At 69.3% G+C, this 57,671-nt stretch carries 49 protein-coding genes (1 of these 49 running past the window's edge); 31 read left to right on the forward strand and 18 right to left on the reverse strand.

Annotated elements, in window-relative coordinates:
- Positions 1-185: 185 nt before the first annotated feature.
- Entirely contained in the window at positions 186-2,903 is a 2,718-nt protein-coding gene (locus tag HG543_RS09310; RefSeq protein ID WP_169344348.1) for a CHAT domain-containing protein, read from the forward strand.
- Between the two features lie 58 nt (positions 2,904-2,961).
- Entirely contained in the window at positions 2,962-4,215 is a 1,254-nt protein-coding gene (locus tag HG543_RS09315) for a hypothetical protein (protein WP_169344349.1), read from the forward strand.
- A 71-nt stretch (positions 4,216-4,286) separates the two neighbouring features.
- Here the strand turns inward: HG543_RS09315 and HG543_RS09320 are convergent, their stop codons facing one another.
- Both HG543_RS09320 and HG543_RS09325 read right to left on the reverse strand, forming a co-directional pair.
- The gene (locus tag HG543_RS09320; RefSeq protein ID WP_169344350.1) at positions 4,287-5,144 is read right to left on the reverse strand and encodes a JmjC domain-containing protein; all 858 of its coding nucleotides are present in this window, start codon (positions 5,142-5,144) and stop codon (positions 4,287-4,289) included.
- A complete protein-coding gene (locus HG543_RS09325) occupies positions 5,141-6,124 on the reverse strand; it encodes a cupin-like domain-containing protein (protein ID WP_343073309.1) in 984 nt (327 codons plus the stop codon). Before HG543_RS09325 ends, HG543_RS09320 begins: the two co-directional genes overlap by 4 nt.
- A gap of 123 nt (positions 6,125-6,247) precedes the next feature.
- Here HG543_RS09325 and HG543_RS09330 point away from each other — a divergent pair, with 123 nt between their 5' ends.
- Entirely contained in the window at positions 6,248-6,418 is a 171-nt protein-coding gene (locus HG543_RS09330; protein WP_169344352.1) for a hypothetical protein, read from the forward strand.
- An 18-nt stretch (positions 6,419-6,436) separates the two neighbouring features.
- On the opposite strand, the gene HG543_RS09335 is transcribed toward HG543_RS09330, so the two are convergent.
- On the reverse strand, positions 6,437-7,444 hold the full coding sequence (locus tag HG543_RS09335; RefSeq protein ID WP_169344353.1) for a cupin-like domain-containing protein: 1,008 nt from the start codon (positions 7,442-7,444) through the stop codon (positions 6,437-6,439).
- Positions 7,445-7,588: 144 nt separating this feature from the next.
- On the opposite strand from HG543_RS09335, the gene HG543_RS09340 reads away from it, so the two are divergent.
- The 3 genes from HG543_RS09340 to HG543_RS09350 all read left to right on the forward strand — a co-directional run bounded on the left by HG543_RS09340 (position 7,589) and on the right by HG543_RS09350 (position 11,378).
- On the forward strand, positions 7,589-8,011 hold the full coding sequence (locus tag HG543_RS09340) for a hypothetical protein (RefSeq protein ID WP_169344354.1): 423 nt from the start codon (positions 7,589-7,591) through the stop codon (positions 8,009-8,011).
- Between the two features lie 56 nt (positions 8,012-8,067).
- The gene (locus tag HG543_RS09345; RefSeq protein WP_169344355.1) at positions 8,068-8,913 is read left to right on the forward strand and encodes a hypothetical protein; all 846 of its coding nucleotides are present in this window, start codon (positions 8,068-8,070) and stop codon (positions 8,911-8,913) included.
- A 188-nt stretch (positions 8,914-9,101) separates the two neighbouring features.
- Entirely contained in the window at positions 9,102-11,378 is a 2,277-nt protein-coding gene (locus tag HG543_RS09350) for a zinc-dependent metalloprotease (protein ID WP_169344356.1), read from the forward strand.
- 42 nt (positions 11,379-11,420) lie between these two features.
- Here the strand turns inward: HG543_RS09350 and HG543_RS09355 are convergent, their stop codons facing one another.
- A complete protein-coding gene (locus tag HG543_RS09355) occupies positions 11,421-13,640 on the reverse strand; it encodes a hybrid sensor histidine kinase/response regulator (RefSeq protein ID WP_169344357.1) in 2,220 nt (739 codons plus the stop codon).
- A gap of 202 nt (positions 13,641-13,842) precedes the next feature.
- Between HG543_RS09355 and HG543_RS09360 the strand changes: the two genes are divergently transcribed.
- From HG543_RS09360 to HG543_RS09375, 4 genes are all read left to right on the forward strand, one after another.
- A complete protein-coding gene (locus HG543_RS09360; RefSeq protein ID WP_169344358.1) occupies positions 13,843-14,565 on the forward strand; it encodes a hypothetical protein in 723 nt (240 codons plus the stop codon).
- Positions 14,566-14,638: 73 nt separating this feature from the next.
- Entirely contained in the window at positions 14,639-15,070 is a 432-nt protein-coding gene (locus HG543_RS09365) for a GAF domain-containing protein (RefSeq protein ID WP_169344359.1), read from the forward strand.
- A complete protein-coding gene (locus tag HG543_RS09370; protein WP_169344360.1) occupies positions 15,063-15,752 on the forward strand; it encodes a VTT domain-containing protein in 690 nt (229 codons plus the stop codon). The genes HG543_RS09365 and HG543_RS09370 overlap by 8 nt, the downstream gene beginning before the upstream one ends.
- Before the next feature lie 101 nt (positions 15,753-15,853).
- Entirely contained in the window at positions 15,854-17,578 is a 1,725-nt protein-coding gene (locus HG543_RS09375) for a PA14 domain-containing protein (protein ID WP_169344361.1), read from the forward strand.
- Between the two features lie 55 nt (positions 17,579-17,633).
- Here HG543_RS09375 and HG543_RS09380 read toward each other — a convergent pair whose 3' ends face one another.
- Positions 17,634-18,323, reverse strand: coding sequence for a hypothetical protein (locus HG543_RS09380; RefSeq protein ID WP_169344362.1), 690 nt, complete (start codon positions 18,321-18,323; stop codon positions 17,634-17,636).
- Positions 18,310-18,960, reverse strand: a complete 651-nt coding sequence (gene rdgC / locus HG543_RS09385) for a recombination-associated protein RdgC (protein ID WP_169344363.1) — start codon at positions 18,958-18,960, stop codon at positions 18,310-18,312. The genes HG543_RS09380 and rdgC overlap by 14 nt, the downstream gene beginning before the upstream one ends.
- Positions 18,961-19,062: 102 nt before the next feature.
- On the opposite strand from rdgC, the gene HG543_RS09390 reads away from it, so the two are divergent.
- A complete protein-coding gene (locus HG543_RS09390) occupies positions 19,063-19,758 on the forward strand; it encodes an acid shock protein (RefSeq protein ID WP_169344364.1) in 696 nt (231 codons plus the stop codon).
- A 503-nt stretch (positions 19,759-20,261) separates the two neighbouring features.
- Here the strand turns inward: HG543_RS09390 and HG543_RS09395 are convergent.
- From HG543_RS09395 to HG543_RS09405, 3 genes are read right to left on the reverse strand one after another with little or no spacing between them, the layout of a single operon-like run.
- Entirely contained in the window at positions 20,262-20,840 is a 579-nt protein-coding gene (locus HG543_RS09395; RefSeq protein ID WP_371876496.1) for an imm11 family protein, read from the reverse strand.
- Positions 20,841-20,858: 18 nt separating this feature from the next.
- A complete protein-coding gene (locus tag HG543_RS09400; RefSeq protein WP_169344366.1) occupies positions 20,859-21,779 on the reverse strand; it encodes an AHH domain-containing protein in 921 nt (306 codons plus the stop codon).
- Entirely contained in the window at positions 21,776-22,768 is a 993-nt protein-coding gene (locus HG543_RS09405) for a beta-ketoacyl synthase N-terminal-like domain-containing protein (RefSeq protein WP_169344367.1), read from the reverse strand. The genes HG543_RS09400 and HG543_RS09405 overlap by 4 nt, the downstream gene beginning before the upstream one ends.
- Positions 22,769-23,458: 690 nt before the next feature.
- On the opposite strand from HG543_RS09405, the gene HG543_RS09410 reads away from it, so the two are divergent.
- The 4 genes from HG543_RS09410 (at position 23,459) to HG543_RS09425 (ending at position 30,882) form a co-directional block, all read left to right on the forward strand.
- Positions 23,459-25,126 (forward strand): sensor histidine kinase, encoded by a 1,668-nt coding sequence (locus HG543_RS09410; RefSeq protein ID WP_169344368.1) that lies wholly within the window; start codon positions 23,459-23,461, stop codon positions 25,124-25,126.
- Between the two features lie 359 nt (positions 25,127-25,485).
- Entirely contained in the window at positions 25,486-27,621 is a 2,136-nt protein-coding gene (locus HG543_RS09415; protein ID WP_500690500.1) for an Ig-like domain-containing protein, read from the forward strand.
- Between the two features lie 219 nt (positions 27,622-27,840).
- Positions 27,841-29,862: a hypothetical protein gene (locus HG543_RS09420; protein WP_169344370.1), complete on the forward strand. Its 2,022-nt coding sequence runs from the start codon at positions 27,841-27,843 to the stop codon at positions 29,860-29,862.
- Positions 29,863-30,114: 252 nt separating this feature from the next.
- A complete protein-coding gene (locus tag HG543_RS09425; RefSeq protein WP_169344371.1) occupies positions 30,115-30,882 on the forward strand; it encodes a zinc-dependent metalloprotease in 768 nt (255 codons plus the stop codon).
- Positions 30,883-31,092: 210 nt separating this feature from the next.
- Here HG543_RS09425 and HG543_RS09430 read toward each other — a convergent pair whose 3' ends face one another.
- From HG543_RS09430 to HG543_RS09440, 3 genes are all read right to left on the reverse strand, one after another.
- On the reverse strand, positions 31,093-31,548 hold the full coding sequence (locus HG543_RS09430; RefSeq protein WP_169344372.1) for a Tsi3 family protein: 456 nt from the start codon (positions 31,546-31,548) through the stop codon (positions 31,093-31,095).
- The gene (locus HG543_RS09435; RefSeq protein ID WP_169344373.1) at positions 31,545-33,023 is read right to left on the reverse strand and encodes a hypothetical protein; all 1,479 of its coding nucleotides are present in this window, start codon (positions 33,021-33,023) and stop codon (positions 31,545-31,547) included. Before HG543_RS09435 ends, HG543_RS09430 begins: the two co-directional genes overlap by 4 nt.
- A 105-nt stretch (positions 33,024-33,128) precedes the next feature.
- Positions 33,129-33,458, reverse strand: coding sequence for a hypothetical protein (locus HG543_RS09440; protein WP_169344374.1), 330 nt, complete (start codon positions 33,456-33,458; stop codon positions 33,129-33,131).
- A gap of 754 nt (positions 33,459-34,212) precedes the next feature.
- On the opposite strand from HG543_RS09440, the gene HG543_RS54425 reads away from it, so the two are divergent.
- The 8 genes from HG543_RS54425 to HG543_RS09480 all read left to right on the forward strand — a co-directional run bounded on the left by HG543_RS54425 (position 34,213) and on the right by HG543_RS09480 (position 43,327).
- The gene (locus HG543_RS54425; RefSeq protein WP_253910439.1) at positions 34,213-34,359 is read left to right on the forward strand and encodes a phosphatase PAP2 family protein; all 147 of its coding nucleotides are present in this window, start codon (positions 34,213-34,215) and stop codon (positions 34,357-34,359) included.
- Positions 34,360-34,619: 260 nt separating this feature from the next.
- A complete protein-coding gene (locus tag HG543_RS55130) occupies positions 34,620-36,989 on the forward strand; it encodes an RCC1 domain-containing protein (protein WP_246356871.1) in 2,370 nt (789 codons plus the stop codon).
- Positions 36,990-37,459: 470 nt separating this feature from the next.
- The gene (locus tag HG543_RS09455; RefSeq protein ID WP_169344375.1) at positions 37,460-38,014 is read left to right on the forward strand and encodes a hypothetical protein; all 555 of its coding nucleotides are present in this window, start codon (positions 37,460-37,462) and stop codon (positions 38,012-38,014) included.
- 976 nt (positions 38,015-38,990) lie between these two features.
- Positions 38,991-39,215 carry a BON domain-containing protein gene (locus HG543_RS09460; protein ID WP_169344376.1) on the forward strand — a complete coding sequence of 75 codons (225 nt, stop codon included), beginning with the start codon at positions 38,991-38,993 and terminating at the stop codon, positions 39,213-39,215.
- The gene (locus HG543_RS09465; protein WP_169344377.1) at positions 39,212-39,949 is read left to right on the forward strand and encodes a metallophosphoesterase family protein; all 738 of its coding nucleotides are present in this window, start codon (positions 39,212-39,214) and stop codon (positions 39,947-39,949) included. The genes HG543_RS09460 and HG543_RS09465 overlap by 4 nt, the downstream gene beginning before the upstream one ends.
- 115 nt (positions 39,950-40,064) lie before the next feature.
- Positions 40,065-40,817: an LOG family protein gene (locus HG543_RS09470; protein WP_169344378.1), complete on the forward strand. Its 753-nt coding sequence runs from the start codon at positions 40,065-40,067 to the stop codon at positions 40,815-40,817.
- An 811-nt stretch (positions 40,818-41,628) separates the two neighbouring features.
- Complete coding sequence (locus HG543_RS09475) at positions 41,629-42,957, forward strand: M12 family metallopeptidase (protein WP_343073311.1); 1,329 nt, start codon at positions 41,629-41,631, stop codon at positions 42,955-42,957.
- Between the two features lie 55 nt (positions 42,958-43,012).
- Complete coding sequence (locus HG543_RS09480; RefSeq protein WP_169344379.1) at positions 43,013-43,327, forward strand: hypothetical protein; 315 nt, start codon at positions 43,013-43,015, stop codon at positions 43,325-43,327.
- A 143-nt stretch (positions 43,328-43,470) separates the two neighbouring features.
- Here the strand turns inward: HG543_RS09480 and HG543_RS09485 are convergent, their stop codons facing one another.
- On the reverse strand, positions 43,471-44,358 hold the full coding sequence (locus HG543_RS09485) for a hypothetical protein (protein ID WP_169344380.1): 888 nt from the start codon (positions 44,356-44,358) through the stop codon (positions 43,471-43,473).
- 312 nt (positions 44,359-44,670) lie between these two features.
- On the opposite strand from HG543_RS09485, the gene HG543_RS09490 reads away from it, so the two are divergent.
- Positions 44,671-45,213, forward strand: coding sequence for a TetR family transcriptional regulator (locus HG543_RS09490; RefSeq protein ID WP_169344381.1), 543 nt, complete (start codon positions 44,671-44,673; stop codon positions 45,211-45,213).
- 12 nt (positions 45,214-45,225) lie between these two features.
- Positions 45,226-46,464, forward strand: coding sequence for an MFS transporter (locus tag HG543_RS09495; protein WP_169344382.1), 1,239 nt, complete (start codon positions 45,226-45,228; stop codon positions 46,462-46,464).
- A gap of 59 nt (positions 46,465-46,523) precedes the next feature.
- On the opposite strand, the gene HG543_RS09500 is transcribed toward HG543_RS09495, so the two are convergent.
- The gene (locus HG543_RS09500) at positions 46,524-47,702 is read right to left on the reverse strand and encodes an L-dopachrome tautomerase-related protein (protein WP_169344383.1); all 1,179 of its coding nucleotides are present in this window, start codon (positions 47,700-47,702) and stop codon (positions 46,524-46,526) included.
- A gap of 190 nt (positions 47,703-47,892) precedes the next feature.
- On the opposite strand from HG543_RS09500, the gene HG543_RS09505 reads away from it, so the two are divergent.
- Positions 47,893-48,618: a hypothetical protein gene (locus HG543_RS09505; RefSeq protein ID WP_169344384.1), complete on the forward strand. Its 726-nt coding sequence runs from the start codon at positions 47,893-47,895 to the stop codon at positions 48,616-48,618.
- A 13-nt stretch (positions 48,619-48,631) separates the two neighbouring features.
- Here the strand turns inward: HG543_RS09505 and HG543_RS09510 are convergent, their stop codons facing one another.
- Positions 48,632-49,069, reverse strand: coding sequence for a GFA family protein (locus tag HG543_RS09510; RefSeq protein WP_169344385.1), 438 nt, complete (start codon positions 49,067-49,069; stop codon positions 48,632-48,634).
- Between the two features lie 245 nt (positions 49,070-49,314).
- On the opposite strand from HG543_RS09510, the gene HG543_RS09515 reads away from it, so the two are divergent.
- The 3 genes from HG543_RS09515 (at position 49,315) to HG543_RS09525 (ending at position 53,096) form a co-directional block, all read left to right on the forward strand.
- Positions 49,315-51,519: a M4 family metallopeptidase gene (locus HG543_RS09515; RefSeq protein ID WP_169344386.1), complete on the forward strand. Its 2,205-nt coding sequence runs from the start codon at positions 49,315-49,317 to the stop codon at positions 51,517-51,519.
- Positions 51,520-51,681: 162 nt separating this feature from the next.
- The gene (locus HG543_RS09520) at positions 51,682-52,086 is read left to right on the forward strand and encodes a PH domain-containing protein (RefSeq protein WP_169344387.1); all 405 of its coding nucleotides are present in this window, start codon (positions 51,682-51,684) and stop codon (positions 52,084-52,086) included.
- Positions 52,087-52,298: 212 nt separating this feature from the next.
- Complete coding sequence (locus tag HG543_RS09525) at positions 52,299-53,096, forward strand: phytanoyl-CoA dioxygenase family protein (RefSeq protein WP_169344388.1); 798 nt, start codon at positions 52,299-52,301, stop codon at positions 53,094-53,096.
- A 60-nt stretch (positions 53,097-53,156) separates the two neighbouring features.
- Here the strand turns inward: HG543_RS09525 and HG543_RS09530 are convergent, their stop codons facing one another.
- The 3 genes from HG543_RS09530 to HG543_RS09540 all read right to left on the reverse strand — a co-directional run bounded on the left by HG543_RS09530 (position 53,157) and on the right by HG543_RS09540 (position 56,046).
- Complete coding sequence (locus HG543_RS09530; RefSeq protein WP_169344389.1) at positions 53,157-53,621, reverse strand: DoxX family membrane protein; 465 nt, start codon at positions 53,619-53,621, stop codon at positions 53,157-53,159.
- A gap of 196 nt (positions 53,622-53,817) precedes the next feature.
- The gene (locus HG543_RS09535) at positions 53,818-55,380 is read right to left on the reverse strand and encodes a fibronectin type III domain-containing protein (RefSeq protein ID WP_169344390.1); all 1,563 of its coding nucleotides are present in this window, start codon (positions 55,378-55,380) and stop codon (positions 53,818-53,820) included.
- Between the two features lie 225 nt (positions 55,381-55,605).
- Entirely contained in the window at positions 55,606-56,046 is a 441-nt protein-coding gene (locus HG543_RS09540) for a YciI family protein (RefSeq protein WP_169344391.1), read from the reverse strand.
- Between the two features lie 352 nt (positions 56,047-56,398).
- Here HG543_RS09540 and HG543_RS55135 point away from each other — a divergent pair, with 352 nt between their 5' ends.
- The gene (locus HG543_RS55135) at positions 56,399-56,794 is read left to right on the forward strand and encodes a hypothetical protein (RefSeq protein ID WP_246356872.1); all 396 of its coding nucleotides are present in this window, start codon (positions 56,399-56,401) and stop codon (positions 56,792-56,794) included.
- 176 nt (positions 56,795-56,970) lie between these two features.
- Positions 56,971-57,671, forward strand: partial view of a carbohydrate-binding protein gene (locus HG543_RS09550; protein WP_169344392.1) — the 5' portion only. The gene runs 70 nt beyond the window's last position; only the first 701 of its 771 coding nucleotides appear in the window; the start codon lies at positions 56,971-56,973; its stop codon lies off the right edge, out of view.

Genomic DNA, 57,671 nt, shown 5'->3' on the forward strand with positions numbered 1-57,671 from the left:
CTCCCGCCCCACCCCTTCGAGGGGCCCGACGACACTGTTCCGGGGGGCCGGTTTGTTCCGGAAGCTCGGATTGGCTCAAGATAAGGGCGGAAAACCCTCGACGGCGGGACTCCAGAGAGGTCCAGCGAATGGCCGGGGAGCTGGAAGCACCACACCGAGGGGGGCGGACACCGCGGCGAGGCCCGTTGCGCCTTCGTGCGTGGTACCTCCTGCCGCTGCTCGCCCTGGGGGGCTTCCTCCTTCCCGGGTCCAGCCCGCCAGCGGAGGACCGTGGCACGTCGCGCATCTGGCTCACCACGACGCACATGCGGCCCATCGAGCCACGCCTCAGCGTGGCGCCCGCGGACGTGCACCGCCCCTACGTCCCCATGCGCGGGGTGGAGCAGGCCACGCCCGTTCCCCTGCGGGAGCTGGCCCGCCTGGAGGCGCTCGGGGACCGCGCCGGTGTCGCGGCCTCGTACCTCGTCCATGGCGACCCGCAGCAGGCGCTGGCCCACCTGAGCCTGGCGCCCGCGTCGCCCCACCGCGAGAGCGACCGCGCCGCCGCGGCCTTCCTCCTGGGCCGCCACGACGAGGCGCTGACGCTGCTCGATGGCGCGCTGGACGTCTCGCCTCGCCATCCACAGGCGCTGTGGAACCGGGCGCTCGTGCTGCGCGAGCTGGGGTTGAACCTGCTCGCGGCCTCCGCCTTCGAGGATGTGGCAGAGCTGGGCGAGCCCGGCTGGAGCACCGAGGCCCAGGAGCATGCACGCACCCTGCGCGCCTCCGAGCGCCAGCGCGCCGACGCGTGGATGAAGACGCGCGACGCCGTGCTCGCGCTCGTGGGAGACCCGGCCGCGCCCATTCCGCTGGACGAGGCAAGGCGCCTGCCCGGCACCGCCCGCGCGCACTTCTACGACGCGGTCCGCACCGCGCCCACGGCCGCGCGCGTCCGCGCCCTCCTCCCCCTGGCGGAGCTGCTGGACCGGGCCTTCGGGGGCGTCCCGGTGCTGGTGAACCTCACCCGGCGCGCGGCCGCGCGGGACTTCTCCCGCCGCGGGCCCCTGGCCCTCGAGTACACGAAGCTCGTCCGGCGCGCCCACCCGACTCCGGCCGCCTTCGTCCAGAAGCTGCGTGGCTCGGGCGAGACGGACCTGCTCCTGGGCGCGCTGCTGCTGCGCACGGACGTGCCCCGCGAGCCGGCGGAGGTGGAGGCGCTCGCCCGCGCCACCGAGGACCCGTGGCTGGCCGTGCTGGCGCAGGAGGAGGTGGCGCGCATGGAGGACGTCGCCGGCAAATCCTGGCAGTCCACCCAGCGCCTGCGGGACGCGCTGCGCTTCTGCCGTGAGCAGGAGCTGGGGCTGCGGTGTCTGGATTTGCAGCGGCGGATGAGCCAGTACGCCACCTCCGCCAACCGGCTGGCGGAGGCGGAGGAGCTGGCCCGCGCGAGCTGGCGCGAGGCGAGGCGCCTGGGCGAGTGGGGACAGGAGGGGTTCTCCATCCGCGCGCTCGGCCAGGCCGCGCGCTACCAGTACCGCGTGGCGCCCGCGAAGGCCTACCTGGACGAGTTCCTGGAGCGCAGCCCCGGCGACTGCGACGCGCGCAACTACGTCCACCGCAACCTCGCCTCGCTGGCGATGATGCGGCTGCGGCCCGCGGAGGCGCGGCTGGCGCTCGACAGGGCCCAGGAGTGCACGCCCTCCGTGGCGCTGATTGGCGCGTGGACCCTGGCGGACCTGTGGCGGGTGGACCCGAGGCCCTCCGACGAGGAGGTGCTGCGCCGGGAGCTGGCGCTGGTCCACCCGGACCGGGACCCTCCGGGTCGCCGCGTACTGGCCACCCTCATCGCCGGCCGCTTCACCTCGGTGAGGGACCGCGAGAAGGGCAAGGTCCTGCTGCGCCAGGCCATCGCCGAGGCCGAGCCGCTCCTGCGCACCCACGCGGACGCGCGCGACGCCCGCGCCGTGGCGTACCAGACGCTGGCGGTGAGCGCCGGGAGCGCGGGCGCCTTCGAGGAGGTGCCCCAGGTGGTGGCCGAGCAGCTCGGCGTCACCGCGCCCGAGCGGTGTGTCCTGGCCGCCGCCCTGGACCAGGAGCGCACGGTGGTGGTGGCGCGCGGACCGAACGGCGAGGTGCGCGGCCACCATGACGCCTCCCGCCGGGAGCCGCTGGGGGAGGACCTGTCCAGCCTCGTGCCTCGCGAGCTGGTGGCGCTGCTGCGGAGCTGCGAGCAGGTGGACGTGCTCGCAGCGCCCCCGCTGGACAGCCGCTCCGGCCTGCTGCCGCCAGAGATGGCGTGGCGCTACCGGGTGGGGACAGCGTCCTCGCGGGCGCCCTCCCCCACCCGTGACCCGCTGCACGTGGTGGTGGCGAACGTGGAGACTCCGGGCACGCTGCGGCTGGCGCGCCTGTCGTCGTGGGAGTCCGCCCCCGCGCCGGCCGGGCACGCGTTGGAGCTGACGGGCATGTACGCCACGCCCTCGCGCGTGCTGGAGGCCATGACGCGCGCCACCGACATCGAGTTCCACGCGCACGGACTGGTGGACCGGAGCCTGTCGGAGGCCACGGTGATTGCGCTGGCCCCGGAGCATGACGGCCGCTACGCGCTCACCGCGGAGGAGATTCGCCAGACGCGGCTGGAGGGCGCGCCGGTGGTGCTGCTGGGCGCGTGCAGCGCGGCGCGGCTGCCGCCCCTGTTGCACCAGACGTCCTCGCTGCCGCAGGCGTTCGTCGACGCCGGGGCGCGCGCGGTGCTCGCGGCGACGGTGGACATCCCCGACTCGGCGGGGCGCTTCTTCCAGGCGGTGCGCGAGCGCATCCACACCGGCACCCGGCCCGCGCTCGCCCTTCGCCAGGAGCGCCTGCGCTGGCTGCGCGAGGAGCCCGGCGCGCGGTGGGTGACGCGGGTATTGCTGTACGAGTAGCAAGCCGTCGCACCGGCCGGGGAACGGTGGCTGTGCGGGCGGTAGAGGGGGAAGTGGAATGTTCGACGCGGGACCGCTGGCTGTGTACAGCCTGCATTTCGACCATGGGGACAGTGGCGCGATTGCGCTGTGGGACCCCGTCACCGACACGCGGCTGGGGATGCTGCCCGAGTGGATTCGCGAGCGCCGCGCCGAGCCCGCCGCATACCTCCGCGGCACCCGGCCCTCCGTGCGCGTCACCCTGCTGGCCCACCACTTCGTACCGGAGACCTTCGAGCTGAGCGCCTTCGGCCCGGCGCTCGACGGTGCGGGCACCACCCGGTGGCTGGGTCCGCATCCGGTGCGCCTGGAGCGGCGGGCCGGGTGGACCACGCTCCCCGAGTCCGTGGTCTTCAACCGCGCGCTGCCCAACCGCATCGGCGCGCACGCGCTGGACCTGCAGTGGTACGCGGAGTGGACGGATGAGCGCGGCGTCGCGCGGCGGCTCTTCCTCGGTGACTCGCGGCACGAGCTGCACACCACGGGCGCGCCGATGGCGCATGGGCTGCCGGGGGCGCCTCCGACGGGGGTGTATGTGCCGCTCCTGCGCTGGGCATCACGGTGGTGCGCGGGACTGGAGAACCGGAAGGACATCTGCGACGCCATCCTCCGAGGCCTGCCGGAGACACGGCTGCGGTACGGCGTGCCCGCGTGGACGGTGCGGCACATGCTGCTGGTCGGTGGCGGCATGTGCGGTGGATGGACGCAGCTGTTCCAGCAGCTCGCGGGGTGTCAGGGCGTCCCGCTGGAGGGGCGCACGCTGCACCTGCATTCCACGAAGGACTCCCAGACGGGCGAGGTGCGCTGGGAGGGCATGGTGGCCGCGGCGCCGGGGCTCAACCAGTTCGAGCCGAGCCGGCTGACGCGGTTCCTGGGCCGGTACAACGACAGCCTCAAGTATCCCTTCTCGCCGGACGAGCCCGTGGAGCTGCTCGGCCGGTACGAGGCGCGGTACTGCTTCCTGGCCGGCCTGGAGGATGGCCACTGCGTCAGCTTCCTGGAGGACGGCGGCCGGCTGTATCTGTACGACCCGAGCTTCCGCGCGGAGGCTGTCATGCTCGACATGCCGCTGCCCGAGCCGGATGTACAGCCGGTGATGCTGGGGCCGGAGTCCTCCTTCCGCCGGAGCTACCTGCATCACGTCATGCCGTGGCTCATGGGCTCCCTGCGCGCGAACGGTCGGTTCTGGGAGGTGAACGTGCTGCGCGGGGAGTTCGGCATCACCGTGAAGACGGAGCAGGTGCCGGAGCTGGGCATCCTGTGGTCCCGCTGAGACGAGACGATGGCGCGTGAGCCAGAAGGCGGCCGCGCCGGCCCCGGGCGGACTGGCGCGACGGCTGCTGCTCAGCCGGCTCGATGCCACGGGGGAGGCGTCGGCTCGGGCGGCGCGGGCTCCTCCTCCCAGATGACCTTGGGTGTCGCGCCAGCGAAGGCGGCGAAGGACACCGAGGCGCTCTCCTCCTGCACCCGGTAGCCGTACCACCAGCCCACGGGCAGCAGCAGCCAGTCCCCCGGCTCCAGCTCGACCTCCAGGCGCGGCACCGCTTCCGCCTCCGAGGGCTCACCCGCCATGCGGCGCAGTTCGAAGACGGGAGCGAGCCGGAACCGCCGCCGGCCATGCACCTGGTGCACCAGCACGTTCTCCCGCACCGGAGCATCCGGCGCCTCGGCAGCTTCCGCCTCCACCGTGAGCACCGGACGTCCGTCCGCCACACCGAAGTCGATGGGAGGACGGAGCAAGTCCAACAGCGGGCGCAGGTCCGCATGCTCCGCGAGTGACACCGAGCGGGCCCCATCCATCCACATCGAGAGCCGCTCCGGTGCCCAGCGCCCCGCCTCCGCCACCTCCGCGCCGCGCAGCACCACCGGCCGGTTCTGGAAGTAGTAGCGGTCGAGGAACTCCTCCCGCGACAGGGCCTCGTGGCAATCCACCCGCGCATGGCCCTCCGCCTGCCGATAGAGGTCGCCGTACAGGTCCAGCAGCCCTTCCAGCTTCCGCTGCAGCGCCACCGCCTTCCGCGTCCCCTCGAAACACGGGTCCTCCGCCTCGGCCCGCACCGCCGCGCGCGCCACCTCCGCGTCCACGCCCGCGCCTTCGAGCACCGCCACGAGGTCCGCTTCCTCCGCGCCCCGCAGCAGGTTCTCCACCACCCAGCGCCGCCACTCGGGCGCGAGCCCCGCGCCGCCACCTTCTCCCGTCATCGCTCCACCTCCTCCGGCCGAGGGCCGACCCAGTAGTCCCGCCAGTGCGTGTTGCGCGCCGCCGCGTCGAAGTTCACGAACGTCACCGACAGGCTCACGTCCAGCGCCTTCACCGCGTGCCACCACCCCACCGGAATCAGCAGCGCATCCCCCGGCCCCACCTCGCACGTGTGCACCGTGGCGCGCGCGAAGTCCGGAAAGCGCTCGAGGTCAGGCGCGCGGATGTCCACCGCGCTGTACAGCCCCCGGTCGTTGTAGAGCCAGGGCGTCTCCCACGACGGCGCGAGCCAGAAGCGCTTGCGCCCCAGCACCTGGCAGAAGAAGACATTCAGGTGGTCGTGATGGAGATTGGACAGCGTCCCGGCCGGACCGAACCACAGGTGCACGCTGTCCGGTGTCGCGATGTCCGGGTGGATGTACCCCACCGGAGCCCGCAGGTCCGCGAGCAGCGGCCGGAAGGCCTCGCGCAAGAGCAGGCTGTTGCGCGCCACGAGGTACACGTCATTCGTCTCGCGGCCCTCGCGCATCCGTGCAATCAGCTCGCGCAGGGGCAGCGTCCGCCGCAGGCGCTCCGCGTTGAAGTCCGGGTCCCCGTCAGACTCGCGGCCCGCCATCACCTCCACCGGCTCGTCGCCGAAGCGCTCCGCCAGCCACTCCGGCGTCCAGCGCGACAGCGCGGGCCAGTCCTCCAAGAGCCCTTCGACGATGACGGGCCGGTTGCGCAGGTAGTAGCGCTCGAAGAACTCCTCCGGCGGAAGGTGTCTTCGTCGCTCCACCCGGGGCGCTTCGCTCCCACCCTGCTCGTTCCGATAGAGCACGGCCCGGGCTCGCAGCAGCGCCTCCAATGTCTGGCGATGCGAGACATGCGCGCTCGCATGGCGCACCGCGGGGTGGGCGGCGACGGACTCCACCTCCGCGGCCGAGGCGTCCGCCGTCAGGCCCGATTCCCGCAACACGTCGACGAGGCGACGGGAAGACACTCCGCGGGTCAGGTTTTCCGCGATCCACGCACGTCGCGCGTGCGAGAGGCGCTCGTCAGGTCGCATCACGTGCACCGTGCGTTATATCAGTGGCGCTGGCCGCGCATTTCTTCCTGGAGCCCCATGAAAGAGCCAACGGATCCTCTTCCGAAGATTGTTCCCAACCCGCCGCCCAATCCGCCGACGCGCCGGGAGATGATCGTCCCGAACCCGAACCCGGCCACCCAGCCGGACTCGACCACGGAGCGGACCCGGCCAACGCCGCCGCCCCCGACGCCGCCGCTGAAGAAGTGAGCGCCGCGCACCGGCGCCTCACCGCAGCCTCCACCAGGTATTGCCTCCGGGGACGTCGAACTCCTGGAAGGTGACGGACACGCTGACGTCGAGCGACGTCACCTGGTGCCACCAGCCCGCGGGGATGAGCAACATCTCCCCGGGCTCCACCACCGTCTCCAGCACATCCGCCTCCCGATAGAGCGGAAAGCGCTCCAGGTCCGGGCGGTCCGCGTCCACCTGGCTCCACACGTCGCGCTGGCTGTAGAGCTGGTGCGTCTGGAACGAGGGGATGAGCCGGAAGCGCTTGCGCCCGGCAATCTGCCCGAAGAAGACAGTGCCCAGGTCGTGGTGCAGCGCCGTCTTCGTCCCCCGCGGCCCCACCCACAACTTCACGGCGCCCACGAGGTTCGTCTCCCGCAGCACGCCCGCGGGGTAGCGCAGGTCCTCCATCAGCGCGCGCAGCTCCGGCCGCTCCAGCGCGAAGTTGCGCGCGGTGAGGTACAGGTCATTCGACGGGCCGCCCTCCAGCAGCCGGCGGATGAACTCGCCGAAGCGCATCAGCGTGCGGCAGGCCTCCGGCTCCAGGTCATGGTCCGCGCGCGACTCGCGGCCGGCCATCACCTCCACCTCGACGTCGCCGAAGCGCTCCGCCAGCGCGCGCGGCTGCCACCGCTCCAGCACGGGCCAGCCGTCCATGAAGTCCTCCAGGATGACGGGCCGGTGCGCGAGGTAGTAGCGCTCCATCAGCTCGCGGGCGGACACGCCCCGGCGGCGCTCCAGCCGCTGGTGCCAGCCGCCCTGCCGGTGGAGCGCCACCCTGGAGTCCAGCAGCGAGCGGACGCGTCCGTGCAACCGCGCGCGCTGGCGTCCCGCCTCCACCGCCGGGTGCTCGCGGGCGGACGCCACCTCGGTCCGCGCGACGTCCGGGGACACACCGGAAGAAACCAGCGTGCCCTCCAGCCGCTCCGGAGCCACGCCCAGCACCAGGTTCTCCGCCAGCCACGCCCGCCACTCCGGCGCCAGCGTGGACGTCGCCTCCGTCATGCGTCACCCCCTCCCCACGGGACTCTACTCCAACGGGAGGCGGCCAGCCGGGCACTCCACTGGCCGCCCCGCGCGGGGCCGAGCCCCGGCCGCCGCGCCGCTCCGGCGACACGCGGACACCTAGATTTCCGGAAGGAGGTCCGAATGAAGCGAGGCAGCGGCACGTCCCGGCTCTTCCGTCATGCGGCAGGCGGCTCGGCGCTGCTCGCCACCCTTCTTGGGCTCGCGGTGCCGGCGGACGCCGGAGCCCAGGAGCAGGCGCCGCAGCTCACCTGCTACCGGATGGTGCTCGACTCGGGGCTGACGAACGAGTACGCGGCCACGCAGCTGTGCCGGGGCGCCCGGTCGACCGCCCCCGCCCAGTGCTTCCTGCGCGTCCAGGACGAGGGCTCGCTCACGCAGGGCCAGGCCGTCCAGCTCTGCCAGTTCTCCACCCCGGAGGACGACCCCGCTACGTGCTACCTCCAGACGCGGCGGAGGACGTTCATCGAGTCCTGGCGCGGGGTGCAGCTGTGCCAGCCGCCCGTGCAGGAGCTGCTGCGCTACTGCCCCGTCTTCGTCCAATGAGCGCGGCCCGCGGGGGTCCATGGGCAGGGGACCGCGCGGCGGGCTAGGTTTGCGGAATGAAGGAACTGCCCACGGCCCGAGACCTGGAGCTGAGCGCGGCCGAAGCCCCGCCATCGCCTCGCCGGTTGCTGGCGCCCGGAAGCGAGGCGCTCGCCATGCTGGTGCGCCGCGGCTTCCAGCCCTCCGTCGCCCCGCTGGACCTGCCCTTCCCCGCGGACATGGAGGAGGAGCGCGTCGAGCGGCTGGTGGAGCGGCTCGGCCACTATGCCTTCCGCCTCTTCCTGCGCGGCGCCATCCTCCGGCGCGGCCCCTTCCTTCCCGCGGAGGCCACGAAGTACCTGGAGGAGTCCCAGGCCGCCACGTTCGCCGAGGACCTGGTGGCGCTGGAGCTGGCGTCGCGCGAGGAGGATGGGCGCTACCGCCTGCGCCATCCCGCCGCCAGCTTCGGCGGCACGCTGGAGTGGTACGTGGCGCGCGAGCTGCGCGGGCGCTACGGCTTCGACGTGGCCGTCGGCGTGAAGTTCCACGCGCCCGAGGTGGGCGGAGACCTGGACGTGGTGGCCGCCGCCGAGGGCCGGCTGCTCTACCTGGAGATGAAGTCCTCCCCGCCCAAGCACCTCGCCCCCGACGAGGTCGGCGCCTTCTTCCGCCGCGTGCGCGCGCTGCGCCCGCACCTGGCCATCTTCGTCATGGACACCGCGCTGCGCCTGTCCGACAAGGTGCTGCCGCTGCTCCAGGCGGAGCTGAGCACGCAGCCTCCGCCCGAGCCCCGGCGCGTGCAGCGGGAGGTCTGGGCCCTCACCCCGTACCTCTACGTGGTCAACGCGCGGCAGGACCTGCTGGGCAACATCGGCCTCGCCATCGCGGAGGGCTTCCGCGCGCTCGCGCCGCCGCCGCCGTGAGTCCGTCGACGCGAAAGCCCCCCGTGAGAACGGGCTCGGGGAATTGAAGTCGCATTACATTTGCGACAGGTTGGCGACGGAAATCGGCGCGAAACCAGTCCGATATGCGCTGTCACTCCTTCCGTTGTGCGGCGGCCGTGAGCCGATGAATCCAGGCTCGCGTCCCTGTCGTGCGGAGGAGTCACACCATGCGGAAGCCATCACCCTCCTGGAGCCATGGGCTCCTGGTGTTGTTCGGAGTCTTGTCCCTGCTGGGAACGGGCTGTGAGTCGGAACGCGCCCCGGAGCCGGCCCTCGACCTGGACGGTTCCTTCGTCGCGGTGCCGAAGGCGCTGGACGCGGCGGCACAGACACAGCTCAAGGCCGGGCTCGGTGACACCCTCGCGCTCCGGGGAGACGGAAGCGAGACCTTCTATCTCGCCATCCGCAAGCGCGACCTGGACGAGCGCTACTTCCTCAATGCCTATCTGAAGACCCAGTGGCCGCAACACATCCAGGGCGGGGCGGCGTACCCGCTCGGGGCGCGCGTGGTGTCCTTCGAGGTGCAGAACGGCCGGCTGTACGCGTTCGACGTGGACAACCGGAAGGTGCAGAGCGACTTGTTCGCGCCGGAGGTGCTCGTCGACGCGTGGCCCATCATCACGGACCATGCCGCATTCAACCTCCACCCCCGCGCGAAGGACTACGTCCTCTTCGACCCCACCGCCGGCCTCAACCGCTTCGGCATCATGGGAGACCGCGAGGGCGCGGCGGGCGCCCGGCCGTTCCGCGTGGAGCTGTCCCTGGCGCAGCGCTTCCGCAAGATGGCGGACGGCATCGCCTACGAGCAGGTCTTCACCGGCTACGGCGACTGGGCGGCCACGGACCTGCCTCCCGAGAACGAGGCGGTGGAGGAGAACCCGCTGCGCATCTCCGGCACGCTGGCCCTCTCGCTGCGCAAGTACCAGGAGAGCCCGGGGTACGTCCCCACCGCGCTGCCCGCCCGGGAGCATTACTTCCGCGGCGAGCCCATGCTCATCCCCAACTCCGGGGGCGTGCGCAAGCAGGTCGTCGCGAAGTGGGCCATCCAGCCCGGCATGAAGCCCATTGAATGGGTCATCACCGATTCGGTGCTCCGCCTCCAGCAGGACCCGCGCTTCCAGGACTATGACCTCGTGGGCGCGATGAAGCGCGGCATCGAGGGCTGGAACGCCGCGTTCGGCTTCCAGGTGCTCACCGCCCGCATCGCCACCCCGGACGAGAGCTTCTCGGACGACGGGCTCAACAGCTTCATCCTCGACCCGGACCGCACGTACAACTTCGCTGGCGCGAGCTGGTACACCAACCCGAACACCGGCGAGGTGCGCGGCGCCTCCGTGTACCTGGGCAGCCGCTACATCGAGAGCTTCATCAATTACTACCGCGACGACCCGCCCGCGCCCGGCCTCGCCGAGCAGTCGCCCGTGGAGCCCTCCTCCCCCGCTCCCGGCAGGGAAGTCCGGCTGTCGTGGAACGGCCTGGCACCGCGGTGGCTCTGCTCGGAGTCCTTCACCTTCGAGGACTCGCACCGGCACCCGGCCCAGGAGACGCAAGGGGCACTCGCGGAGCCCCTGCCCCGGCTGACGAAGAAGGAGAAGGTGGAGCGCGCCCTCACCCAGCTCGTGCTGCACGAGATTGGCCACACGCTGGGGCTGCGGCACAACTTCAAGGGCTCGTACTTCCTGCCCGCCAGCTCCGTCATGGAGTACATCCATCCCGTGGACGCGCCGTACCGCGACACGCCGGGGCCGTACGACGTCGCGGCGGTCCGCTACCTGTACGGGCTGTCCAGCAGCCTGCCCCAGGAGCCGTTCTGCAACGACCAGGACGCGTTGGTGGACCCCGACTGCAACCGCTATGACCGCTTCGTCGACCCGTTCCGCTACTGGTCCGCGGCCATCTACACGCAGTGGCTCTCGTACGCGCTCGTGGGGCAGGACGTCATGCCGGACTACACCGCCGTCGAAGCTGTCCTCAAGTACGTCCGCGTGGGGCGGAGCAACGCCGAGAAGCTCGAGGGGTGGAACTACCTCACGCAAGCGGTGCGCCCGCCCATTCCGCCGGAGCGGCTCGCCCTCCACCCGGCCTACGGCCCTGTCGCCGACGCCATGCTTCGCCTCGTCATGCAGCGGGCCTTCATCACCCCGCCCGAGCTGCGTGGCCCCTTCAACCAGGACATCTACCCGGACGCGCAGCTGGCGCCCCTCATCCTCTCCGAGCTCCGGGGCATGCTCCTCAACGTGGACGGCGTGCGCTCACCTGTCTCGCGCCGGGTCGCGGTGGACGTGCTGCACAAGCTCCAGGGCTACCAAGCCTACAACATCCTCCTGGAAGCCCAGGCCACGCTGGAGGCGTCACTGCCGGACCTCAGCGGCGGGGAGCGGCTGGTCGTGCTGGACCTCGTGAACCGCATCAAGCGCGCGACGTCGCCGTACTTCATCAACTGAAGCAGGCCCGAGGCCGCGCTCCCGCCCGGGGGCGCGGCCGGCTCAGGAGACCGCCTCCACCGGGGCCTCGCGCGCCGCCAGCACCTCACGCAGCCGGGCCATGTCCACCGGCTTCACCAGGTGCTCGTCGAAGCCGGCCTGCAGGGCGCGGAGGCGGTCCTCCCGCAGGCCATACCCCGTCAGGGCGATGAGCAGCAGTCCGCGCCCTTCCGGTGTGGCGCGCAGCGTCCGGGCCACCGCGTAGCCGTCCATCCCCGGCAGGCCGATGTCCAGGAGGACGGCGTCGGGCCGCAGCTCGCGCGCCCGCGCCAGCCCGGACGGGCCGTCCTCCGCCTCGAAGACGGTGTGCCCTTCCGCCTCCAGGAGCTGCCGCACCACGTGCCGGCTGTCGGCGTGGTCCTCCACCAGCAGCAGGCGGCGACCCGAGGCGGAGAGCACCGCGCCACTCCGCGCGCGAGGTGCCTCCTCCACGAGGCCGCGAGGCAGGTGCACGGTGAAGGTGCTGCCCTGGTTGGGGCCCTCGCTCGACGCCCGCACGGTGCCGCCGTGAAGGTCCACGAGGCGCTTCACCAGCGTGAGGCCCACGCCCAATCCTCCCTGCGAGCGGTCCAGCGAGCGGTCCTCCTGGAAGAACAGGTCGAAGACGCGCGGCAGCGCATCCGCGGGCAGTCCCACGCCCGTGTCCGACACCTCCAGCACCACGTGCTCGCCCTCCTCGCGCGTGCTCACGCGGATGCGGCCTCCCTCGGGCGTGTACTTGAGGGCGTTGGACACGAGGTTGGTGACGACCTGGGACAGGCGGCTGTCGTCACCCGACAGCCACGCCGGCGCCACGTCCACCTCGAGCTGGTGCGCCCGCGTGCGCTCGGAGGACTCGAGCGCGGCGAGGGCGCGGCGCACGCAGTCGGACAGGTCCATGGGCCCCTTCTGCAGGGTGATGCGACCGCTGCTCACGCGCGCCACGTCGAGCAGGTCATCCACCAGCCGGGCCAGGTGCAGGGCCTGCCGCTCCACCAGCGCCCGGGTGCGCTCGCGTCGCGCGTCGTCGCGGGCCACGGAGAGCACCTTCACGCCGCTGGTGATGGCCGCCAGCGGGTTGCGCAGCTCGTGGCCCAGCATGGCGAGAAACTGGTCCTTGGCGCGGTTGGCAGACTCGGCTTCCGCGCGGGCCGACTCGGCCTCGAGCATCTTCGCGCGCAGGGCCGCCTCCCGCTCGGCCACCAGCGAGGTGGTGCGCGCGAGCGCCACCCGCAGCCCTTCCAGCTCCGAGACGCCGGTGGGCCCCATGTGGGTGAAGGCGGCGGGCGTGGCAGCGCTGTCCGTGGCCGCGCGGGCCAGGGCCCTCAGCGGCTGGGTGATGCGGCGTCCCACCCAGGACGCCCAGACCGCGGCGATGAGGCAGCACAACACCCCCGCGACGAGCAACCCCAGCAGCGAGCGGTCCACCGGCGCGGCGATGACGTCGTGCGGCGCGGAGAAGGCCACCGTCCAGGGGACCAGCTGCGAGCGCGCCACCGCCGTGTAGACCTCCATGCCGTCCACCGTCGTCGTGGGGAAGAACCCCTCCGGCGAGACGGAGCGCATCCGCTCGATGAACTCCTGGCGCGCCGAGGTGCCGACGTAGCGCTCCGCGCCGCGGCTGCGCGAGAGGATGATGCCCACCTCGTCCACGAGCGTGCCCACCCACTCCGCGGGGATGCGCTGGTCGGACCAGAGCGTCTCGAAGTGCCGCATCGAGTACAGCGCCACCAGGACGCCGGTGATGGCCGTCCCGGAGCGCACCGGCATCGCCACCACCACCGCGAGCGGCCCGTGCTTCCGGTTCAGGGGGAAGTCCGCGATGACCGGCCGCCCCTTCTCCAGCACCTCGCGCACGTAGGGGCGGTCGCCCCCGCCGGCCACGGCCTCGCCGAAGGGCTGGTCGGTGGTGAAGACGATGCGTCCCCGCGAGTCCACCAGCGACAGGGCGCTCCATGGCTGCCCCGAGCGGACCACCGCCTTGCACGTCACGTAGAACGTCTTCAAGTCCCCGCGCGCCAGCGGCTCCGAGTGGGAGAGCACCTCCAACGCGCGGATGGACTGGCCCAGCTCGCGGTCCACGGCCAGCGCCAGGGCCCGGGCCGTCTCGCGCATGCCCTGCTCACGCACGCTCCGCTGGACGGTGGCGAACCGATGCACGGTGCCCGCGGCGAACAGGACGAGCGGGATGAGCAGTCCCAGCGCGAGCAGCGCGAGATGCGAACGAAGCGGGCGGGCCTTCATCAACCGGGCTCCAGGAACGACGCGTACGTGGGGAAGAATGAAGAAGTCCGGCGGTACCGCGCCGCATCCTGCCCGAAGGAGGAGTTGGGATGCACCCTGGTGCAACGGAATGGCACGAGTTGAACAGTCTCCCATCAGCACCGTGGACTCCGACACGGTATCCTGCATCCGACACCGGCCACACGCCGGGAAGGGGGCCGCCGTGAGAGCCGCGACAGGGGTGCTGGGGGCGGTGCTCGCCTTGCTGGCTGGCTGCGCGCCCTCCACGCTGAGCCCCATGGCCGTGCGGCTGGTGCCCGGAAACCCGGGCCAGGTGACGGCGCGCGCGGGCGTGCGCACCGGGCCCCGGCTGTCCGTGCCCCTGCAGGACCCGGAGCACTTCCAGGGCAACCGCGCCCCCTTCTCCACGCCCCAGTGGGCCGTGGCCTACGACGGGGACATGCTGGTGCCGCTCGGCGGAGGCACCGGCCTGCACGTGGGCCTCCAGGGCGAGGTGGGCTGTGACGAGGTGGAGGCCACCTGCCCCGTCCCCGTGCCCGGCTATGGCCTGTCCCTGGGCTTGTCCCAGTACCTCCAGCTCGGAGACGTGAGCCTCGCGCCCGCGGTGGTGCTGCGCGGGGCGACGGACTTCGGCTTCGGGGCGAAGGGCGGCCCCAGCAGCATCCTCGGCGTGGAGGCCTCCGCGTCGCTGGCGCTGCGCATGGAGGGCACCGTGGTGGGCGTGGTGCCCTTCCTCGGCGTGCACCGGCTCATCCTCACGGAGCAGCGCACCGCCTCGGCCACCTATGGGGGCGTGGCGCTCGCGGGGCAGTTCGACCTCGGCGGCGGCGAGTTCCTGGAGCTCACCGCCGGCACCGGCCTCGTGCGCATGCGCGGCGTGGAGGACTGGTGGGTTCCCATCTTCGGCATGCGCGGCAGCCCCTGAACGTCGACTGCCGCATAAACGGGCGCCGCCGCGTTGACTCGTCGCGCTACGGGCGCGCACAGTCGCCCCCGCCATGAGCGCGAACGCGAACCACCCCTCGTACCAGTCGTGGCTGGAGTCCTTCGCCGCCGAGCACGGCGCCGCCGCGGGCACCATCCACCTCCAGCGCGGCACGGACCTGGAGCTGGTGGCGTCCCTCAACATCCCGCCGCCGGTGCTGAACGCCGTGCGGTTCGTGCCCCACGGCAAGGGCATGGCGGGCCTGGCGCAGGTGCGCAAGGCGCCGGTGCAGACGTGCAACCTGAAGGAGGACGACACCGGCCGCATCAAGCCGGGCGCGAAGGCGGTGGATGCGCGCGCCGCCGTGGCGCTGCCCGTGCTGGACGCCGCCGGGCAGGTGCGCGCGGTGGTGGGCATCGCCTTCATGGCCGAGGGTGAACTCCCCGTCGAGCGCGAGCAGGCGCTGATGACCGCGGCGGCCCGGCTGCCACACGCGGATGTTTGAGATTCCCCGGCACCTGACGCGCGCGCCCCTCTCGCGCACGCGCGTGGTGGTCGGCTGGGCCGCCTTCTGCGCGCTGCTGCTGGCCGGCGTGCTGGTGCCCTTCGCGCTCTTCGGCGAGAGGCTGGAAGCGCTCGCCCAGGGCTTCCTGTCGGCGCGGCCTCCGGCATGGCACGTGGCGCTGCTGCTGGGCGGGCTCCTCGCGGGAGATGTCGTGCTGCCGGTGCCCTCCAGCTTCGTGGGCACCGCGGCGGGTGGGCTGCTCGGCTTCTGGGGCGGCCTCGTCACCGCGTGGCTGGGAATGATGGGCGGCTGCGCGGTGGGCTACGTGCTGGGCGCCCGCGCGGGCACGGCGGCGCTGCGGCGCATGACGGGCGACGCGGAGGTGGCGCGGTTGGCGCGCTCCTCCGAGCGGCTGGGCCCCTGGTTCCTGCTGGTGTTCCGCGCGGTGCCGGTGCTGGCGGAGGCGTCGGTGGTCTTCGCGGGCACCAGCCGCATGCCCCCGCGCGCCTTCTTCACGGTGTGCGCGCTGGCCAACCTGGGCGTGTCCGCCACGTACGCGGCGCTGGGCGCCACGGCGGCGGAGTGGGAGTCCTTCGTCGTCCTCTTCGCGGGCATGGTACTGGTGCCGGGCCTGGCGCTCGCGTGGGTGCGCCGGGGCTCCAGCCGCGCGGAAAAGTTGTGACAACAGGCGCTGCAATTCCATGTCACGGCGCCTCCTGTCACTTCCTTCTCCCGGGGCCCTCGTCGCATGTTGGGACTTCCCCCTTTGAGAGGAATTCCTCGATGAGACATCCCCACACCCTGAAACTCGCGGCCGGCCTGCTCGCCGTCACGGCGCTGCTGGCCTGCGGCCCCTCGATGGAGCCCGAGCCCGGTGCCCCGCTGGAGTCGAGCACCCAGGCGCAGACGTCCAGCAATGGCCTGGTGACGCTGGTGTCCGTGGCCACCGGCAAGCCCTACACCTTCGCCACGGCGAACGTGGGCACGCGGCTCTACGTCGACCGGACGACGCACAACATCACCGGCCTGTCCTCGCGCCTGCAGGGCGGCGTGCTGCTCCAGGCGGCGAACGACGACAAGCAGTACACCGGCACCGAGCAGGTGCGGCTGCAGCTCAACAGCGCCGCCACCGTCTACGTGGCCATGGACCGCCGCACCACCGTGCTGCCGGCGTGGCTGGCGGACGGCACCTGGGCGCTCACGGACGAGAACTTCGCCACGAATGACCCGTCCTCCACGACGAGCAATCCCTCCACGCCGATGAAGGTGTACGTGAAGTCGGTGCCGGCGGGGACGCTCGTGCTGGGCGGAGGCATGGCCCCGCCCGCGCAGGGCACCAACGCGCAGTACGCGGTGGTGTTCCAGTTCGCCACGACCCAACCGGGGCTGGCGGCGCGCTTCTTCCCCAACCTCCGCATGACGGGCGTGCCCGTGCTGCGCTACCTGTCCACCGTGGATGTGAATCACGGCACCGGCGCCCCCGTGCCCGGCATCCCCGCGGACATGTTCGGCGCGCGCATCGAGGGCTCCGTCACCCCCGCGTACTCGCAGACGTACACCTTCCGCACCACCGCCACCGGCGGCGTGCGCCTGTGGGTGAACGGCCAGCTCGTGGTGGACGACTGGATGGAGCCCGGCAGCACCGCGCGGCAGAACGCCGGGAGCATCCGGCTGTCGGCCGGCATCCCCGCCAGCCTCGTGGTGGAGTACTTCGACGGGGACGCCGCCTCCTCGCTGCTCTTGCGGTGGGAGAGCCCCAGCCAGCCCGTGCAGACGGTGCCGGCCTCCCGCCTCCAGACGTCCATGCGGGACCTGCCGCGGCCGCTGGGCGCGCACTGCTCCAGCAACGCGCAGTGCCGCTCCGCGAGGTGCAGCGTGTACCCGGTGGGCAACGTCACCATCTGGAACGAGGGCGACTCCGTCTGCACCCCCGAGGTATTCGAGGGGTACCCCGGCGTGAAGGCCGAGTACTTCACCCACGAGTTCCTCTACAACCGCGTCGTCGTGCGCGAGGAGAGCGCCATCAACCATGACTGGGGCACCGCGGCTCCGGCGCCCGGCGTGCCGGCGGACCGCTGGTCCGCGCGCTGGTCGGGCACGCTCACGGCGCCCGCCACGGGCACGTACACGCTGCGCACCAACACCAAGGACGGCGTGCGGCTGTGGTTGGACGGCACGCTGCTCCTGGACAACTGGATGCACGTGGACGAAGGCGGGCAGACGCTCAGCACCACGGTGTCCATGACGGCCGGCAGCCGGCATGACCTGGTGATGGAGTACCTCGAGGCCTACGGCACCGCCCACGCGCAGCTGGCCTGGTCCGGGCCGGGCATCGCGCTGCAGCCCATTCCCTCCTCCGCGCTCACCACGCCGCCCACCTTCACGTGCCGGCCCCTGGGCTCGCAGTGCGTCTCGGATGAGGACTGCTGCGGCGGGCTCTGCTCCGTCTACCCGGTGGGCAACGTCACCCTCTGGAACGAGGGCGCCAGCGTGTGCACCCCGCGGTGAGTTGAAGTCCCGCCGGGCGCGCTCACACGGGCGCGCCCGGCTTCGCTTCGGCGAATCAGTTCCGCGCGGCGCGGGCCTCGCGGCCCTTGGCGCGGGAGGCCTTGGAGAGGGCATCCGCGCCCTTCTCCTCGCCGCGCATCCACGCCTTCATCGCCGGCACCACCTGCTTGCTCCAGTTGCGGCCGGCGCGAATGGCGAGGAAGTCGTTCACCAGCGTGTCCAACATGGCCGACAGCTGCTCGGTGAGGAACAGGCGCTCGGTGATCTGGTCGTCCTCCTCCTCGCTCATCAGCGCCGGCAGCTTGGCCGCGCGGATGTCGAGGAACTCGGAATCCACGGTGACCTCGTACTCCTTCTCACCGTTGGTGAGGCGCAGGCGCGCCTGGGCCACCAGCAGGCCCTTGTCGAGCGAGTGCTTCACGTTCTCCGAGTACGGGGCCAGCGTGCCCTTGGCGCTCATCTCCGTGACGTCGCCGGCCACGCCGCGCAGCACCACCCGGCCCATGAAGAGCACGATGACGCCCTCGCCCTCGTGCTCGATGAGCACGTCGCCCGACTCGGAGCGCCACAGGAGCCACGTGAGGAACTCGCGACCCAGGTAGGCCCGGCCGCGCAGGAGCGCCTCGCGGGCTTTGCCCTTTTCGACTTCGGCCTCGTCCTTCGTCTCCTCGGTGGCGGCGCCGTCGACACCGACGTCGCCCCGCATGAAGGCCGCCTCGGCCCGAGCCTGCTCACGCTTCGACACGAGACACCTCCTCGACCGCCGACGCGGGCAGGTCCATGCCAATCAACTCGGCGGTGGGGCCGAGCGACTTCTCGTCGATGCCCGTGGTGCGCGCCACGTCGGAGGGCGTCAGGCCGGTGAACTTCAGGCTGAGCGCGTTCTCCAGGGCGATGCAGATTTCATCCACGACCTTGCGGGACGTGGCCCAGATCTGCATCTCGTTCGACTTCAGGTTCCAGCTGACGTCCAGCAGGGCGGTGCGGGGCGTGGCGCGGTTGCGGAGCATCTGCCGCACCTCGGCCTTGAAGGTGTTCTTCTCGGCGCGGCTGGGCGGGCGGTCGTTCTCCTTCTCGAAGGCGGAGGCCCACTTGGTCATCTCCGCCTTCATGGCCGCGGCGGGCACCTTGATGGTGTCGATGCGGAAGGCGAAGAGCGCGTACTCGCCGTAGAAGAGGCGACTGGTGGGGAACTCGCTCGAGTCGGCGTTCTCCAGTTCCACGAAGCCCACGGCGCGCTCCTCCTCGGAGCGGCGGTCGATGGGCTCGAACGCGTGGGACTTGAGGCCGCGCGTGAGCCAGCGCTTGATGTCGGACGGCGCTTCCTTCGCCGGTTCGACCCGGAAGCGCGAGAAGGTGACAGCACCACGAAGGACAGGCATGGGGCGCGGCAGGATGGGGGGACCGCGACTCGCCGTCAAGGCACTCCCTGTCGCTGGACGGCCCCCGCGCACCTCGCCGGGAATTCGCGGTACCGTCCGCCCATGTCCCGACTCTTCGCCCTCGTGCTGGTGTGTGCGCTCCTGCCCCACGTCGGGCTTGCCCAGGACACCGTCACACCCGCGCCCCCGGAGGACGCGCCGGTGGTGGCGCCTCCGCTGGTGTCGGCACCGGACGAGGTGGAGCTGGAGCCGCCCGCGCCGGAGGAGGCGCCGGACGCGCCCGTGAAGGCCGGGGAGGCCCCGGGCGTGCCCGCCCCGACGCGAGTCATCGTGGAGACGCTGTCGGGCGGCGCGGGCATGTTCGTGGGCGGGTTGGCGGGTCTGGTGCTCGGCGTCGTGACGACCGAATGCGCGATTTCCGAAGGCGACTGCAACTCCACGGTGGTCATGGGCCTGGGCGGCATGACGCTCGGCGCCGCCATCACCACGTACGCGGTGGGCAGCTTGATGAAGGGCCGCGGCGGCTTCTTCGGCACGCTGCTTGGCGCCTTGCTGGGCACGGGCTCGGGGGTGGTGGTCGCCGCGGCCGGGGGTGACGACACGCTGGGCACCGCCGCCCTGTTCAGCCTCCCCGCCCTGGGTGCCATGGCGGGCTACGAGCTGTCGCGGAGCCTCGAGCTTCCCCCGGTGCCGTCGCCGCCGCGCCTCTCCCGGACGGACTCGCGCGGCCTGCTGGCGCCCACGTTCGGCACGACGCCGCGCGGGGGCTTCATGGGTGGAGTCGCCGGGCGGTTCTGAGCACGCAAAAAGCCCGGCCATCCCTCGCGGGCGCCGGGCTTTCCATGATGAGACCCTGGCTCCGAATCGTGAAGGACCAGGGCTCCGAGCGCGTGCACCCACGCGAACTCCAGCGCGTATTCCTCCTCTTCGCACCGACGTGACGTGAGTCGCGCGGCAATCTCGGCCGCGAGCTCCCAGTGACAGGCGACCACCGCGCCCGCCAGTGGGGTGAGGCCCCATGAGGCGGGAGCCGGTGTCAGGCCACGCTGCTCCAGGTGGATGAGGAGGCGCCGCCAGTTCTCCGCCGACCGGCACAGGTTCATGAAGAAGGGCTGGGTGCGCCCTTCGAGCAGCAGTGTGGCGGCGGCAATGGTGACGAAGCTCTCGCACAGCTCCCGGGTATTGCTTACAAGAGTGTCCCGCTCTCCGTCACCTCGGCCGATGTGCTCGATGAGGGCGCGTACCGTGGCGCCCGCCTCCTCACGAAGCAACGTGAAGTCGATCTCCATGTGCGCGGCCCCTCAGTCCTCATCACCATCCCAACCGTGCGCGGCCAGGAAGCGGCAGCCCTTGAGACCTGCCTGGACGAGCGCCTCCCGGAGGGTGACATCCACGAAGGCGTGGCTGCGCAGGTGGACGGGCCGGAAGACGTGGGAGCCGTCGGAGGGATGGTCCCGCTTGAGCGCCAGCCCGTGCACGAACTGAATCTCCGTCTTGAGAATGGAACTCATCACGACATCCGAGTGCTCCAGGTCGATGGCCTCACGGCGGTGGAGCAGGTTCATGATGAAGTGCTCACGCGAGACCACATCCTTGTTGTGGTCCACCAGAGTGACGGGCAGAAACTCTGCGTCCTGAGGCGCCAGTTCACTGACGACACGGCGAACACGCTCGGAGACGACCTGCAATCCCAGGACGTTGGTGACGAAGTCGTAGGTCTTCCGCCGGTCTGGAAAGCTGGGCGAGAAGCCCATGACCGCTCCTGCCCGGAACTCATGAGCGAGCGGCTGGGGCTCGAGATATCGCCAGCCATCGGGGCCTTCCGGGTAGGCGTCAAGCACCGCCCCGTCATTCCTGGACGACAACACCCAGAAAGTCATGCGCCATTCCTCTCATCCTCACCACAGGGCCGGCCAGCTTCCATAATCCCGCCCCTTCTGAGTCTGCCACCGGCACCATGCGCCGTCATACCGCTGTCCCTCCGCCGCGCCACGGACAGCCTTGCGTGAGCGCCTCAGCAGGCCAGTCCAGAGGTTCTCTTCGAGCTTCTTCAGGTCATCGAAGACGTTCGCGACGATGTCCTCGTGAGGCTTCTCCTGCCCGCGCAGCGTGTCGATGGCCGAGTCGATGCTCTTGAGCCCCTGCATGACATCCAGCGTGTAGCCGTTGTGGTTGTTGGGGTGCTGCAGCAGCGAGTGGACGGGAACGGCCCAGGAGATGTTGGGGAGGATGATCAGGTTGTGGCCATGATCGATGTCATAGGGAGTCTGGAGGAGGATGTCGAAGTTCTCCGCTTTATCGAAGACAGGCTTCCCCGAGGAATCCTCGGTATAGAAAGCCTCTCCAGGAATCATATGGTGGGCTTGCCATAGATAGGGGAGTGTCTGACCGCTCAGGGTGGGATTGAAGTTGGACGGTTGTACGATGCTCGCGTGGGCAGCGACGCTCGCCTGGAAATCCGCAGGGCCCAGGTGCTCGAAGGTGCTGTACTCGCTGGCACGGTTGCTCCGGATGTACGTGGCACCGTTCCGGGCGTAGTTCGTGCCCTTGCCGAGAATGGCTTTGTACGGCGCCAACGAACTGGCATGAGGGCCTCCGGAATCATCGCCATTGTCGTTCTTGCGTCGCTTGTGGGTCTCGTTCACCTGCTGCTTGCGCGCCACGTTCCGCTTCATGGCGCCGGAACTACCGGGCCTCGGCCCCAGGTCCCGGATGTTGGAGCGACCGTTGGCAACGCCCTGCCCATACAGTTCGTATGCGCCCTGCATGAGGACATTGAGCGTCATCGTCCCGAGTCCACCCCTGCGCGTGTTGCTCATACAGGACCTCCTCCACGGAAAAGGCCGCCAGCGGCCAGCGAGAACGCGGAGCGGTCTCCCGAGTCTGATTGCGAGACGACGACGAACCGGCGAGCGGGCGCGTAGCGGCGCTCGAAGGCTCTCAACGCGATGCAGGCCGCCACGGCTCCATAGGCGGCCCCCATGTCTCCGAAGCTTGTGGCGGGCACCCACGCAGGTGAATCTCCCAATGATGGAACGTGCGATTTCAGACGTACCAGTGCGGAGCCCCACTCCCAGGCGCGGCGCTGCTCACCATTGAGGTCACAGAGGAAGACTACGTCCTGCTCAGGGGAAGCTCCGAGCACGTTCAGGACGCACGTGGCGAGGGCGCTACCATCGGGCATGGCCCCTGGTTCCCATGCGCGCGGCTCCACGGCGGTATGCACGGCGGTGAACTCGACCTGGGGGTTTCTGCCGCCGGTTCCTCCTCGCGCGCGGGCGCGCAGCACGAGCAAGGCCCCCGCCTCGCCGGGTAGAAGTCCGACAGGGTTGTCTGCGGTCTTGAGGCGCCGCTCAGCGAGCAGGAAGCGTAGGTGTTCGGGTTCCAGGAGGGAGTCGACCCCTCCCACCACAGCCACATCGAAGGTGCGACGCTCCAGTTCCTGTCGCGCGGCGGCCAGGGCCAGTGCGAAGCCCGCCGAGCCGCCGGTGAAGAAGCGCCAGCGGTCCTCGGACCAAGACACGCTGTGTACCTCCAAGGCACGTCCCAGCACTTGTCGTCCCAGCGCCTCCTGTGTGGCGGCTCGGCTCCGAGGAGAGGCTCCAGGCACGGAGATGTCAGGAAGAGCGAGAAAAACTCCCGCCTCTCGGCCGAGCGCAGTCAGGGAGATCCTTGCAGCGAGATCTGCCAGTGCGTCCTCGGTGATGGCAACGAGCCGGCCCACTCCCGAGAAGCCCAGGGTGACTCCCGGAATCGCGCAGACGTTGACGGGCTGAGCCTCGCGGTCACCAGGGGCGAACGTCGTCAATTCCTCCGAGGGCTGGTGCCGCATGATGCCAGCCCTGAAGGCCGCGCATGCCGTCACCCCTGGACCCAGGCAGGAACTCATTCCGATGGACTCAATCCTCACCACAAGCCCCCCGCGAATGCCCAATGATGACACGCTCTTCGCGCCCCACTCAAGCCGCCACGGGAGTTGAGACGGTCGGTCAACCACGCGCGTGGTCTTTGGTCGAACCTTCTCGCGGGGCACTCCATGGAGCCTGGCCACATGAATCCGGCACGCCTGCCCCCGGGCACGAAGGTGGTGCCATGGCGTGTCATGGAGCGCACGTAGCCCTCGAAGCGCAGGTGCCGCTATGTATTTATCGCATCCCAGAAGGCGATAGCGAGCGCATCTATCTCAGCCTGACCGGCTGTATTAACGGGGTTTGTGTCGGGCCCCACCCTGGAGATCGCCCTGACAAGCGCCGGCTCAGGGCGCAGGCCCACCGCGAGAGCAGCGAACCCCTTCCCCCCTCGCCGAGCACGCCATGGAGCCTGACCACCTTCATCCTGCACGCCTGCCCCCGGGTACGCAGGGGGCTTGGCGTGTGCTGGAGCGGTCTACCGCGCCAATGCTCCTGGTCGGGAAGCGGGACTGCGGTGATGCGGGAGGCCTGTCGGAGCCTCACTCCCCGACGCTCGCTTCCAGCTTCAGTCTTCTGTCATGGCTTGGATGCGGAAGCTATGGACGCGCAGGAGCATCGACTGCCTTGTCATTGGCATCCCGTTCGAAATCCTGACCGCCATCTGCTACGCCAAGCTCCTTCCACTGTCGGCCTGGCAGGCCACCGAGGCCTATGTCGCGGTCGCCCTCGTCATCTTCTCCTGTGAGGAGCTCCTGCTGGTCCTGCTGCTTCGGTGGGCCCTGCAGCCGGTAGAGCGCTGGCAGAGCGTCCGAGGGACTCGCGACGAGACGGACGCGGTCATCCATCAGGCCCTGGTGCGCGCCTACTACATTCCCAGATGGTTTACCGTGATGTGGATAGGCTCCTGGGCCCTCGCGCTGTCGAGCCTGGTCGCCGTGCTGGCGCTGCTTCTGCCGGAGCGGGTGAGCCTGGGGGAAAGAGAGCTGCTGCTCACCGGCCTCATCGTCCTCGCGACGTGTTCGGCCAAGGCCGTCGTGGCGGCTCCACTCTTCATCTGGCGACTCGCGCCCACCACCCGGGAGCTCTCGCTCGTCGCCCGTCAGCGGAACCTGCTCTCCCTGCCCCGCCTCATCTCCTTCCGGAAAAGGCTGCTGATCTTCACGTCCTGCCTCGCGCTGACGCCGACGTGTTGGATGGCCTGCGCGTTCCTTGCTCCCTCGCCAACGCCCGGCACGATGTTCCTCTTCACCTTCACCGCGCTGGTCTGGGCCCCCATGAGCGCGTTCCTCGTCACCAAGGCCGTGTCCGGGCAGGTCAATGCCATCCGGAAGGCCGTGGACCGGGTGGTCGAGCGCTCGTCCACCCTGAACGTGGGGTACATCCCGGTGCAGCAGCCCGATACGCTCGGCGACCTCGCCGAGGGCATCAACTGCATGGTGGACCAGCTCAACGCGAGCGCCCGAGCCAATCAGGCGCAGCTGGTGGAGCTGGACAGACTCTACCGTCAGGCCTCGGAAGCGCTGCGGCTCCGAGACGAATTCCTGCTGGTGGCTTCCCATGAGCTGAGGACGCCCTTGACGTCCCTCTCACTGACCTTGGAAGCGATGGAGCGGAAACACCAATCGGGGCGGGAGACGCCGAGAGAACATCTCCAGCGTGCCCGGCGCAAGGTCACCTGCCTCATCGGACTGGTCGATGACCTCTTGGATGTCGGCCGAATCCAGCGGGGTCACCTGGAGCTGCAGCAAGCCCCCGTCACCCTGGGTTCGCTCCTCGCCGAAGTCATCGCGAGCTTCCGCCCCCTCTCGCCTCGTCACCACCTCACCCTGGAGCTTCCGCAAGGGGAGGTCTTCGTGAAGGGAGATGAGGCGCGGCTGACGCAGGTCTTCAACAACCTCCTGGACAACGCCATCAAATACAGTCCCGAGGGCGGAGCCGTCAGGGTGAAGCTCACGCGCGACGAGGGGGAGGCTCGCGTGTCGGTCTCGGACGAGGGAGTCGGCATTCCCGCCGAGCAGTTTCCCGAGCTCTTCGAGCGCTTCTTCCGCGCCCGCACCACCCTGGCGACGAGCTTTGGAGGACTGGGGCTCGGGCTCTACATCACCCGGAATCTGGTGGAGCGGCACGGCGGGCGGATCGACGTGCAGAGCGAGGTGGGCCGGGGCACCACCTTCGCCGTGACGCTCCCCGAGTTGCGAGAGACCCACCGGGAGGTGGCGTTCCCACCGCGGCAGGAAGCCCCTGGTGAGATGTAGGTCCGAAGCACGAGCCGCTCGCCCTGGCTCCAGTACCGCGTGAAGCGCCGAGGAACAAACGGACCCGCGAAGGACGGCGTTTCCGCGTCCGTACTCGTGGGGTCACCGGAGGGATGGCTCAGGAGAGCCAGCGGCCCTTGCTGCCCCGAATGGAGTTGCCATAGGGTCCGCGAATGTTCAGATTGCTCACACGTTTTTCATTGGTAGTCCTGGCTGTCTCATTCGCGTCTGGGTGTTCTCCCACGGAGCTGCCCCAAGAGAGCGAGTCCTCGAGCCAAAGCCAGCCGCTGAGTGTCCAGACCGGCTCCCTGAATGTGGCGCGAACCTCATTCACCCTCACCCTGCTCCAAGACGGAACAGTGCTCGTGACCGGCGGGTACGGTTGGGGCGGCAATGTCTCCACCGTCGAGCGCTACAACCCAGCGACCGGGCAGTTCGACCTCGCCGCCAGCCTGGCGAACGGCCGGAGCTCGCACACGGCCACGTTGCTGCAGGATGGCCGGGTGCTCGTGGTCGGTGGTTTCGTCGGCAGCCCTTCCACCGGAGTGACGAACACGGTGGAGATCTACAACCCGGTCACGGGCACCTGGTCGAACGGAGCGCCTACAGCGGTGCCCCACGCCAGGCACACGGCGACGCTGTTGCAGGATGGCCGGGTGCTCGTCGTCGCCGGCACGAACGCGCTGACGACGACCGCGGGTGGCTCGACGATCTGCGAAATCTACAACCCCACGACGAATACCTGGTCGTACGTTGCATCCTTGCCGAAAAAGCGCCTCGATCACACCGCGACGCGCCTTCTCAGCGGCAAGGTGCTGGTCGCCGGAGGGCTTGAATACGACCTCCAGGGCAGCCCGACCTTCGTCCCCGCGGTGGAGTTCGATCCTGTGACCAGCACCTGGACCCCGCGGGCGAGCCCGTTCACCGGTCGGACCCGGCACCAGGCGTTCCTCATGGGAGATGGTTCGGTGCTGTTGGTCGGCGGGACGCAGGAGGGCACGGGCACCTTCAACGAGGCGGAGCTGTACAATCCGGTCACGGGCACCTGGTCCGCGACGGCGACGATGAATGGGCGTGCCGACGCGGTAGGAGCTGTGCTCGCCGACGGCCGCGTCCTGGTCGCCGGTGGGTATGAAGGCGGGTACCATGCCTCGTCGGCGATCTATGACCCCTCGACCGGGGCTTGGAGCGCCGGTGACCCCTTGCTCATCGCCAGATACATGTCGCAGGCGGTTCGGTTGAACGATGGCCGCGTGTTGGTCGCCAGCGGCTACTCGAACGGAGCGCGCACCACGCACGCCGAGCTGATCTCGACCTGTACTGTCTCGGTGACCTGCGCCTCGCAGGGGAAGAACTGCGGCACGATTCCAGATGGCTGCGGCGGCACCCTGAATTGCGGAACCTGTGGCAGCGGGGAGCTCTGCGAAGCCAACGTCTGCGTCACCTGCACGCCGACGACCTGTGCCCAGGAAGGCAAGAACTGCGGCAGCATCGCGGACGGGTGCGGCGGCACGCTCGACTGTGGCGCTTGCAGCGGAACCGACGTTTGCAGCTCGAACGTCTGCGTGAGCTGCACGCCCACCACGTGTGCGGCGCAGGGCCGGAGCTGCGGCACGCTCTCGGATGGATGCGGCGGTACGCTCTCCTGCGGAACCTGCTCGGAGGGCAGCACCTGCGGCTCCGCGGGCGTCTGCCTCGAAGCCACGCCCCCCACCGTCTCCGTCAGCTCGCCCTCGAGCGGCGCGGTGGTGACGGGCACCGTGGCAATCCAGGCGAGCGCCTCGGACAATGTGGGCGTGGTGCGGACCGACTTCTACGTGGGGAGCTCCTTCATCGGCTCATCCACCGGACCGACGTTCTCGGTCTCCTGGAACTCGGCCAGCGTCGCCAACGGGAACTGGGTGCTCACCGCCCGCGCCTTCGATGCCGCCGGGAACAGCGCGACCAGCGCGGGTGTGACGGTGCTGGTGTCGAACCCGGTGGTGGTGATGGCCACCCATGACGGAACACTGCGAGTCCCCCGGTGCAGCACACCCGCGGCGGGCTGCGACTCCGGCACGCTCCTGGTGGGCCGCGGCCCGTTGGGCCCGGAGCCCCAGGCGCCCAATACCCTCCAGGCGTCCTGCGCGGATGGCACGGCGGGAGGCTTTCACAATGACGAATCCCTCGACCGCCTGGTGATCTCCACCACCGACAACACCGTCCTCGCCGCCGGGAAGCAGGTCCGCATCGACGCCACGGTCTGGGCTTTTTCCTCGTACTCCTCCGACATGCTCGACCTGTACTACGCGACCAGCCTGAGCAACCCCGCGTGGACCTTCCTGACCACGCTCACTCCGACGCGGGCCGGGAGTCAGACGCTGTCTCACACCTTCACGCTGCCCACGGGGGCGCAGGTCATCCGGGGGCGCTTCCGCTACGGCGGGAGCGCGGCCCCCTGCGGCGTGGGCAGCTACACCGACCACGACGATCTCGTGTTCGCGACCAGTCCCTAGCTCCACGGGTTCGAATCCCGTCGGGGACAACATGGGAAGCCCAGCAATCTCAAGGGGGTGCTGGGCTTTTCTTTCCCTCCCGTCCGTCATGTGCCCTCAGTGTGTCCCTCCGGCGTCTCTACGCGGGTGCGGCGTAGGGTTGGGGCGCAGGCCGGTCGAGCTGCAGCCCAGGCCGCCCTCCCATCAGGGCGCGGCAAGAGCCTGGGCTGGGCCTGTGGGGTGTCTTACGCGGTGGGCTGGGAGGTGTATGCTTTGTCTGCTGAGAGTCGCGACGCCTCCTCCAGAAGCGCAAGCACAACTCCTCGCGCTTCCCCAGGACATACGAAAGGTGCGGCGATGCAACCGAACCGTTCCAGAGCACGCCTCTCCGGATTGCGCGCTATCGCGACCACGCTCGCATTCATATGCGCCGCCTGTTCGAGCGAACCGCCGGAGCGCCCTCCAGCCCGCGCTCCGAGCCTTACGACAAGCCAACCGCCCGCCGCGCAGGCGCGTCCTTCGCCAACTCGCGAACCCTCGCTGCTGCTCTCCGACCCCGCGGAGTTGCTCATCCTGGAGCGGCAGGGGCTGTCCTTTGGCGAGCAGTTGGGCGCTCCGGCCGAGGACGCGCGGAGCCTCCTCGCCTCGCCACGGTATGCGTCCTTCGTTGCGGTCATCGAACGCGACCTCGCCGAGCTGTCCAATCGGGACGGCGTCGCCCTCAGCCAGTTCCCGCTCGACCCCAAGCGCCTGAACTACGTCTTCAATCCGAAGTGGCTGCGCTCGCCCGGCGCGCGCTTCCAACTGGTGGGCGTGGTCAACCGGCTCGACATGCGCTTTTCGACGCCCAAGGAGTGTGGCCAGCTCCGGCTGATCTATCGCCTCTCCTTGCAGCCAAACGGCCGGCCCGTGGTCCGCCTGCCAATGACCGTCAACGTCATCCGGCCGTTGCCCATGGGGCCGGGCGGGAGCTGCAGGGTGAGCGCCCAGCAATGGCGCGCGCTGCCGGCGAACACCGCCGAGCGAACCGCCGCGGTGGGGCGGATGGTGAGCCGACTGCCGCCCATGAGCGGCCTCGAGACGAACTTCCAGAATCTGCACGGGCCGGCAACCCCCGAGACGGACGACCATGCGGAGTACGTCCTCAGGTCCTTCGACGTGAGGCAGGAGCGCCTCATCCCACGGCCGCTCCTCAACACGCCTCGGGCGGACCTCGACCCGGCGGAGAAGAAGGCGCTGGCGGACTGGATTGTGAAGCGCTTCATGGACATTGACGCCGGGCGCTTCGTCATTCCGGACAGGTTCCTGGCCATGCGGGCCATCTCGGCGAGCCCCCGCGGGCTCTCCAGGCCCGCCAATCGTGTCTTCGGCTCGCTCTTCAAGGCGGAGGTCGACTCGGGGGCGTTCGCGGATCTCCCCTATGCCAGGGCGAAGCTGGTTCGCTCTCCGCGGGGCCTGCTGCGAAGGCTGGATGGCTTCACGTGTGCAGGCTGCCATCAGAGCCGGTCCGTGGCGGGCTTCCACCTCCCCGGCGAGGAGCGAGATCCGGACAAGACGTTCAACGCCCTCGCGGTCGGCGTCTCGCCGCACCTGCATGAGGAGCTCGGCTGGCGAGCGCGGATGCTCGCCAGCGTGGCGGACGGGACCGCCTTCGCCGAGCCGCGACCGTTTCCCGAACACCCCACCTCCGCCGGCTTCTACGGCTCACATTGTGGGCTCGGAGATCCAAGCTTCGCGGACTGGACGTGCCAGGCCGGGCTCGAGTGCCGCGACAGTCACCACGACGAGGTCGGGTTCTGCGCGCCCGCGATCCGGACCATCGGCGACGCGTGTGAGAACGCGCGGGTGGTGGCCCGCCCGGGCGCGAGCGGCGACCAGATCGTCGCCGAGCCACCCGAGGTGTGCCAGGAGCAGCCCCCGGACGCCATTCCGTGCTTCGCCAATCGCTACGGGTTCCCGCTCGGGTTTTGCACCGTGCTGTGCGCCCAGCCCGGCGCGCGCTCGGGCTCCTCGGTGTGCACGCTGACGTTCGCCTCTGGCTATGAACAGGTCTGTTTTCCGTTGGAGGAGCCGATTGAAGACTGCGTCCGGAAACGAGGGCTCGTGGCAGGCATGATGACGCGTGCCTGTTCCGTCGACGAACCCTGTCGCGACGACTACGGCTGCAGCCGTTACCCAGGCAGCGCCCCTGGAACAGGGGCGTGCGTGCCTCCGTACTTCTTGTTCGACTTCCGGGTCGACGGGCCCAAGCTCGACCGCTGATTTGCTGTCGGCCTCGACAGGACCCCAGGAGCTACGGCCGTAAGGACAACCCCATATGCTCCGGTGTCATATTCCTTGACGCTCACATCCTTGGAAGCGGGAGTGTTGATTCCCTGGGTCATTTCATCAAATGCTGACTATTCCCATCTGTCGGTCCTGGTGGCCCGACAGTCGCCCCATGTCGGGGCGCGCTGACCGCGGCTGGTGGGAAGGTCAAGCGGCGGAGTCATCCCCGAACGAGAGGAAATGGAAATGCTCAAGAAGGCGGCAGTCCTCGTGGCGAGCTGTGGCGCGCTGATGGCGAGTTGCGGTACCGACCTGGAGAGCAAGAACCAGGAGATCGTCTCCAACCTGGTCAAGGCCGGCTTCCCGGCCGACGACATCCGGGTCGTCGACGACGCGGTGTACGTGGGCCTCGACGCTCACGTGACTCTCGAGGCGTCTCGCGAGATGCTCCAGACCGACAAGGGAAGCCAGGAGCAGTACCGGACGACCAACCTGGTCAGCTCCTCCGTGACGAAGATCTGCATCAACCCCACCTCCACGTTCAACAGCTACAGCCGGCTGAGCCAGGGCCTGGACCTGGCCATCCAGAACTACAACGCGCTGGGCCTCACCTTCACCCTGGCTCGCGGCCCCACGACGGGCTGCAGCGCGAACATCACCGCGCAGACCATGTCGGGTGCGGGCGGCTCGGCGGGCTTCCCCTCCGGCGGCAGGCCCTACGGCACCATCAACATCGGCACGGGCCTGAACAGCTACAGCGTTGACGTGAACGAGCACGTCATCACGCACGAGCTGGGCCACACCATCGGCTTCCGCCACTCGGACTACTACAACCGGTCCATCAGCTGCGGCAGCGGCGGCAACGAGGGCACCGCGGGCGTGGGCGCCGAACTCATCCCCGGCACGCCGCCCGATGCCTGGGTGGGTGGCTCCATCATGAACTCCTGCTTCCGCTCGACCGAGACGGGCGAGTGGACCAGCAGCGACATCACCGCGCTGAATGCCCTCTACTAAGAGATGGCGCGCCTGCCCCCGCGTCCGTTCATGATTCCGTGGGGGCAGGTGCTCCTCGCGGGCACCGCATTCCCGGGCATTCTGGCCTGTGGAGATTTCGATGGCGTGCGGGACATGGCTGCGAGTGGTGCGCCACCGGGGCTGATCCGATTGGAGAGGGAGCGGCGCGTCCTCGCGGAACGCGGCCTGCGTCCTCCGCCGCGCCGTGCGTCACCGGGAGGGTGGGACGAGCGACTCCATCACCTTCCAGGCCTGCGCGAAGTCTGGCTTCGCGGGCGGCTCCGCCTGCGTCTCCTGCCGCACGAGCACGTGCCCGCCCGGGAAGGACGTCCAGGCGCTGAGCACGAAGAAGTCGCCGCCCGAGCCCCCCTCCTCCTGGTCCACCCGGTACGAGAAGCGCCGCCCTCCCACGTCCCGCGTGGAGGGCCACGCTCCGTCCGGCCTCTCCGCGCCGGGGTGCACGCTGACGGAGATTTCCAGCGGGGCGCGGCTGTTGCGCGCGCCAGGGGCGTCGATGCGAAAGCCCTCCGGGCGCTGCTCGGCGGACAGCGAGGCCGGCAGCGCCACGGACAGGCCGTTGGGATGAACGATGCGGGTGGTGCTCTCGGGCATGGTGCACGCGGACAGCATCACGGCGAGGAGCGCCGGGGCAAGGCGGACGTTCATTCGGGTTCAGGGAAGACGCCGCTGGCCCGGACGTCGTCGTAGGCCGAGAGGACGAAGTTGCCCCAGCCCGTGGAGAGCCGGTCGTCCCAGGCCCGCGACGTGTACTCGGAGCCCAGCGCGCGGATGTTGTCCCGGGGCCAACTGGACGAGTGGCGCCGATAGGCGCCCAGGTCGAGGTCGGGATAGGTGCTCCGCGTGCCGGGCACCGCGGTGGCGCCGAGTCGGGAGCCCTCGTCCGCGACCTGCCGGATGTACCGGGCCGCCGCGAAGATGTTGTACTCGTCCGACGCGAGCAGCCGCGCGGTGTCCGTATCGCTCAGCGCGCCACGCGTGCCGGGAGAGAGCAGGTCCTGGAACAGGTCATTGCGCCGGGCCGTCGAGATGACCACCTGCCCCAGCCCGACGGAGGTGTTGGCGCCCCGGGTCGCCCCCACGTAGTCCTTGGCGTCCTCGTTGGCGGACTGGTCCCGCTGCTCCGCGAGGAGGAAGCCGGCCAGCAGCTCGGGCTCGATGTTGTTGTGCCGCGCGGCGGCCTCGATGACCTGGGCGCGCGAGGGGATGCGGCCCGCGTAGGAGGCGGGGTCCACCGTGCTGATGGGCTGGCGCAGGAAGAGCTCGGCCTGCCGGCTCCGGTCCGTGGGCGAGAGCGAGTTCAGGTACGCGGACAGGTCCCCGGGAATCGGGTTGCTATAGCGCTGCGTGGTCGCCGGGTCCTCCCGCCAGAGCTGGAACTGGTCCGTCAGCGGGACGCCTCGCTGCGTCGGGTTGACGCCCGAGGCTCCCGCGCCAGTGAAGGGCGCCTCCGGGTTGTTGCTGACGAGCGGCCTGAAGGGCCCCACGTTGAACGGCGGCGCCGCCGAGGTGACCCCCATGCGCCCCAGGTTGAACTGCATCTCCCACTGCGCGCCCAGCCGGGCGACATGCGGCGTCACCATGCTCCGCGCGCTGTCATCCGTCCGCGCGCCGAGCATCTGGACCAGCTCGCGCCGGTGGCCGGGGTCGGAGACGCGGTCCATGAGCGCGCCCAGCATGTTGTTCGACTGGAGCTCCCGGACCGTGCCGGACAGGTTCCGGTCCGCGCGCAGCAGCGAGAGGACCTGGGACTGCTCGGCGGACGTCACGGCCCAGTCGGTCACACCGTAGGAGATGAGCTCCTGCACCCGGGCGGCCGTGGACTGCTGGGGCGCGGCTGGGGACGGCTGGGGTGCGGCCGGGCCCGCTGGACCCGCCGGCCCTGCGGCGCGCTCCGCAGCGAGCGTGAGCCCCGGGGTCTCCCCGGAGAACCGCGCCCAGGTGCGCGCCGCGGACGGCGTCTCTTCGAAGCCGCTGACCGAGAAGTCGGTGGCGGGACGCGGGGTTGGGGCGCCGCCCTGCGCACCGTCGACCTCTCCAGTCGTGGAGTTCGGGGTGATGTCCTTGGATTCCCGGCTGGGAATGGCCCCGGAGGTGGGAGTCCTCGGTGATGTGATGCGCATGTGCCCCCTCGTTCAACACTCACATGATCCGACGTTCCCTGGAATTATCGGAGGGAGGGGTCATTTGTTGCGGATGACCGTCTCCCATGGTGGCTACGCGGTGCGTCACCCGCGAGAGCGCCGGTACCACTGGCGGAGCTGTCGATAGGTCTGCTTCACGGGAGGAGGCAGGAAGAACGGGTCGAACACCTCATGGAGCCGGCGTTCCACATCCGTCAGCCGCCGCAGGCCGTGCTGCTCGAACTGCCGCTCCCACCACTCCGTGTGGGCCCAGATGAGATGACCCGAGGCGGGAATGGCTGGCGACGTGTGCTCGGCGAGGAGGTACTCGAAGGGCTCGCGGGCGTCGAAGCGGGCGCGGTTCTCCTCGAACTCGAGCGGGAACTGCTCGCCGAAGACGCGGTCCTCCCCGAACGCGGGATGATGAAGATGCACAGGGCATCCGGAGCGGCGACCTCCAGGACGGAGTCGATGTACTCGTGCAGGGCCGACGGGGCCAGGTGCTCCCAGATGTCGAAGCCGCAGAGCGTGTCGAAGCGACGGCCCTCGGCGGCCAGGGCGCGGCAGCGCTCGCGGATGTCTCCGGAGAAGAAGGCGTCGCGGATGTTGGGCCAGACGGAGGCGCGGATGTCCTCGCTGAAGTCCACGCCGGCCACCTCCACGCCCCGGTGCTGGAGCAGCGAGATGACGTCTCCTCGGAGCATCAGAAAAATGGGAGGCCGGTTGAAGGTGAGGGCTGGAGCGGAGGGGCCGAGGAGGGCCGCGGACGGGAGCCACCCGAGCTGTGTGCCAGGCCGGTGTAGGGGGCCGAGCACCCCCATAGGGCACACTGCAGCCCAGGCCGCCCTCCCATCAGAGCGCGGCAAGAGCCCGGGCGGGGCCTGTGGGGTGTCTTGAGCGCCTCAACACCCCACTGCCTGGGGGGGCCCTCGCGCCGGGGCCCGCCTCGCACCTGCAGGGGCCAGGCCCAGGTGCTCCAGAATCGCGCGCACCCCTCGTGCTCCCTTCACGGATGCCAACACCCTCAAGCCTGCCTCCACACCTCACCCAGGCGAACACGTCGAAGTCAAACGTCCTCCTCAGTCACGCGGCCCAGTCCATTCGCGGCGTCCTCTGCTTCATCCGCTCCGTTCGGGCCGCTGCCTCCTTCCCCGCTCTCGCCTCCTCCTCTCCTGCTTGGGGGACGCGCGTGTACCTGGGCGTGCACTACCCCACGGACGTGCTGGGCGGCTGGGTGGCGGGGCTCGCCTGGGCGCTGCTCACCGCGATTGCCGTGCGCGCCCTGAAGCGCCGCAGCCCAGCACTGCGCGAGGAGGCTCGGCAGCCGGTGGCGTGACAGGAGTCCGGTCGCGACCGGGGTTGACTGAGCGGGCGTGCACGGAAGGGGGCTCGGTGTGTCTCGCGCCCCTTGTCAATGCCGTCGGGAGCAGCACACGCCCGGTCATTGCATGGAGGTGGGCGAAAGCCGACTCAGGGGCAGAGGAACGTGCGCTCCAGGTACGGTTGCGACCCTCCTTTCCTGCCACTCCTTGCACACGAGTGGGTGCGGCGCTGCCGCGGGAAAGGCTGACGCAGTCGCTCGCACAAGGGACATCCATGTACCGGGAGAGAAGAAGCTGGCTGTTGTGTATTGCCATTGGCATCTGGGGCGCGCTGGTGGGATGCGGCGCCGAAGTGGAAACGGGAAGCACGCAGGCGGTGGTGACGCTGCCACAGGCCCTGAGCGCCAGCGACGTGGCCCGGGTGGAGCTGACGGTGAGTGGAGCGGGGATGGCCACGCGCACCGAGTTGCTGTCGAAGACGGGCGGGCAGTGGGGCGGAGTGGTGGGCCAGCTGCCGGCGGGAGGGGACCGTACCTTCAGCGCCCAGGCCTTCGACGCTGGCAACACGGTGCGCTACGCGGGCCAGGTGACAGGTGTCGCCATCACGGCGGACCAGACGACGGCGGTGACGCTGTTGCTGCAAGAGGTGAATTCGTCCCCTGCGTTCGAGAATGCGGTGCCGGTCATCACGTCGCTGGTGGCCAGTCCCGCGACGGTGGCACCTGGCGGAGTGGTGGCGCTGCAAGCGACGGCGGAGGACCCGGACACTGGGGACACGCTGACGTACGCGTGGACGGCGGGGGCGGGCAGTTTCACTTCGGCCAGCAGCCTCAGCACGGCGTGGACGGCGCCCACTGCGCTCGGGCCGGTGGTGCTGACGCTGACGGTGACGGACTCGAAGGGGGCGACGGCGGCGCTCAGCGTGACGCTCACGGTGAGCACTGGCACCGGAAGCGCGGCCGTCAACGTCTCGGTGAATACCTGGCCGCAGGTGGCCCGGGTGACGGCGACGCCTTCCTGGGTGGCGGTGGGCGAGGCCACCACGGTGGTGGCGAGCGCCAGCGACAATGATGGAGACAGCCTCTTCTACGCGTGGACGGCGGGCTGCCAGGGCACGTGGGCCAATGCCACCTCGGCCAGCGCGAGCTTCACGCCCACGGCGCAGCCGCCGGCGGGCAGCTCCTGCGCCAGCTGTGCCCTCACGGTGACGGTGACGGACGGGAGGGGAGGACAGAAGACGGGGACGCTGGCCATGTGCGTGGGGCCGAAGCCCTCGGCGCGCTTCCCGCCGGAGGTGGTGGAGTCCTACCAGTCCAGCGGCAGCGTGCCGGAGCCGGGGGGTACCGTCAGCTTCCGGGTGAAGGCGAAGGACGCGCAGGGCAGCGCGCTCTCCTTCGCTTGGACTGCCAACGTGGGCACGCTGGGCACGGCCACCCATGGTGCGACGACGAGCGAAGTCCTCTGGACGGCGCCTTCCTGCGTGCCCGCGGGCACCACACCCGCGGTGACGGTGACAGTCACCAACGCGCTGGGCTTGTCCACCAGCGCCTCATTTGGCCTGGCTGGCGGCACGCCATGCGTGGCTTCCGCTACTTCTCGCGTTGCCACTGGCCTCTACCACACCGTGGCGTTGAAGACGGACGGCACCGTCTGGGCCTGGGGCGGCAACACCTACGGCGAGCTCGGGGACGGGACCCACACCAACCGCAGTACGCCGGTGCAGGCGCAGGGCCTGACAGGGGTTGCGGCCATTGCCGCTGGCCTCTACCACACCGTGGCGTTGAGGACGGACGGCACTGTCTGGGCCTGGGGCTACAACAGCAACGGCCAGCTCGGGGACGGGACCAACACCAACCGCAGTACGCCAGTGCAGGTGCAGGGCCTGACAGGGGTTGCGGCCATTGCCGCTGGCTTCCAACACACCGTGGCGTTGAAGACGGACGGCACCTTCTGGGTCTGGGGCTACAACGGCTACGGCCAGCTCGGGGACGGGACCAACACCGACCGCATTACGCCAGTGCAGGTGCAGGGCCTGACAGGGGTTGCGGCCATTGCCGCTTGCTTCCAACACACCATGGTATTGAGGACGGACGGCACCGTCTGGACTTGGGGCCACAACGGCTACAGCCAGCTCGGGGACGGGACCAACACCAACCGCAATACGCCTGTGCAGGTGCAGGGCCTGAGGGGGGTTGCGGCCATTGCCGCTGGCACCGGCCACAACGTGGCGTTGAAGACGGACGGCACCGTCTGGGGCTGGGGCCTCAACAGCAACGGTGCGCTCGGGGACGGGACCAACACCAGCCGCAGTACGCCAGTGCAGGTGCAGGGCCTGACGGGGGGCACAGCCATTGCCGCTGGTGATGTACACACCATGGCATTGAAGGCGGACGGCACCGTCTGGATCTGGGGCTATAACAACAACGGCCAGCTCGGGGACGGGACCCACACCAGCCGCAATACGCCGATGCAGGTGCAGGGCCTGATGGGGGTTGCGGACATTGCCGCTGGCGCCCGTCACTCCGTGGCGTCGAGGACGGACGGCACCGTCTGGGCCTGGGGCAACAACGACTACGGCCAGCTTGGAGACGGGACGACCACCAACCGCAGTACGCCGGTGCAGGTGCAGGGTTTGGGCAACTGAGACCACACTGGGCGCCCGCGGACACGGGCGCCCAGTTCGTGGCTGGCTCACTCGTGCTGCGCCTCACCGGCAAGGGCGTTCCCCGTCAGCGAGGAACCCCGCTTCAGGCACATGCCCTCAAGGGCTGCGCCTCCTCACCCCGAGCGAAGTGCCGTGCACCCACCGCTCGCGCATGAAAAGCCCCCCACGGGCCGCCCGCTGCGCGAAGCTGCCTACTCGGCTTCTCCTCGTTCGCGGACATCCCGTGCTCCTTCCATCACATCTCGGGTGTCCACGGACCTGGGCTACTCCCACGGCCCGGGAACCGAACCGCTGTCGTCATCGCGACCTTGAAGCGTCGGTCCCAATGTGAAAAGACCAAGTCGTTCTGACCAGAACGCTCCTGCGCTCATGGCGCTGGAGGGCAAACAGCACCTTGCAATGCCGAGCCTGACAATCGCAGTATTCACATAGCCACCGAGGAGCCTTGAATGAGCTATCTGAGTGACGCAACCGGGTCCATGCACGCGCGCGTTTCCGCACTTCTTCTGTCTCTTGTCTTGGTCGCCTGCGGGACAGGGGAGTCAACAACACCCGAGACAGGTCTGGCGTCGGCATCGGTGACTTCCGAGACGGAACCGCCAGTTCAGCTCCAGAACAATGTGGCCTATTCCGGCGAGATGGTGGCGTATGACCAGGTATTCTTCCTGGAAGTGCCGGAGGGTACCCCATATCTGCAATTCTCCTTGGCAAGCATTCCGAGCTGTTATGGCAGCTTCATGCCGGCCATGGATGTTGGGTTCGATTCGATTCCGGCGGGAAACACTTCTGAGTACTGCAACATGTGGGGCAAGAACTGCACGTTTATCGCTGAGAATCCTGCTGCGGGGGTCTGGTGGGTGAGGGTGGGAATTGACGATAGTTTCCCTGGCAGCTACGGCTCGACCGCATTCTCTCTCAAAGGAGCCTATGGTGGAGCCGAAGTGTTGGAATTTCAGGCGGACGAGGGAATCAGCGGCCCGAGCCAGATGTGCATCAAGTATTGAGGGGACGTACAGCCGTAGCAGTGTGACGTCCACCTCTCGCTGAGGACGCACAAGGGTGGAGCGGAGGGTGTGGTGGGGTCCAAGCGGACGCGGAGGACAATGGTTTTGAGTGTCCATCCGGGTTGACCTGCGTCAACAACAACTGCGGGACCACCTGTTCCAGCACCAGTGACTGCAGGTGATGGGGCAGCAGCCGTTCAGGCTGACGCCCGAGCAGAGGAGGAGGACCCTCCCGGCTGGAGCGACGGCGATGACGTTGCCAGTCACGCCCATCGACGACGCGGTGAAGGAGGGAGTGAGACGGTGGTGGTGACGCTCACGGTGACCACCGGCTACACCGTGGGCACGTCGAGCGCGACGGTGTCCATCGCTGACAACGACCGATGGACCTGGGACTCCTGCCCCGGCGAGGACGTGCCGGGGCAGGGGCTCAATCGACAGTCACCAGGCCCAGGTGCTCCAGAATCGCGCGCACCCCTCGTGCTCCCTTCACGGATACCAACACCCTCAAGCCTGCCTCCACACCTCTCGCAGGCGAACACGTCGAAGTCGAACGGCCTCCTCAGTCACGCGGCCCAGTCCATTCGCCGCGTCCTCTGCTTCATCCGCTCCGTTCGGGCCGCTGCCTCCTTCCCCGCTCTCGCCTCCTCCTCTCCTGCTTGGGGGAGCGTGGGCGCCGCGAGCGTCCGAACCTCAGCCCGCCCGGCCGCCTCCACCGCTTCCTTCTCCCAGGAGTAGAGGGTGGGGACGCTGACGCCCGACGCCTCCCCTCGCCCCCGGCTTGCCCTACACCGCGCGCGCTTCCCCCAACATTGAACCAGAACATGCACGGATGGACGGGTTGTTTTTCCTCTGAACCTCGCCACCTTCGAGGGCCAAGGACCCGCCGGGGTCATCCCTCACATGCACATGCGGAGCGCGACGCCGCGTCGCGTAACGCTTGTATGAATGGAGCGTATACATGGATGCCAGCGAGATGCTCCCACAACATAGGGTCGGCCGCCTGCGGCAGCTCCTCGCCACGGACCCACGAACCAACCTCCTCGACGTGCAGCTCAGGATCACGGGCAATCGCGTGTTCATCGCCGGTCGCGTCGAGTCGGACTCGTTACGCGCGGCGGTGGAGCAGGTGGTGCGCGAGGCACTTCCCCCGGAGATGCAGGTCGTGAACAATCTTTCCGTCACGGCCTACGTCCCATGAGAATCGCCGCCGTCGGGGATATCCACGCCGGATTGGACTCGGCGCCGCTGATCCGGGCCGCCGTCGAGCACCTGCGGGGCCGGGCCGACATTCTGGTGGTGGCCGGCGATCTCACGCAGCACGGCTCTGTCGAGGAAGCCCAGGTCGTGGCTCGCGAGCTCGCGCGCCTCGAGTTGCCGATGTTCGCGGTGCTGGGCAACCACGACTACCACATGGGCGCCGAGCAGGCGATTAGCGCCACGCTCGAGGATGCGGGGGTGCGCGTCCTCGAGGGCAAGGCGGTGGTCTGCGATGTCGATGGCGTGCGGGTCGCGGTGGCCGGTGTCAAAGGGTTCGGCTGCGGGTTCGCCGGCGCGTGCGGCACCGAGTTCGGCGAGCCCGAGATGAAGCTGTTCGTGCGGCGCTCCCGGGAGAGTGGCGAGCAGCTGGCCCGTGCCCTCGCCACCGCGGACGCCAACCTCCACGTCGCGCTCACGCACTTCTCGCCCGTCAAGGACACGCTCCTCGGCGAGCGCCCCGAGATCCACCCCTTTCTGGGCTCGTTCTTCCTGGCCGACGCGATCGACCAGGGTCCGTGCGACGTGGCGTTTCACGGCCACGCACACAACGGCACTGAGTGGGGGCTCACCGCAGGCGGCGTCCCGGTGCGAAACGTAGCCCGGTTCGTCCTACGTGCCGCCTACAAGGTATACGAGCTCGACCCGGCGGCGCCACCCGGCTCGCGCCTGCGCTGACCGAGCGACGGACGAGCCCGCTGGCCAAAGCCGGACAGCCTTGCGCGTCGCACTTCCTCCGCGCGCTGGACTGCGGCGCGCCTGGAGCGGTTGCACTGACCGAGGGAGAATTCCCATGAGCGAATCGCCGTACTCGAGCAGCACCCAAGCTACCGTGAGCCTTGCGGACGAAGAGACGACACTGCGTGTTCTCACCGACACCGTCTTCGGGCTCTGGACCGCCGTGAACAACCTGACCCGGCTTCGGCCGTCACGCCGAACGCGCTACCGCGTCACCATCTTCGGTTCAGCTCGGACGAAGCCTGGCCACCGGGCCTACGACGAAGTCCGGAGAATGGCGGCAGGTCTGACCACGTTGGGTTGCGACATCGTCACGGGCGGCGGTCCAGGGTTGATGGAGGCCGCGAACCAAGGCGCCAGACAGGCTCAGGGTTCCAGCGGGACGCAGTCCACCGGAATCCGCGTGGACCTGCCATTCGAGCAGGAGTCAAACGCCTTTGTCGAACAAGCCTATGTGCATCAGACGTTCTTCACCCGCCTGCACCACTTCGTCCTGATGTCCGACGCCTACGTGGTCGTTCCAGGAGGAATTGGCACGGCGCTCGAATCGTTGATGGTCTGGCAACTGCTTCAGGTCAGACATCTGCGTGACACGCCGCTCGTCTTCGTGGGTGCGATGTGGGGCGGGCTCGTCGACTGGGCACGCACGCACATGCTACGGCCCGGCGACGAGCTCATCAGCGCCCCTGACCTGGAGATCCCGCGCTGCGTGAACGGCGCGGACGAAGCAATTGCGCTCATCCGCGAACATCACGCCCGGTGGCAAAGCGACGCCGGTGCACAGCCCGCTGAGGAAAGGACACACTGAGGGCGCTGACCGGATGAAAGGCCGAGTCGCAGCGGCTGGCGGACGCAACGGGCCTGGCCATCAGCGTCTGCCACTTCCCGCCCGGCACGAGCTGGACCGGCGGCGCTACCGCACGGGAATCAGCTTCTCTCGAGCTGCAACGCCTTGAAGCGCGCACCGCACTCCTACCAGCGCAAGCTGGCGGAGCGCCCGGCGGCCCTCGCGCCGGGGCCCGCCTCGCACCTGCAGGGGCCAGGCCCAGGTGCTCCAGAATCGCGCGCCCCCCTCGTGCTCCCTTCACGGATGCCAACACCCTCAAGCCTGCCTCCACACCTCTCGCTGGCGAACACGTCGAAGTCGAACGGCCTCCTCAGTCACGCGGCCCAGTCCATTCGCCGCGTCCTCTGCTTCATCCGCTCCGTTCGGGCCGCTGCCTCCTTCCCCGCTCTCGCCTCCTCCTCTCCTGCTTGGGGGAGCGCTGGCGCGAACTCGCAGTCAGTCTGGGCCTGGCTTTCAGCGCCGCGGCCTGTGGCGACACGGGGGATGCAAATTGCGAGAACGGCGCCTGCTGCGAGGAGGGTGGGCTCTGCTGCAAGCAGTAGCGCGCCAGGTGAAGCGGACCCACCTACCCACGGGGCTCGTGAGAAGTGCTTACGTGCTCTCCCGTACGCTCCCCGCACCCACGCCAACTCCTGGCTAGTCACATACACCGACAAGAACGCGGCGCTCATCGATTCGAGCGCCGAATTCAAAGTCATATGACTATCATTTCACTTAGAGTGTGGCTACCTTCGCGCACCCCCGAAGGCCTTTCGGGAGAGGAGTCACCATCGTGCGAAGCAATTCGAAACCCGCCCTGGTAGCACTGTTCATTCCCTGCCTGCTGCTCACCGCCTGCGGTGAGGCGAGCCTGGAGCCGCGCCCCAGCCTGGACCCAGAGCAGGCCAGCGTGCCGGCTGGCGCCCCGGTTCGCGAGGGCTACGCCTGGAACGCGGCGAGGGGCAAGCTCATGCCGGTGAAGTATGCCGAGGTGGATGGACTGGCCATCCACGAGGGGGACATGGTCCTCGGCACGGTGGAGCAGATGGAGGCGCGCGTGCGCGAGGTGAAGGCCCGGGGAGGCCTCGACGCCCCGGGGGTCCAGGCCCAGGGCGTGGCCATCACTGGAGCCAACTACCGCTGGCCCAACTCCGAGGTGCCCTACACCATCGACGCGGCCGTGCCCAACCAGGCGCGAATCACGGACGCCATCAATCACTGGCAACAGCGCACGCACCTCCGGTTCGTGCTACGCACCGTGCTCAACGCGGCGCTGTACCCGGACTACATCCGCTTCCAGACGGGCACCGGGTGCAGTGCCAACGTGGGGCGGATTGGTGGCGCGCAAGGGGTGTGGCTGGCTGGCACGTGCACCACGGGCAACACCATCCATGAAATCGGACATGCACTGGGCCTCTGGCACGAGCAGTCGCGCGAGGACCGCAATAACTACGTGCGCATCCGGACCGAGAACATCCTCGCGGGCTATGAGCACAACTTCAGCCAGCAGATCGCCGACGGCGACGACATCCTCGCCTATGACTACGGCTCCATCATGCACTACCCGAGGACGGCGTTCTCGAGCAACGGGCTGCCCACCATCGAGCCACTGGGGGGGCAGGCCATCGGGCAGCGCGACGCGCTGAGCATCACGGACGCGGCAACCGTGGCGCGACTCTACTCGAGAACCATCAACCTGCGTTCCTCGGGCGGCTACTACGTGGTGGCCGAGGGCGGCGGCGGCGCCGCGGTGGACGTCAACCGCACCGCCGTGGGCCCCTGGGAGAGGTTCCGGCTGGTGGACCGCAACGGCTTCGAGCTGCAGAGCGGTGACCTCATCCATCTGCAGACGCACAACGGCAACTATGTCATGGCCGTGAACGGTGGCGGCTCGGGGGTGACGGCCACTCCCACGGCACCTGGCAGCTATGAAACCTTCCGAATCACGAAGCTGGCCGGCACGGGCCTCCTCACCATCGGCACCGGAGACACCGTGGCCCTGTCGACGCCCGATCTCCTCACCCCCCGCTACCTGGTGGCCGAGGGCGGCGGCGGCGGCAGGTTGAACGCCGACCGCACCGCCATTGGTGAATGGGAGCGGTTCATCATCACCTTCGAGTGAGGGACTGCCAGCGGTAGGGCCCAGGAACTCCGGGCGGAAGGAGATACTCCGCCCGGTGTCGTTCTTGTGCGCCTGGCTGTCCCCACAACCCTGGCGCGAGCGACTGCGCCTCCAGGCCGGAACGCCGCTGCCGCCCCGGGCATGGCTGGCCGCCCTGGTGGCCAGTCTCGCGCTGGGGCAGGCCCTGGAGAGCGCCTCCGTCCTCACGGGCATCTGGAGCTGGACCAGCACGCTGAAGGGCTTGGAAGCCAGCAGCCAGGCCTCGACCGGCACGTTCGCGATGCTGATGCTCTTCGGCGCACGGGCCGCGGGCACGGCCGAGGAGCTGTTCTTCCGTGGCTACATGCAGGGGGTGAGATCAAGGCGATAGCGGGTAACAGCGCGTCCTGCCTGGGTTTGCTATCGCCCTGCCCACGGGTTCGAATCCCGTCGGGGACACTGCGAGCCGGGGCCGGCAGCTGCCGGAGGGCGCCCAGTCTGCCTCCAGGTCGGAGGCCCGGGGGCCGGTGACGCTCACGTCTCGGTGGGGTCCACCAGGTGCAGCCGCGTCTCGCCCGAGCCCTGCACCGTGACGCCCACCGCGCGCAGCGCCTCGTTCACCTCCACGCGCGCCGGGCCCGCCATGGTGAACTCCAACAGCCGTGCCCCCTTCCCCCGGATGCGCAGCTGTCCCTCCATGGGGAAGGTCATCCCGAGGGGCCCGTCGGCCTCCAGGAAGACCATCGTCGTGGTCAGGCTGAAGATGCCCACGTCCCCCTTCGGGTCCGGAACGATTTCCAAGAGCCGGACGCGGGTGTCGAGGAAACGCACGCCCGAGTCCTTGGACTGGAGGGACTCCTCCGCGAAGACCTTCGCGAAGCGGTCCAGGCTGTCCCCCACGCGGATGGGCTTGTCGGGGAACGCCGCCAGCACCCGGTCCGCCTTGCCGAACTCCGGCAGGCTGGACTCGATGTCGTCCCGCTCCTCCTTGGAGATGGGCTTGCCCGCCTCGTCCGTCACCACCACGCGGCCCTTCACCCATCCGGCGAGGTACGTCTTCCCACTGAGGGGGCTGACCTTGCGCTCCGGCTTCCCCTCCTCGACCGTGTCCTCGTACTTCTCGCCGAAGGCCAGCTTCACCCTGTCGAGGCGGCCCTTGCGAGCCGCCAGCACCGTCATCACGTAGTGGGTGATTGTCGTGTCCGACGCCTTCATCTCCTCGGGCTCGGCCCCTGGCCCATTCAGGAGGAAGTCCAACTTCATGTCCATGCGCAGCCGCACCGTGTCGACGTCGCCGGCCGCGGCGTAACGCTTTTCGAACTGGAAGGTGCGCTCCTTCGGAGTTCCCTCCTGCTCGGCCTCGACAACGGACGGCGCGAAGAACAGTGCCGCACTGATGATGAACGCGACGAAACGGTACATTCCGGTCCCCCAGGTTTTCGCGGCCATCCTTCCATGGGCTCCGGGTCGCGTCAGCATCCGTGACGGTGTCTCCTGCCCCAAGCAGGGGCAGGGCCGAAGCCACCACAGGCCAGCGCCGAGCACGACCACGCGACACGCCTGAAGCCACGTCGGCTGCCCGGCGCCGCGGCGAGCAGCCGCCCTGCCTGTACACAGGGGCTTGCGCTGATGCCGGACGATATGTACGAACGTACGCATGATATGTACGTTCGTACGCATCGAGCCCCGCTTCACGGGCGCGCCCCTCTCATGCGCGAGTCCCCGGAGACACGAGTGGTGACCCGTCGGCACGACCCCGAGCGCCGCGACCGCATCATCGACGCGGCACTGGCTGTCATCGCCGAGGGCGGCGTCGCCGGCACCTCACACCGCCGCGTCGCCGACCGCGCCGGGGTTCCGCTGGGCTCGATGACCTATCACTTCACGAACATGGACGAGTTGCTGCGCGAGGCGTTCACCCGCTTCGCCACGCGCCTCAGCGAGCGCTTCGCCGCGCGCATCGAGGCGGCGGCCGACCTCGACGCGCTCGCCGAGGCGGTCGTCCACCTCGTGCACGCGGACCTCTCGGCCGGCCCGAACGACCTCGTGCTCACCCTCGAGCTCTACACGCTCGCCGCGCGCCAGCCCGCCTTCCGGCAGATCACCCACGACTGGATGCGCCGGAGCCGGCAGGCGCTGGAGCGGCTCGTCGACGCCAGGACGGCGCAAGAGCTCGACGCACTGATTGAAGGGCTGTTCATCCACATCAGCCTCGACCCCACTCCCCGCAGCCGCGCCGTCACGCGCGACGCCGTGCGCCGCATCCTCTCGCTCTGAACCAGGCCTCGCATGCTCCCCTCCCCTCCTCCCCCGGTGCCCCGCGAGCACCGGGCAGCCCGCTTCGCCGTCGCGGTGCTGTTCCTCACCAACAGTGCGATCTTCGCCAACCTGTTGCCGCGCTATCCGCAGATCAAGGCGGGACTCGGGCTGAGCAACGCCGAGTACGGACTCGCCGTCGCCGCGTTCCCCTCCGGGGCCCTGATGGCCGGGCTCGCCGCCGGAGCACTCATCCGCCGCTTCCGGTCGTCTCGGGTCGCCGTGGCGGGCACGTTGCTCACGAGCGCGGGCGTGCTGCTCGCGGGGCTCGCTCCCTCATGGGGTGTGCTCGCCGGAGCGCTCTTCTTCGCGGGCTGCCTGGACGCCATCACCGACGTGGCGCAGAACTCGCACGGCCTGCGCGTGCAGCGGCTCTACGGCCGCTCCATCCTCAACTCGTTCCACGCCATCTGGAGCGTCGGCGCGGTGTGCGGCGGCCTCATGGGCGGGCTCGCCGCGGGCCTCGACGTGCCGCGTGGCGTGCATCTGGGCCTGTCCGCCCTGCTCTTCGCCGTCGTCGCGCTGACAGCGCTGCGGTACACGCTCCCCGGCCCGGAGCCCATCGAGCCCGGCGAGCGCGCTGAAGGAGGCGCTCAGGCGGACGGGCTCTCCGCGGGGCAAGCGTCGACGGGCCGCGGTCGCATCTGGCTCATGATGGCGGCGCTCGTCCTGATTGCCGTCGGCGGCACGCTCGTCGAAGACGCCGGCAGTACCTGGGCGGCCGTCTACCTTTCCGGCACGCTCGGCGCCGACGTCGCCCTCGCCTCGTTCGGCTACATCGCGCTCGTGGGCTCGCAGTTCGTCGGGCGGCTGCTCGGCGATGGCCTCGTCGACAGATTCGGCCAGCGCGCGGTCGCCCGGACAGGAGGCGTGATTACGGCGGCGGGGATGGGCGCGGCGCTGCTGTTCCCCTCGTTGACGGGCACCATCGCGGGCTTCGCACTCGCCGGCTTCGGCGTCGCGACGCTGGTTCCCGCCGCGATGCACGGTGCCGACGAGCTGCCCGGCCTGCGAGCCGGTACCGGCCTCACCGTCGTCAGCTGGCTGATGCGCCTCGGGTTCCTCGTGTCGCCCCCGGTCGTCGGGCTCGTCGCCGACGCCGTGGGCCTGCGCACGGGACTGCTCGTGGTGCCGCTCGCGGGCACGCTCGTGCTGATGATGGCGGGCGTGTTGTCCGCCGCCCGCGTCCAGGCTGGTGGCCAGCGGGCTTGAGGCGTGGAGCGGCGGTCCAGGACTCCGCCAGGTCCCTGGCGGAGTCCCGCTCCATGTCGCTACCGCGTCAGCGCCACGGGAGTGGCCTCCACCTTCACCCGGAAGAGGTGGTAGGGCTTCTGCCGCTGGTCCGTCCCTCCATGGAACTGCGCCTGGCGATGGAGCTGGTTGGCGGTGACGTAGAGGTAGCCGTCCGTCGAGAGGGCCAGGGTGTCCGGCCACCACATCCGCGGGTCGGTGACGAGGGTGCTGTACTGCCCCGTGGCGTCGCGCACCTGGATGGCGTTGTGCTCCCAGTCGGTGAGGTAGACGCGGCCCTGCGCGTCCGACTCCAGGCCATCCGAGGCGAACCGCCGCTCCTCCTTTTGAAGCGTCTTCAGCACCTCTGCATCGGGGAGCTTCTCGTCCGCGAGCGCGTCCACGCTGACGCTATAGAGGGCGCGACTGGACAAGGGGCAGTAGAAGAGGCGCGAACCGTCCGCGCTGATGGCGATGCCGTCCGATTGGACGCTGAAGGGCTGGGGCTGCTCGCCCGGCGGACGAATCATCAGCGGCTGGCCCTCCATGGGGGCCACGAAGCCCGGGTCCGCCTTGACGGACTCATGGCCGTCCAGCTTGCGCCAGCTCCGCCCGCTGGCGAGGTCCACCACGATGAGGCCGCCAGCCCCGGAGTCGGTGATGAAGGCCAGCCCGTCCTGTCCGCGCCGCAGGTCGAAGCGCACGTCGTTGAGATAGGTGTTCTTGCGGACCACCTCGGCCGGGAAGCGGATGACCTTGAGGACCTGATTCGTCCCCAGGTCGAAGCCCACCAGCTTCGGCCACTCCTGGCCCGCGATGGGGCCCAGCCTCAGGCTGCCGGTGTCCAGCGCCCAGAGGCGGTTGCGTGGATCCACCACCACGCTCTGCACCGAGAGGAGCTTGTCCGGACTGCCAGTCGGTGAGTCCGTGTGCAGCTCGGCGCTGGGGTATGGCACCTCCTTGCCGTCCCGGAGCTCCGCGACGGTGAACCGCACCGGGTCGCCCCAGCGCGGGTAGTTGACGAAGACGCGGCCCTCTCGCGAGACGGTGACGCCGGTGGGCATGGGCCCGTGAAAGGCGTGCACCTCCTCCAGCGTCCCGGCCTTCACCGCGGTGGGGGTCTCGCCAGGAGACTGCCCCGGCGTGTTCGGGTTCGTGCTGGCGCGGCACCCCGACAGCCCCAGCAGCAGCACGGCACAGCACCCCAACACATTGCGCATCTCATCCTCCCGGAAAGGTGACTCACGGCGTGCGGCCGTAGCTACACGCGCCGCGAGGAATGGACACGGAGGATGCGCGCGGGGGCGTCGCCTGGGTGACAGGCCCCCTCCGTTACCGCACATCGACATGGCGTCGCTGAAGGCGTAACGAAGCTCCTCGGGGACGCATGGGGTACCCTGGAGGTCACACGTGAAGCGCAGATGGCGACAGAAGGTGTTCGCGACGGTGGCGGTGGCCGTGCTGGCCGCGGCCTGCGGTTCCTCCGGCGGCCCGGCTCCCGCGGCTGAGACACCTCGCGACTGCGTTCCCTCGAACGGCGCCACGGGCTCGCCCCAAACCATCGAGGAGGCGGTGGCGCTCATCAACTCCCTGCCCCGCCCCACCTCCGTTGCCTGCCTCGTGGAGAGCCTGGACCGTCCCCTGCGGGTGAGCGCCACGGAGAGCATCTTCAGCGCGCAGCCCGCGCACGGCCGGCGCAGCCCCCGCATCTTCCTGTTCTCGGGCTCCCTCATCCTCTCGGTCGTCCCCGACGGCCCGGGAGCGGAGGTCGTCGAGTTCAGCCAGCTCGACGACTCCGGCCATTCCATCAAGGGAGAGCTGGCCTTCCCCGTCGAGGCCGACGTGCCACCCGAGGCGCCTTACACGAAGATCATGTTCCGGGCCGACCTCACGAACTGCGCGTTCTGTCACGCGAACGAGCAGCCCGTGCATCGCGTGGGCACCGCGTGGGCCTACTCCTCCCGCGCGCTGCGCCCGAAGGACTCCTCGCTCGTCCCGCTCGAGGAGCTCCGGCAGGAAGCCTCCACCTGCGACGCCTCCGCCGAGCCCGAGCGCTGCCGACTCCTCCAGGAACTCTTCGAGCACGGCACGCCGCGCGCTCACACCTTCCCCGCGTCGCTCCCGACCTTCCCCTGACCTGAAGGCCGCGTCAGGGATGCACGGGCCACGGCGTGTCGCGCGGGCCCACTGCCCAGTTGTCGTGACGACCGTCCCAATAGAGATAGGTCAGCGTGGCCGGGTCGATGCCGTCGATGCAGTTCACGTTGATGGAGCGGAAGTCGCCGCCCAGCGCCTCGAGGAAGCCTGCGCCAAAGCACTCGCACCCGCAGCGCTTGCAGAAGGCGCTGTAGCTCCCACTGTTCCCGCTGCGGAACTCGGAAAGGGTGTCCGGGCTGGACAGAATGCGGAGGGCGTCCGGCTTCACATAGGCGGCCGAGATTCCCCGCCGCGTGCACACGGAGCAGTTGCAGCGATTCACCGGAGCGCTCAGGTCGAGTTCGACCTCGAAGCGCACGGCGCCACACTGACAGCCCCCCGGGTGACGCTTCAGTGATGTGGCCGTCGGGTTCGTTCGGGTGTCGGTCATGACAGGTCCTCCAGAGGAAGTGAGGTGACTCTGGAGGTTCCAAGGCCCGTCATTGACAGCCTTATGTCAGATTTTTCCGTCGCCCTGATGAGCAGCCACCTCGGCGGCCCAAAATCAAGCAAATTCCGAAACAAACTAAATACGAGAAATCCACAATTGCACAAACCATGACAGCCATGTTGTGAGGACCGCTCCCCACACGGAGAGGTCATTCCTTGCGCACCTGGCTCGTGAAGACGTTCTGTATGGCCTGGCTCGGAGCCGGCATCGTGGCGTGCAGTTCTCCCACCGAGGAGGCTCCGCGCGATACCGGCTCCGCCAAGGATGCCGACGTGAAATCGGCGCTGGCCCGCTTCAAGAGGGCCGAGGTGCTCGGCGTCCAGGATGACGTGCCCTATTTCGTCCGCGGCGACCTCGGACGCGTGCCTCCAGTGTCCGAGCTGCGGGCGCGGGAAGCCGGTGAGGACGTGCGCGGGCTGCTGAACGACCTGGCGCCGGTGTTCCGCCTCCGTGGCAACGACCTGGTGTTCCGCAAGCAGTCCCTGGACGAGCAGGGGCACCGGCACCTGCGCTTCCGACAGCACCACCAGGGCCTGCCTGTCATTGGCGGCGAGCTGGTGGTGCACGTGGATTCACAGGGCCTGGTGTACGCGGCCAACGGCTCGGCGCGCGGTGGCCCGACGGCCTCCACGGACGTGAAGGTGGCCCCCGAGGTGGCCGCGAAGGTCGCCGTGAGCGGCTCGCGCGCGGAGCCGGCCTTCGTTGACGGCCCGGCGGAGCGCGTGTTCCTGCGCCCCGAAGGCGAAAAGGAACTGCACCTGGCGTGGCAGGTCCGCGTGAAGGGCCAGCGCGACGGCATGCCGTCGGATGACCTCGTCTACGTGGACGCGAAGGACGGCGTGCTGCTCGCCGTGCATCCGCGCATCCACTCGGCGCGCAACCGCCGGGTGTACTCGGCCAACAACGGCACGAGCCTTCCCGGCACCCTGAGGCGCTCCGAGGCCGGGGCGCCTACCGGCGACTCCCACGTGGACCAGAACTTCGACCGGCTCGGTGACGCGTACAACTGCTACAAAACGGTCTTCAACCGCGACTCGTATGACAACGCGGGTGCCACGCTCATCAGCACCGTCCATTACCGCTCCCGCTACGTGAATGCCTACTGGGACGGCACGCAGTTGGTGTACGGCGACGGCGACGGCGTGAACTCCAGCGAGTTGGGCAAGGACCTGGACGTCACCGTCCATGAGCTGACCCACGCCGTGACGGAGCGTGAGTCCGACCTCATCTTCTCGGGTGAGTCCGGCGGCCTCAACGAGTCCATCTCCGACATCTTCGCCGGCATCTGCGAGAGCTGGACGCGCGGCTGGGCCACGGACGCGGATGTCTTCAAGATTGGCGAGGACATCTGGACGCCTGGCATTCCCGGGGACGCGCTGCGGTACATGAGCGACCCGACGCAGGACGGCGACTCGCTGGACTACTACCCGGACTACACCTCCGGCACGGACGTGCACTACAGCTCCGGCATCTCCAACCTCGTCTTCACCCTGCTCGCCAAGGGCGGCACGCACCCGCGCGGGAAGACGGCCATCCACGTCACCGCGATTGGCGTCGAGAAGGCGGCCCGCATCTTCTACAAGGCCAACACGGACCTCTTCACGCCCAGCACCAGCTTCCCGCAGGCCAGGACGGCCACGCAGCAGGCCGCGGTGCAGTTGGGCTACGACTCGAACACGGTGGACTCCGTGACGAACGCGTGGGCCGCCGTCGGCGTGGGCGCCCCGGCCAGCTTCATGGAGCCCACCCCCGCACACGAGACGCCGCCCAACCCCGTCCCGGACGCGACGCTCGTCCAGATCCCCCTGTCGCAGGTGCTCACGGATCCTCCGCGCCACGACGAGGAGTCCCAAGTCGAGGACAGGTTCCTGCCCGACCTGCCCATCCTCGTGAACGGCGTGCAGTACACGGCCGAGCAGCTCCGCGCGCAGGACATCCACCTCGCGCACTACGTGCTCGACGAGCGCTCGGCGGAGCTCAACGTGGTGCAGGGCTTCCGCACCTCGGCGGAACTGCAGACATACATGAGGAGCACCAACCAGTATCCCTCCGAGCAGCCGACGAGCCTGCAGCAAGCCCTGTGCAACCAGCACTCGGTGTTCTTCGAGCACGCCAACTATGCTGGCGCGTCCTTCACCGTGCCTCCGGGCCTGGGCCTCAGCTACGTCGGCAACACCTGGAATGACCGCATCTCGTCGGTGTGGGGTAGCCGGTGTGCAAGCTGGACGGTGCTCGGCGAGCACATCAACCTCGGCGGCTACTGGCTCTGGATCGGCCGCGGCTGGTCCCTCAACAACCTGCGTGGCTGGGGCTACTACACGGGCTTCTGGATATTCAGGAGCTGGCACTCGTGGAATGACCGCGTCTCGTCCGTGATTCTCTTCTGGTAGCGAGGTGACGGCCACGCCGGGCTGGGGGAAGCGCCCGCCCGGCGTGGGCCTCTCGCGAGGGTTCCCGTGACGCCTGAGTGGGAAATGACCGCGCGGATTCGGTGTTGAGAGCTCCCCGTCCGCTTGTCATCGTCCGCGCCCCACCATCAACGGAGAAACACCATGGGTTTGCTGGACAGGTTGATTGGCCACGCGGACGTCAACGCGAAGTCGTCGTACAACCTGGAGCGGTTCCTGGGCGAGGGCGAGAAGATGCTCGCGTGCTTCCGCTTCGCGCGTGACGAAATCGCGGTGACGACCCACGGCGTCTTCACCGTGGACGTGCAGGGCATCATGGGCTCGAAGAAGGAGTACAAGTACTTCCCCCTCAAGGGCGTGAAGTACGTCTCCTACGAGAGCGCGGGCACCTTCGACGCCGACGCGGACATCAAGATTGGCCTCGACGGCAACACGGAGCTCGTCAACAACGTGCCCGTCAGCAAGCCGCTGTCCTTCAAGATTCCCAAGGCCCAGGCCGCCGAGGGCGAGCGCTTCTTCAAGCTCCTGAAGGCCGCGCTGGACTCCTGAGCATGCGGACATTCCGATGCCGCCCCGGAAGGAGCGGCGTCGGACACCGCCGTACCGTGGCGCGTTGACGCCCCATGGGCCGGGGATATGCTTCCGCCATGACGATGATGATGACGCGCCTCCGATAGGTCGCCCCGCCCACCGAAGACACCGCGCGTGCCATCGCGGCGCGCCGCGGCCTTGTGGCTTTTCGCGACCATCGGAGCATCATCATGTCCCCCCTTTCTTCTCCCGCGCTCTCGTCAGCGCAGCTCGAGCAGTTCATCACCGAGGGCTTCGTCCGCCTCGACAATGCCTTTCCCCGCGCCGTGGCCGACGAGGCCCGCGCCATCCTCTGGGCCGACACGGGCTGCGACCCGGATAATCCCAGCACCTGGACGCGGCCCGTCATCCGCCTCAACCAGTATGCCCATCCACCCTTCCGGGCCGCCGCGAACACGCCGGTCCTGCATCAGGCGTTCGACCAGCTCGTCGGTCCCGGCCGGTGGCAGAAGCGCGGCACCCTCGGCACCTTCCCGGTCCGGTTCCCCTCGGCGGAAGACCCGGGCGACGCGGGATGGCATGTCGACGCGTCCTTCGGCTACGAGCACCCCGACTTCATGCAGTGGCGCGTCAACGTCTCCAGCACGGGCAGGGCCCTGCTCATGCTGTTCCTCTTCTCCGACGTGGGAGAGGACGACGCGCCGACGCGCATCCGAGTGGGCTCGCACCTGGACATCGCCCGTCAGCTCGCGCCCGCGGGCGACGCGGGGATGACGTTGGGCGAATTGGCGGCGGACGACTTCGCGGGCAGTGCCCACCGTCCCGTCGCGCTGGCCACGGGCGACGCGGGCACCGTGTATCTCTGCCATCCCTTCCTGGTGCATGCGGCCCAGCCGCATCGGGGCAGGAACCCGCGCTTCATGGCACAGCCGCCGCTCCTGCCCGCGCAGCCCCTGTCCCGCCAGCGGCCGGAGGGGGACTTCTCACCGGTGGAGCTCGCCATCCGGCAGGCACTTCAGATGACTTGATGCACTGACGTGGGGGGCGTCGGTGTGACGCCTCCCGCGTCGAGTCTCCATGCCGTGCGTTCACTTCGCGCCGGGCGTGGCGCGGAAGGCGAGCATGGGGCGGAACGCCGCGCGGTACGCCCAGGCCAGGTAGAGGTGCATGACGAGGAGGACGACGGTCATCCCCATCCCCATCGGCGCGAGGAAGACGTGGAACGCGACGATGTTGACCATGACGGGCGCGAGCAGGGTCAGCGCCAACGGCACGAAGCGGTTGGCCAGCAGCAGCACGCCCACGAGCACCTCGGTGCCCTTGATGAGCGGGAACATGTAGCCCGTCTTCATGAGCGCCTCGCTGAACGCGACGGAGGCCTCGGGCATGGGCTCGGCGGGCGGCGGGATGAAGTTGAGGAAGCCGTTCAGCCCGAAGACGAAGAAGAGCAGCCCCATCAGGAACCGCACCACCGTCGGGATATGGCGGGTCAGCGACTTCGTGCCCTGCCCCGCTCCGGCGACCTCCACATTCAGCGTCGTTCCCGTTCCCATGGCGTGCTCCCCTTCGTGGTTCCTACAGGTGGCGCCGGGACCGCCGGACCGTCATGGCCCGGTGTGGCCCCCGCTTCTGTAGTGACGACGAATGGGGTTCCGGAGGATCGACACGCCGGAAGATTTTCCCGGCGTGCCTTTCAAACGCCCGGAATCACGGGGCGTCCTACCCGGGGGAGCGGGCGGGCAGCCAGGACTACGGGGTAAATGGGGTCGGGTTCGGCACCGGGGGAATGGTGACCGCCTGCCCGTAGACCAGGGTGTTGCCCGTCACCGTCCCGGACGCGTTCAGCCGGCTCGCGTCCAGCAGGGTGCCGCTGACGCCCTCGACGTTGAAGAGGCACTGCGTATCGCAGTCGTAAGCCACGAGCTTCGCGGCATTGCTGGAGCGCACGGTGATGTCGCGCGCCGTGGTCGATCCCGAGCGCATGAAGAAGTGCGCGTCCCGGGGCTGGTAGCTGGTGACGGATTCGACGCGCGGGCCCGGCGTCACCGACTGCCACAGGCGGAAGTTGCGCTTGCACTCGGCGGCGACGGTGTCGCGGATGAGCATGTTGCGCACCTTGGTGTCGATGCAGCCGTCCTCCGAGCCGCGGAAGTAGCTGCCCTCGACGAGGACGTCGCTCGCCGTGCTCTCGCCGTCGATGCCGTCTCCCTGCGTGTAGCCCGTCTGCATGCCGATGACGTTGAGCACGGTGGTGTTGCGGACCACCACGTTGCGCGCGGTGTCGTAGAAGGCGATGCCCACCGGGTAGTCACTGCCCTGCCCGCCAATCCGGTCGGGCTGCATGTCGATGTACGTGTTCTCGATGAGCACGCCGTTGGTGTTCGACGCGAGGAAGATGCCGCCGCGCGTGAACTGGAGAATCATCGACTCGCGCACCGTGAGGTCGGTGACCGCCGTGGTGCTGGAGCGCTCGATGTCCACGCACGTGGCGACGTTCTCCGCCCGGAACCGGCTGAGCGTCACGTGCGAGGCGGGCGCCTGCGCGCGAAACGCGAAGCAACTGCCGACGTGGCGGAACTCCAGGTTGTGGAAGACGAGGTTGCTGGCGCGCACGTGGAACGCCACCGGCCCCGACTTCGCGCGCGTGGAGGCGTCGAAGGTGGACTGGAACACGGGCCGTCCGAGAATGCCCTTGATGGTGACGGGCGCGCCCTCGGCGCCACCCGCCGTGACGTAGTAGCCCGTGGAGTACGTCCCCCCGTGGATGCAGACCTGCCCGCCCGGCCCCACCGCGGTGATGAACGCGTTGAGGTTCGCCATCGTCCCGGCGTTCTCCGGCGTCAGGCCACTCTTCGTCCCGGCTCCGGTGACGGAGATGTGGCGCACGGCGGTGCCGGCACACTCGCTGGCCGTCGGAGTCGTATACAGCCCGTTCGAGTACAGCGAGGTCGTCTCCGCCGTGGAGCCCTTGATGCGCACGCGGAACTCGTAGCGCGTGCCATTGGTCAACCCCGTCACCACGTAGGTGGTGTTGGAGCCCGCGCTCCGGTAGCTCCACGTCCCATCGGCCACGCGGAAGCGCACCTGGTACTGCTCGCTGCCCGCGGTGGGTGAGCTCCAGCGGAGCGTCACCTGCGAGTCTCCGGGCACCGCCTCCAGCAGCGTGGGCGCCGTGAGCGCAGCCTCCACGGTGCCGATGGCGTCGCCCTCCTCCACCGCGTCGTCCTCGCCGACGGACCGCGGGCCACAGGCCAGGTGGAGCACGACGGCTCCCATCAACAGCACGATGTATTTCTCTGTAGGACGCCTCATCACTGTCTGTTCCTTCCTTGCCGGCCATTCAGGGCCGTAGGGGTTTTCGGCTTCAGGAACAGAACAGTTGCGGCGACACCCGAATCACCCTGGGCGTGGAGAACGGCGTGGCGGGCATCACCCTCCACGACGCCCAGGGCAAGCCGCGGTTGCGGCTCGCGGTCGACAAGGACGGCAAAGGCGCGGGTCGCAGGGGTAACGCCCGCTCCGGCGAGCCCGTGGGCGTTACGACTTCTTGTGCTGCTGCCGCTCGAGCTCGGCGCGCAGACGGTCCTCCTGGGCGCGCAGCTCCGGCGTGAACTCGGCGCCGAAGTCCTCGGCCTCGAAGACCGGGCGGAGTTCGATCTCCGACTCCTCACCGGGCATGGGGTCCGGGCAGCGGCGTACCCACTCCACGGCCTCGTCCATCGACTTCACCTGCCAGATCCAGTAGCCGGCGATGAGTTCCTTCGTCTCGGCGAACGGGCCGTCGATGACGGTCTTCTTCCCGCCCGAGAACCGCACGCGCTTGCCCCGGCGGCTCGGGTGGAGGCCGTCGCCGGCCAGCATGATGCCGGCCTTCACCAGCTCCTCGTTGAACCGGCCCATGTCGGTCATCAGCTTCTCGTCGGGCATGACGCCGGCCTCGGAGTTCTTCGTCGCCTTGATGATCACCATGACTCGCATCGTCGTTTCCTTTCAGGTTGGGGGGACGCTCCCCCCTCTCGAAATGGCGACGAAAGAGCCTGCCAAGGATCGACATGGCACCAAAAGATTCGTCAGCGCCGATTCGTCAGCGCGTTGGCCATTCCGGCAAACACTTCGTGGATTCCAACACTTGGAGGCGCTCCCTTCGCCGCGCCCTCCCCCGCCCGCTCGCCGGGCTCGCGCGCCTGCTGACGGCGGCATCGTCGGCCGCATGGGACTTCGAGTGCGGGGGAAGCGTGGGCGGAAGAATGCCCCGCAACTCCTCGGCCCCCGCCGTGTTCATGACGGACGTCACCGCGAATTTCAGGAGAACGTCGTCATGAACGGTCGGATGATTCGTTGGACCCTGCTGGCTTCGCTGTCGCTGTCGTCCCTCGCGCTCGCGGAGACCCCGCGCCAGGAGGCCCGGCAGGAGCTGCGGGAGGGACGGCAGAACGCTCGCGACGCGAAGCAGGACGGGCGGCAGGAGGCGCGCGGGGAACGGCGGGAGGGGCGGCAGGACGCTCGCGACGCGAAGCAGGACGCTCGCGACGAGGCGAGGGCCGAGCTCTCCGCGGGAGATGTCGCCGCGGCCCGGCAGGAACTCCGCGACGGGCGGCAGGACGCCCGGGAGAGCCGGCAGGATGGCCGTGCGGATGCCCGGGATGCACGGCGGGACGGGCGGCAGGAGGCGCGAGAAGAGCGACGGGAGGGACGGCAGGAGGCGCGAGAAGCCCTCCGTCCGTGACGCGCGGGCAGGGGCTCCCGTCGTCCCGCTCTCCCTGCCCCATCCGCCCGTCGTGCACGAATCGCTCGGGGCTGTCGTTGAAAGGTTGCAACAAGCGATTGTCACACGGGACGTGGTTCTCGCCGGAGGGACCTCGGGGTTGAATGGCCGTTCCCCGCAGACCCGAGGAGCCCTCCATGAAGCCACTTCATCCTGGTCGCATCGCACTGCTCACCCTCGTCCTCCTGTTCGGCGCCGCGGGCACGGCACGCGCGAACGAGCCGAACGTCCGGCTGGCGTACGCGAAGCTTCAGAAGACGTGCGGCACGACGGCCTGCAACCGCCTCGTCGGCGTGGTGGAGGTGAAGAACCTCGCCTACGAGAAGCAGGTGACGCTCGTCTATACCGCCGACGGTGTGCAGTGGAACGAGACGGCCGCCAGCTACACCGCCCCCGCGAGCAACGGCTACGAGCGCTGGACCTTCACCCAGGACGTGCCCGCGGGCGCGGAGGCCCGCTTCGCGCTGCGCTACATCACGGCGGGACAGACGTCGTGGGACAACAACGGCGGCGCCGACTACCGGGTGGGCGGCGCGAGCGCGCCGGAGTTCCTCCTCGGGAGCACGACGGTGAAGCTGGACACCGCCATCCTGCAGCCCGGCCGCTCGGGCTTCTACGTCCATGGCACCGTGGTGCTGAAGAACCTGGCCTACGCGAAGAGCGTGACGGTGGTCTCCACCATCGACAACTGGGCCACCGCGCAGGAGTACACCGGCTTCTACCAGGAGACGCTGCCCGGCAATCAGGAGCGCTGGTACATCAGCATCCCCACCCAGTCGAACAGCTCGACGACGGTGCCCACGGTGCGCTTCGCCATCCGCTACACGGTGGATGGCGT

Source organism: Pyxidicoccus fallax, from assembly GCF_012933655.1.
GTDB lineage: Bacteria > Myxococcota > Myxococcia > Myxococcales > Myxococcaceae > Myxococcus > Myxococcus fallax.

Coding starts and splice junctions, on each gene's coding strand:
- HG543_RS09500 (WP_169344383.1), bottom strand. CDS start 47,702: ATGCGCAATGTGTTGGGGTGCTGTGCCGTGCTGCTGCTGGGGCTGTCG.
- HG543_RS09345 (WP_169344355.1), top strand. CDS start 8,068: ATGAAGGAACTGCCCACGGCCCGAGACCTGGAGCTGAGCGCGGCCGAA.
- HG543_RS09395 (WP_371876496.1), bottom strand. CDS start 20,840: ATGACTTTCTGGGTGTTGTCGTCCAGGAATGACGGGGCGGTGCTTGAC.
- HG543_RS09355 (WP_169344357.1), bottom strand. CDS start 13,640: ATGAAGGCCCGCCCGCTTCGTTCGCATCTCGCGCTGCTCGCGCTGGGA.
- HG543_RS09530 (WP_169344389.1), bottom strand. CDS start 53,621: ATGGGAACGGGAACGACGCTGAATGTGGAGGTCGCCGGAGCGGGGCAG.
- HG543_RS09485 (WP_169344380.1), bottom strand. CDS start 44,358: ATGTACCGTTTCGTCGCGTTCATCATCAGTGCGGCACTGTTCTTCGCG.
- HG543_RS09510 (WP_169344385.1), bottom strand. CDS start 49,069: ATGACCGACACCCGAACGAACCCGACGGCCACATCACTGAAGCGTCAC.
- HG543_RS09425 (WP_169344371.1), top strand. CDS start 30,115: ATGCTCAAGAAGGCGGCAGTCCTCGTGGCGAGCTGTGGCGCGCTGATG.
- HG543_RS09335 (WP_169344353.1), bottom strand. CDS start 7,444: ATGACGGAGGCGACGTCCACGCTGGCGCCGGAGTGGCGGGCGTGGCTG.
- HG543_RS09495 (WP_169344382.1), top strand. CDS start 45,226: ATGCTCCCCTCCCCTCCTCCCCCGGTGCCCCGCGAGCACCGGGCAGCC.
- HG543_RS09365 (WP_169344359.1), top strand. CDS start 14,639: ATGAGCGCGAACGCGAACCACCCCTCGTACCAGTCGTGGCTGGAGTCC.
- HG543_RS09435 (WP_169344373.1), bottom strand. CDS start 33,023: ATGCGCATCACATCACCGAGGACTCCCACCTCCGGGGCCATTCCCAGC.
- HG543_RS09370 (WP_169344360.1), top strand. CDS start 15,063: ATGTTTGAGATTCCCCGGCACCTGACGCGCGCGCCCCTCTCGCGCACG.
- HG543_RS09350 (WP_169344356.1), top strand. CDS start 9,102: ATGCGGAAGCCATCACCCTCCTGGAGCCATGGGCTCCTGGTGTTGTTC.
- HG543_RS09320 (WP_169344350.1), bottom strand. CDS start 5,144: ATGACGGGAGAAGGTGGCGGCGCGGGGCTCGCGCCCGAGTGGCGGCGC.
- HG543_RS09470 (WP_169344378.1), top strand. CDS start 40,065: ATGAGCGAATCGCCGTACTCGAGCAGCACCCAAGCTACCGTGAGCCTT.
- HG543_RS09315 (WP_169344349.1), top strand. CDS start 2,962: ATGTTCGACGCGGGACCGCTGGCTGTGTACAGCCTGCATTTCGACCAT.
- HG543_RS09330 (WP_169344352.1), top strand. CDS start 6,248: ATGAAAGAGCCAACGGATCCTCTTCCGAAGATTGTTCCCAACCCGCCG.
- HG543_RS09400 (WP_169344366.1), bottom strand. CDS start 21,779: ATGAGCAACACGCGCAGGGGTGGACTCGGGACGATGACGCTCAATGTC.
- rdgC (WP_169344363.1), bottom strand. CDS start 18,960: ATGCCTGTCCTTCGTGGTGCTGTCACCTTCTCGCGCTTCCGGGTCGAA.
- HG543_RS09455 (WP_169344375.1), top strand. CDS start 37,460: ATGAGCTATCTGAGTGACGCAACCGGGTCCATGCACGCGCGCGTTTCC.
- HG543_RS55135 (WP_246356872.1), top strand. CDS start 56,399: ATGATTCGTTGGACCCTGCTGGCTTCGCTGTCGCTGTCGTCCCTCGCG.
- HG543_RS09520 (WP_169344387.1), top strand. CDS start 51,682: ATGGGTTTGCTGGACAGGTTGATTGGCCACGCGGACGTCAACGCGAAG.
- HG543_RS55130 (WP_246356871.1), top strand. CDS start 34,620: ATGTACCGGGAGAGAAGAAGCTGGCTGTTGTGTATTGCCATTGGCATC.
- HG543_RS09525 (WP_169344388.1), top strand. CDS start 52,299: ATGTCCCCCCTTTCTTCTCCCGCGCTCTCGTCAGCGCAGCTCGAGCAG.
- HG543_RS09535 (WP_169344390.1), bottom strand. CDS start 55,380: ATGAGGCGTCCTACAGAGAAATACATCGTGCTGTTGATGGGAGCCGTC.
- HG543_RS09540 (WP_169344391.1), bottom strand. CDS start 56,046: ATGCGAGTCATGGTGATCATCAAGGCGACGAAGAACTCCGAGGCCGGC.
- HG543_RS09465 (WP_169344377.1), top strand. CDS start 39,212: ATGAGAATCGCCGCCGTCGGGGATATCCACGCCGGATTGGACTCGGCG.
- HG543_RS09430 (WP_169344372.1), bottom strand. CDS start 31,548: ATGAACGTCCGCCTTGCCCCGGCGCTCCTCGCCGTGATGCTGTCCGCG.
- HG543_RS09410 (WP_169344368.1), top strand. CDS start 23,459: ATGCGGAAGCTATGGACGCGCAGGAGCATCGACTGCCTTGTCATTGGC.
- HG543_RS09515 (WP_169344386.1), top strand. CDS start 49,315: ATGGCCTGGCTCGGAGCCGGCATCGTGGCGTGCAGTTCTCCCACCGAG.
- HG543_RS09390 (WP_169344364.1), top strand. CDS start 19,063: ATGTCCCGACTCTTCGCCCTCGTGCTGGTGTGTGCGCTCCTGCCCCAC.
- HG543_RS09375 (WP_169344361.1), top strand. CDS start 15,854: ATGAGACATCCCCACACCCTGAAACTCGCGGCCGGCCTGCTCGCCGTC.
- HG543_RS09340 (WP_169344354.1), top strand. CDS start 7,589: ATGAAGCGAGGCAGCGGCACGTCCCGGCTCTTCCGTCATGCGGCAGGC.
- HG543_RS09460 (WP_169344376.1), top strand. CDS start 38,991: ATGCTCCCACAACATAGGGTCGGCCGCCTGCGGCAGCTCCTCGCCACG.